Annotated in this window: 56 protein-coding genes and 1 tRNA gene (2 of these 57 only partly in view); 32 read left to right on the top strand and 25 right to left on the bottom strand. The window is 71.0% G+C overall.

Translation table 11 applies throughout. The annotated features are described in order from the left end of the window. Window positions 1-1,231, bottom strand: partial view of a glutamate-1-semialdehyde 2,1-aminomutase gene (hemL, locus tag HNR20_RS15715; protein WP_184180584.1) — the 5' portion only. It extends 107 nt beyond the left edge of the window; only the first 1,231 of its 1,338 coding nucleotides appear in the window; the start codon lies at window positions 1,229-1,231; its stop codon lies beyond the left edge, outside the window. A gap of 211 nt (window positions 1,232-1,442) precedes the next feature. Here hemL and HNR20_RS15710 point away from each other — a divergent pair, with 211 nt between their 5' ends. Beyond that, a complete protein-coding gene (locus tag HNR20_RS15710) occupies window positions 1,443-1,778 on the top strand; it encodes an STAS domain-containing protein (protein ID WP_088951070.1) in 336 nt (111 codons plus the stop codon). Between the two features lie 152 nt (window positions 1,779-1,930). Here HNR20_RS15710 and HNR20_RS15705 read toward each other — a convergent pair whose 3' ends face one another. Together HNR20_RS15705 and HNR20_RS15700 are read right to left on the bottom strand one after the other, a co-directional pair. After that, window positions 1,931-3,544: an ABC transporter permease gene (locus HNR20_RS15705; protein WP_184180582.1), complete on the bottom strand. Its 1,614-nt coding sequence runs from the start codon at window positions 3,542-3,544 to the stop codon at window positions 1,931-1,933. Next, on the bottom strand, window positions 3,541-4,440 hold the full coding sequence (locus HNR20_RS15700; RefSeq protein WP_184180580.1) for an ABC transporter ATP-binding protein: 900 nt from the start codon (window positions 4,438-4,440) through the stop codon (window positions 3,541-3,543). The genes HNR20_RS15705 and HNR20_RS15700 overlap by 4 nt, the downstream gene beginning before the upstream one ends. 91 nt (window positions 4,441-4,531) lie before the next feature. Between HNR20_RS15700 and HNR20_RS15695 the strand changes: the two genes are divergently transcribed. Beyond that, window positions 4,532-5,026 carry a GbsR/MarR family transcriptional regulator gene (locus HNR20_RS15695; protein ID WP_184180578.1) on the top strand — a complete coding sequence of 165 codons (495 nt, stop codon included), beginning with the start codon at window positions 4,532-4,534 and terminating at the stop codon, window positions 5,024-5,026. A 3-nt stretch (window positions 5,027-5,029) separates the two neighbouring features. On the opposite strand, the gene HNR20_RS15690 is transcribed toward HNR20_RS15695, so the two are convergent. Together HNR20_RS15690 and HNR20_RS15685 are read right to left on the bottom strand one after the other, a co-directional pair. Beyond that, the gene (locus HNR20_RS15690) at window positions 5,030-5,584 is read right to left on the bottom strand and encodes a response regulator (protein WP_184180576.1); all 555 of its coding nucleotides are present in this window, start codon (window positions 5,582-5,584) and stop codon (window positions 5,030-5,032) included. Continuing rightward, a complete protein-coding gene (locus HNR20_RS15685) occupies window positions 5,581-9,948 on the bottom strand; it encodes a HAMP domain-containing protein (RefSeq protein WP_184180574.1) in 4,368 nt (1,455 codons plus the stop codon). The genes HNR20_RS15690 and HNR20_RS15685 overlap by 4 nt, the downstream gene beginning before the upstream one ends. A gap of 305 nt (window positions 9,949-10,253) precedes the next feature. On the opposite strand from HNR20_RS15685, the gene HNR20_RS15680 reads away from it, so the two are divergent. Both HNR20_RS15680 and HNR20_RS15675 read left to right on the top strand, forming a co-directional pair. After that, window positions 10,254-12,305: a SpoIIE family protein phosphatase gene (locus tag HNR20_RS15680; RefSeq protein WP_184180572.1), complete on the top strand. Its 2,052-nt coding sequence runs from the start codon at window positions 10,254-10,256 to the stop codon at window positions 12,303-12,305. Window positions 12,306-12,355: 50 nt separating this feature from the next. Continuing rightward, window positions 12,356-12,760: a hypothetical protein gene (locus tag HNR20_RS15675; protein WP_184180570.1), complete on the top strand. Its 405-nt coding sequence runs from the start codon at window positions 12,356-12,358 to the stop codon at window positions 12,758-12,760. Between the two features lie 28 nt (window positions 12,761-12,788). On the opposite strand, the gene HNR20_RS15670 is transcribed toward HNR20_RS15675, so the two are convergent. Beyond that, entirely contained in the window at window positions 12,789-14,147 is a 1,359-nt protein-coding gene (locus HNR20_RS15670) for an FAD-binding oxidoreductase (RefSeq protein ID WP_184180567.1), read from the bottom strand. 96 nt (window positions 14,148-14,243) lie between these two features. Between HNR20_RS15670 and HNR20_RS15665 the strand changes: the two genes are divergently transcribed. Continuing rightward, window positions 14,244-16,340 (top strand): S9 family peptidase, encoded by a 2,097-nt coding sequence (locus tag HNR20_RS15665; RefSeq protein WP_184180565.1) that lies wholly within the window; start codon window positions 14,244-14,246, stop codon window positions 16,338-16,340. Between the two features lie 109 nt (window positions 16,341-16,449). Next, on the top strand, window positions 16,450-16,620 hold the full coding sequence (locus tag HNR20_RS15660; RefSeq protein ID WP_184189391.1) for a hypothetical protein: 171 nt from the start codon (window positions 16,450-16,452) through the stop codon (window positions 16,618-16,620). A gap of 207 nt (window positions 16,621-16,827) precedes the next feature. On the opposite strand, the gene HNR20_RS15655 is transcribed toward HNR20_RS15660, so the two are convergent. Next, window positions 16,828-17,406 (bottom strand): TIGR03086 family metal-binding protein, encoded by a 579-nt coding sequence (locus HNR20_RS15655; RefSeq protein WP_184180562.1) that lies wholly within the window; start codon window positions 17,404-17,406, stop codon window positions 16,828-16,830. Between the two features lie 31 nt (window positions 17,407-17,437). Here HNR20_RS15655 and HNR20_RS15650 point away from each other — a divergent pair, with 31 nt between their 5' ends. After that, entirely contained in the window at window positions 17,438-18,238 is an 801-nt protein-coding gene (locus HNR20_RS15650; RefSeq protein WP_184180560.1) for a helix-turn-helix domain-containing protein, read from the top strand. Between the two features lie 40 nt (window positions 18,239-18,278). Here HNR20_RS15650 and HNR20_RS15645 read toward each other — a convergent pair whose 3' ends face one another. Genes HNR20_RS15645 through HNR20_RS15620 form a run of 6 tightly spaced genes read right to left on the bottom strand, consistent with a single transcriptional unit; the run spans window position 18,279 to window position 23,876 of the window. After that, window positions 18,279-19,808, bottom strand: a complete 1,530-nt coding sequence (locus tag HNR20_RS15645) for a SpoIIE family protein phosphatase (RefSeq protein WP_184180558.1) — start codon at window positions 19,806-19,808, stop codon at window positions 18,279-18,281. Between the two features lie 13 nt (window positions 19,809-19,821). Next, window positions 19,822-21,183: a sensor histidine kinase gene (locus HNR20_RS15640; RefSeq protein ID WP_184180556.1), complete on the bottom strand. Its 1,362-nt coding sequence runs from the start codon at window positions 21,181-21,183 to the stop codon at window positions 19,822-19,824. After that, window positions 21,180-22,193, bottom strand: coding sequence for a SpoIIE family protein phosphatase (locus HNR20_RS15635; protein WP_184180554.1), 1,014 nt, complete (start codon window positions 22,191-22,193; stop codon window positions 21,180-21,182). Before HNR20_RS15635 ends, HNR20_RS15640 begins: the two co-directional genes overlap by 4 nt. Beyond that, window positions 22,190-22,609, bottom strand: coding sequence for an anti-sigma regulatory factor (locus tag HNR20_RS15630; protein ID WP_184180552.1), 420 nt, complete (start codon window positions 22,607-22,609; stop codon window positions 22,190-22,192). Before HNR20_RS15630 ends, HNR20_RS15635 begins: the two co-directional genes overlap by 4 nt. Next, window positions 22,606-23,016, bottom strand: a complete 411-nt coding sequence (locus HNR20_RS15625; RefSeq protein ID WP_110562722.1) for an STAS domain-containing protein — start codon at window positions 23,014-23,016, stop codon at window positions 22,606-22,608. Before HNR20_RS15625 ends, HNR20_RS15630 begins: the two co-directional genes overlap by 4 nt. Next, on the bottom strand, window positions 23,016-23,876 hold the full coding sequence (locus HNR20_RS15620; RefSeq protein ID WP_184180550.1) for an STAS domain-containing protein: 861 nt from the start codon (window positions 23,874-23,876) through the stop codon (window positions 23,016-23,018). Before HNR20_RS15620 ends, HNR20_RS15625 begins: the two co-directional genes overlap by 1 nt. Window positions 23,877-24,039: 163 nt before the next feature. On the opposite strand from HNR20_RS15620, the gene HNR20_RS15615 reads away from it, so the two are divergent. Continuing rightward, window positions 24,040-24,396 carry an STAS domain-containing protein gene (locus HNR20_RS15615; RefSeq protein ID WP_151492618.1) on the top strand — a complete coding sequence of 119 codons (357 nt, stop codon included), beginning with the start codon at window positions 24,040-24,042 and terminating at the stop codon, window positions 24,394-24,396. A 13-nt stretch (window positions 24,397-24,409) separates the two neighbouring features. On the opposite strand, the gene HNR20_RS15610 is transcribed toward HNR20_RS15615, so the two are convergent. Then, a complete protein-coding gene (locus HNR20_RS15610; RefSeq protein WP_184180548.1) occupies window positions 24,410-25,690 on the bottom strand; it encodes an MFS transporter in 1,281 nt (426 codons plus the stop codon). A gap of 50 nt (window positions 25,691-25,740) precedes the next feature. On the opposite strand from HNR20_RS15610, the gene HNR20_RS15605 reads away from it, so the two are divergent. From HNR20_RS15605 to HNR20_RS15590, 4 genes are all read left to right on the top strand, one after another. Beyond that, on the top strand, window positions 25,741-26,433 hold the full coding sequence (locus tag HNR20_RS15605) for a FadR/GntR family transcriptional regulator (protein WP_184180546.1): 693 nt from the start codon (window positions 25,741-25,743) through the stop codon (window positions 26,431-26,433). 39 nt (window positions 26,434-26,472) lie between these two features. Further along, window positions 26,473-26,946 carry a large conductance mechanosensitive channel protein MscL gene (gene mscL / locus HNR20_RS15600; protein WP_184180544.1) on the top strand — a complete coding sequence of 158 codons (474 nt, stop codon included), beginning with the start codon at window positions 26,473-26,475 and terminating at the stop codon, window positions 26,944-26,946. Window positions 26,947-27,027: 81 nt separating this feature from the next. Further along, window positions 27,028-27,279 (top strand): hypothetical protein, encoded by a 252-nt coding sequence (locus HNR20_RS15595; protein WP_030486188.1) that lies wholly within the window; start codon window positions 27,028-27,030, stop codon window positions 27,277-27,279. Window positions 27,280-27,388: 109 nt separating this feature from the next. Beyond that, entirely contained in the window at window positions 27,389-27,760 is a 372-nt protein-coding gene (locus HNR20_RS15590; protein ID WP_184180542.1) for a hypothetical protein, read from the top strand. 73 nt (window positions 27,761-27,833) lie between these two features. Here HNR20_RS15590 and HNR20_RS15585 read toward each other — a convergent pair whose 3' ends face one another. Further along, entirely contained in the window at window positions 27,834-29,075 is a 1,242-nt protein-coding gene (locus tag HNR20_RS15585) for a benzoate/H(+) symporter BenE family transporter (protein WP_184180540.1), read from the bottom strand. Window positions 29,076-29,130: 55 nt separating this feature from the next. Here HNR20_RS15585 and HNR20_RS15580 point away from each other — a divergent pair, with 55 nt between their 5' ends. From HNR20_RS15580 to HNR20_RS15545, 8 genes are all read left to right on the top strand, one after another. Further along, on the top strand, window positions 29,131-29,691 hold the full coding sequence (locus tag HNR20_RS15580; protein ID WP_229687020.1) for an XRE family transcriptional regulator: 561 nt from the start codon (window positions 29,131-29,133) through the stop codon (window positions 29,689-29,691). A gap of 116 nt (window positions 29,692-29,807) precedes the next feature. Then, a complete protein-coding gene (locus HNR20_RS15575; protein ID WP_184180538.1) occupies window positions 29,808-30,527 on the top strand; it encodes a PP2C family protein-serine/threonine phosphatase in 720 nt (239 codons plus the stop codon). Between the two features lie 101 nt (window positions 30,528-30,628). Next, complete coding sequence (locus HNR20_RS15570; RefSeq protein WP_184180536.1) at window positions 30,629-30,967, top strand: PadR family transcriptional regulator; 339 nt, start codon at window positions 30,629-30,631, stop codon at window positions 30,965-30,967. After that, entirely contained in the window at window positions 30,964-31,809 is an 846-nt protein-coding gene (locus HNR20_RS15565; protein ID WP_184180534.1) for an ABC transporter ATP-binding protein, read from the top strand. Before HNR20_RS15570 ends, HNR20_RS15565 begins: the two co-directional genes overlap by 4 nt. After that, the gene (locus HNR20_RS15560; RefSeq protein ID WP_184180533.1) at window positions 31,806-32,498 is read left to right on the top strand and encodes a hypothetical protein; all 693 of its coding nucleotides are present in this window, start codon (window positions 31,806-31,808) and stop codon (window positions 32,496-32,498) included. The genes HNR20_RS15565 and HNR20_RS15560 overlap by 4 nt, the downstream gene beginning before the upstream one ends. Before the next feature lie 80 nt (window positions 32,499-32,578). Continuing rightward, window positions 32,579-33,769 (top strand): GNAT family N-acetyltransferase, encoded by a 1,191-nt coding sequence (locus HNR20_RS15555; protein WP_184180531.1) that lies wholly within the window; start codon window positions 32,579-32,581, stop codon window positions 33,767-33,769. Between the two features lie 54 nt (window positions 33,770-33,823). Beyond that, window positions 33,824-34,570 (top strand): ZIP family metal transporter, encoded by a 747-nt coding sequence (locus HNR20_RS15550; protein ID WP_184180529.1) that lies wholly within the window; start codon window positions 33,824-33,826, stop codon window positions 34,568-34,570. Between the two features lie 85 nt (window positions 34,571-34,655). Further along, on the top strand, window positions 34,656-35,855 hold the full coding sequence (locus HNR20_RS15545; RefSeq protein ID WP_184188498.1) for a hypothetical protein: 1,200 nt from the start codon (window positions 34,656-34,658) through the stop codon (window positions 35,853-35,855). Window positions 35,856-35,952: 97 nt separating this feature from the next. On the opposite strand, the gene HNR20_RS15540 is transcribed toward HNR20_RS15545, so the two are convergent. Continuing rightward, window positions 35,953-37,035, bottom strand: coding sequence for an NAD-dependent epimerase/dehydratase family protein (locus HNR20_RS15540; RefSeq protein WP_184180527.1), 1,083 nt, complete (start codon window positions 37,033-37,035; stop codon window positions 35,953-35,955). Between the two features lie 258 nt (window positions 37,036-37,293). Here HNR20_RS15540 and HNR20_RS15535 point away from each other — a divergent pair. Then, a tRNA-Lys gene (locus HNR20_RS15535) sits at window positions 37,294-37,365 on the top strand. A 144-nt stretch (window positions 37,366-37,509) separates the two neighbouring features. On the opposite strand, the gene HNR20_RS15530 is transcribed toward HNR20_RS15535, so the two are convergent. Beyond that, complete coding sequence (locus tag HNR20_RS15530; RefSeq protein ID WP_184180525.1) at window positions 37,510-38,055, bottom strand: hypothetical protein; 546 nt, start codon at window positions 38,053-38,055, stop codon at window positions 37,510-37,512. Window positions 38,056-38,396: 341 nt separating this feature from the next. Then, the gene (locus HNR20_RS15525; protein WP_184180523.1) at window positions 38,397-38,813 is read right to left on the bottom strand and encodes a hypothetical protein; all 417 of its coding nucleotides are present in this window, start codon (window positions 38,811-38,813) and stop codon (window positions 38,397-38,399) included. A gap of 136 nt (window positions 38,814-38,949) precedes the next feature. Here HNR20_RS15525 and HNR20_RS15520 point away from each other — a divergent pair, with 136 nt between their 5' ends. The 4 genes from HNR20_RS15520 to HNR20_RS15505 all read left to right on the top strand — a co-directional run bounded on the left by HNR20_RS15520 (window position 38,950) and on the right by HNR20_RS15505 (window position 42,947). Then, entirely contained in the window at window positions 38,950-39,984 is a 1,035-nt protein-coding gene (locus HNR20_RS15520; RefSeq protein WP_184180521.1) for an NBR1-Ig-like domain-containing protein, read from the top strand. A gap of 234 nt (window positions 39,985-40,218) precedes the next feature. Beyond that, window positions 40,219-41,082 carry a peptidoglycan-binding domain-containing protein gene (locus tag HNR20_RS15515; RefSeq protein ID WP_184180519.1) on the top strand — a complete coding sequence of 288 codons (864 nt, stop codon included), beginning with the start codon at window positions 40,219-40,221 and terminating at the stop codon, window positions 41,080-41,082. A gap of 53 nt (window positions 41,083-41,135) precedes the next feature. Then, complete coding sequence (locus HNR20_RS15510) at window positions 41,136-42,014, top strand: peptidoglycan DD-metalloendopeptidase family protein (protein WP_184180517.1); 879 nt, start codon at window positions 41,136-41,138, stop codon at window positions 42,012-42,014. A gap of 6 nt (window positions 42,015-42,020) precedes the next feature. Continuing rightward, on the top strand, window positions 42,021-42,947 hold the full coding sequence (locus HNR20_RS15505) for a SpoIID/LytB domain-containing protein (RefSeq protein WP_184180515.1): 927 nt from the start codon (window positions 42,021-42,023) through the stop codon (window positions 42,945-42,947). Window positions 42,948-43,000: 53 nt separating this feature from the next. Here the strand turns inward: HNR20_RS15505 and HNR20_RS15500 are convergent, their stop codons facing one another. The 3 genes from HNR20_RS15500 to HNR20_RS15490 form a co-directional block, all read right to left on the bottom strand. Then, window positions 43,001-43,543 (bottom strand): GNAT family N-acetyltransferase, encoded by a 543-nt coding sequence (locus HNR20_RS15500; protein ID WP_184180513.1) that lies wholly within the window; start codon window positions 43,541-43,543, stop codon window positions 43,001-43,003. A 65-nt stretch (window positions 43,544-43,608) separates the two neighbouring features. Further along, complete coding sequence (locus HNR20_RS15495) at window positions 43,609-44,559, bottom strand: GNAT family N-acetyltransferase (protein ID WP_184180511.1); 951 nt, start codon at window positions 44,557-44,559, stop codon at window positions 43,609-43,611. After that, window positions 44,556-45,167 carry a dihydrofolate reductase family protein gene (locus HNR20_RS15490; protein ID WP_184180509.1) on the bottom strand — a complete coding sequence of 204 codons (612 nt, stop codon included), beginning with the start codon at window positions 45,165-45,167 and terminating at the stop codon, window positions 44,556-44,558. The genes HNR20_RS15495 and HNR20_RS15490 overlap by 4 nt, the downstream gene beginning before the upstream one ends. Before the next feature lie 134 nt (window positions 45,168-45,301). Between HNR20_RS15490 and HNR20_RS15485 the strand changes: the two genes are divergently transcribed. Both HNR20_RS15485 and HNR20_RS15480 read left to right on the top strand, forming a co-directional pair. After that, entirely contained in the window at window positions 45,302-46,186 is an 885-nt protein-coding gene (locus tag HNR20_RS15485) for a LysR family transcriptional regulator (RefSeq protein ID WP_229687021.1), read from the top strand. A gap of 136 nt (window positions 46,187-46,322) precedes the next feature. Further along, a complete protein-coding gene (locus HNR20_RS15480; RefSeq protein ID WP_184180506.1) occupies window positions 46,323-47,504 on the top strand; it encodes a low temperature requirement protein A in 1,182 nt (393 codons plus the stop codon). 56 nt (window positions 47,505-47,560) lie between these two features. On the opposite strand, the gene HNR20_RS15475 is transcribed toward HNR20_RS15480, so the two are convergent. The 3 genes from HNR20_RS15475 to HNR20_RS15465 form a co-directional block, all read right to left on the bottom strand. Then, window positions 47,561-48,457, bottom strand: a complete 897-nt coding sequence (locus HNR20_RS15475; protein ID WP_184180504.1) for a bifunctional helix-turn-helix transcriptional regulator/GNAT family N-acetyltransferase — start codon at window positions 48,455-48,457, stop codon at window positions 47,561-47,563. Between the two features lie 14 nt (window positions 48,458-48,471). Then, complete coding sequence (locus HNR20_RS15470; RefSeq protein WP_184180502.1) at window positions 48,472-49,632, bottom strand: low temperature requirement protein A; 1,161 nt, start codon at window positions 49,630-49,632, stop codon at window positions 48,472-48,474. 76 nt (window positions 49,633-49,708) lie between these two features. Further along, window positions 49,709-50,497 carry an SAM-dependent methyltransferase gene (locus HNR20_RS15465; protein ID WP_184180500.1) on the bottom strand — a complete coding sequence of 263 codons (789 nt, stop codon included), beginning with the start codon at window positions 50,495-50,497 and terminating at the stop codon, window positions 49,709-49,711. A 145-nt stretch (window positions 50,498-50,642) separates the two neighbouring features. On the opposite strand from HNR20_RS15465, the gene HNR20_RS15460 reads away from it, so the two are divergent. Beyond that, a complete protein-coding gene (locus tag HNR20_RS15460) occupies window positions 50,643-51,116 on the top strand; it encodes a DUF8243 domain-containing protein (RefSeq protein ID WP_184180499.1) in 474 nt (157 codons plus the stop codon). A 131-nt stretch (window positions 51,117-51,247) separates the two neighbouring features. Then, window positions 51,248-51,877, top strand: coding sequence for a phosphatase PAP2 family protein (locus tag HNR20_RS15455; protein ID WP_184180497.1), 630 nt, complete (start codon window positions 51,248-51,250; stop codon window positions 51,875-51,877). A 21-nt stretch (window positions 51,878-51,898) separates the two neighbouring features. Here the strand turns inward: HNR20_RS15455 and HNR20_RS15450 are convergent, their stop codons facing one another. After that, entirely contained in the window at window positions 51,899-52,576 is a 678-nt protein-coding gene (locus tag HNR20_RS15450) for a prepilin peptidase (RefSeq protein ID WP_184188493.1), read from the bottom strand. A 797-nt stretch (window positions 52,577-53,373) separates the two neighbouring features. Here HNR20_RS15450 and HNR20_RS15445 point away from each other — a divergent pair. The 3 genes in view from HNR20_RS15445 to HNR20_RS15435 are tightly spaced (each overlapping or abutting the next) and all read left to right on the top strand, a layout consistent with a single transcriptional unit that may run on beyond the window. After that, window positions 53,374-53,940 carry a hypothetical protein gene (locus tag HNR20_RS15445; protein ID WP_184180495.1) on the top strand — a complete coding sequence of 189 codons (567 nt, stop codon included), beginning with the start codon at window positions 53,374-53,376 and terminating at the stop codon, window positions 53,938-53,940. Beyond that, the gene (locus HNR20_RS15440) at window positions 53,934-54,899 is read left to right on the top strand and encodes a hypothetical protein (RefSeq protein WP_373290971.1); all 966 of its coding nucleotides are present in this window, start codon (window positions 53,934-53,936) and stop codon (window positions 54,897-54,899) included. The genes HNR20_RS15445 and HNR20_RS15440 overlap by 7 nt, the downstream gene beginning before the upstream one ends. Further along, on the top strand, window positions 54,896-55,083 hold the 5' portion of the coding sequence (locus HNR20_RS15435) for an SAF domain-containing protein (RefSeq protein ID WP_184180493.1). 472 nt of this gene lie beyond the right edge of the window; only the first 188 of its 660 coding nucleotides appear in the window; it begins with the start codon at window positions 54,896-54,898; its stop codon lies beyond the right edge, outside the window. Before HNR20_RS15440 ends, HNR20_RS15435 begins: the two co-directional genes overlap by 4 nt.

The raw sequence follows: 55,083 nt of genomic DNA, 5'->3' as shown, positions 1-55,083 counted from the left end.
CGAACGCGCTCGGCGGCAGGTAGACGCCGGCGGCGAGCATCGCGTGGAAGAACGCCTTGAACGCCGGCACCTGCTGGGTGCGAGCGCTGTCGTAGTCGACCACGTCGGCGTCGGTGAAGAAGATCGAGAACATGCTGCCCGCGTACGACAGTCGGTGCGGGACCCCGGCGGCGGCCAGCGCGTCGGACGCCAGCTTGCCCACGGCGGCGGCCGTGGAGTCGAGGCGGTGGTACAGCGCGTCGTCGGCGAGCCGCAGCGTGGCCAGGCCGGCGGCGCAGGCGAGCGGGTTACCGGAGAGCGTGCCGGCCTGGTAGACCGGGCCGGCCGGGGCGAGTCGCGCCATGATGTCCGCGCGCCCGCCGAACGCGGCGGCGGGCAGGCCACCGCCCATGACCTTGCCGTACGTCCACAGGTCGGCGTCGGAGGGGTCGAGGCCGTGCCACCCGGCGCGGGAGACCCGGAACCCGGTCATCACCTCGTCCACCACCAGCAGGGCGCCGTGGGCGTGCGCGATCCGGGCGAGTTGCTGGTTGAAGCCGTCGCGGGGTGCCACCACGCCCATGTTGCCGGCGGCGGCTTCGGTGATCACCGCGGCGATGTGCGGACCCTCGGCGGCGAAGGCCTCCTCGACGGCCCGGATGTCGTTGTACGGAAGCACGATCGTCTCGCTGGCCGCCGCCCCGGTCACGCCGGGCGAGTCGGGCAGGCCCAGGGTGGCCACGCCGGACCCGGCGGAGGCGAGCAGCGCGTCGACGTGCCCGTGGTAGCACCCGGCGAACTTGACGATCTTGGAGCGGCCGGTGAAGCCGCGGGCCAGCCGGATCGCCGACATGGTCGCCTCGGTGCCGGAGTTGACCAGGCGGACCTGCTCCATCGGGGTCCGGGCAACGAGCTCGGCGGCCAACTCCACCTCACCCGGGGTGGGAGTGCCGAAGCTGGTGCCCAGCGCGGCGGCGGCCTGAACGGCGTCCACCACCTCCGGGTGCGCGTGCCCGAGGATCAGCGGACCCCAGGAGCAGACCAGGTCGACGTAGCGGCGGCCGTCGGCGTCGAACAGCCACGGACCCTCGCCACGAACCATGAAGCGTGGGGTGCCGCCGACCGCCTGGAAGGCGCGCACGGGGGAGTTGACCCCGCCCGGCACGATGGCGCGGGCGCGGTCGAACAGGGCCTCGGAGGCCGGCGCTTCGGCCGGGTAACGGCCGGATCCGGCTGGAAAGATGTCGGTCACGATGCGGCCATTGTGTCAGCGCCGGACGGCCAACCAGCACCCACCCCGCGCCGGGGTTACCGGGCTCACCCACGGTCCGTGCCTGCCAGCGGCGACGACGCGAGGCCAGGGGCGACGCTCGTGACCTCGGTGGGTGCGGCTCGCGGCTCCGCCAGGCGACGGCTCGCCGCCTCAACAGGCCGGGTCGGGCGGATCGCGCTAGGCTGACCGGGTGGATCGTGCCGAACTGTCCATCACGCTACACCGAACGGGCGACGAAGCCGTGCTGCGCCTGGCCGGTGAGATCGACATGCTCACGGCCGCCCAGCTCTCCACGGTGGTGAACGAGGTGCTGGCCGACCCGCCACCGAAGATCGTGCTCGATCTTGGCGGCGTCACCTTCTGCGACTCGCAGGGCCTGGGCACACTGGTCGTGCTCAGTCGCAAGGCCAGCCACGCGCAGAGCCTGCTGATGCTGACCCACGTGGGCGACTTCCTGATCCGAGTCCTGGACATCACCGGCCTCCGCAGCGCCCTGATGATCCGCAACGACCAGCCCACCGGCTAACCCCGCCTCTCCCGGCCCCCCGGGCCTCCACCCCCCTGCCTAACCCCGTTGATCATGAAGTTATTGCCATCCGGCTCGGCGTGTCGGGGCAATAACTTCATGATCGACGAGGGTAGGCAGGGGGCAGGCGGAGGAGGGGGGGTGGGGGTGGGTTAGGTGGTTGGGATGTCGCGTTTTTGGAAGGTCAGTAGGGCCAGGGTCAGGAGGGCGGCTGCTGCGGCGGTCAGAGCGGCCAGCGGGGTGACCGACCAGTCCTGACCGAGGACCTGTGGGGTGTGGGTGAACGGGGAGAGATCCAGCGCCCACTGGTCCAACTTCAACACCGCTCCGAGCTGACCGAGCAGCAGACAGCCGGCGAGCACCGCCCAGGCGCCCCCGGAGAGACGGGGCAGCCAGCCGACCAGCAGCGCCGCCAGCCCGGCCAGCACCCAGGCCGCGGGCACCTGGGCCAGCCCGGCACCGAGCAGCCGCGGCAGCTCGCCGCCGACGTCGGAAACGCTGATCCCGTAGGCCAGCCCGGTCGCGAGCCCGGCAACGGCCAGCACCACCGCCGGTCCGAGCAACGCGAAGACCAGATGCGCCGCCAGCCACCGGGGCCGACTCACCGCCGTCGCGAGCAGCGGTTCGACCCGCCCGGCGGTCTCCTCCGCCCGTGCCCGCAGCGCGGCCTGGATGCCGTAACCGGCAGCCGCCAGCGCGGTCAGGCTCAACGTCCCACCGAGGTACGCCTCGGCGAGCGCCGAGCTGCCACCGAGCCGGGAAAGGATCTCGGCGAGCTGCTGGTTGCCCTGCACGGCGTCGCCAGCAGCGTCCGCCGCACCGCCGAGCACCAGGCCGAGCAGCCCGAAGCCGACGGTCCAGCCGAGCAGTTGGCCCCGGTGCAGCCGCCAGGCCAGGCCGAACGGACCGGCCAGCCCCGCACCGGCGGTGGCCGGGCCGAGCCGGGACGGGAACACCCCCGCGCCGAGGTCACGGCGGACCGAGACGGGGTACGCCACGAGCGCGACCACCACGCTGAACAGCACCGGCAGCAGCAGCACCCACCAGCGCTCATCGGCGTAGGCCCGACCCCGTGCCGCCCAACCCAGGGGCGAGAGCCAGCTCAGCCACTCCGCGCTCCCGCCGGTGCCACCGGAACCACCGGCGTCGCCGCCCAGCCGCAGCACGAAGGCCAGCCCGAGCACGCCCAGGCCGATCCCACGGGCGCCACTCGCGCTCTCGGTGAGCTGCGCGGTCAGCCCGCCGACCGTGGCGAAAGCGACCCCGGTGAGCGCCACGCCGGCGCCGAAGAGCACCGAACCCGCGCCGGGCAGGCCGGCAGCGACCAGGCCGCCGGCGGTGAGCAGGCCGAGCAGCACACTCGCGGCGTACGTCACCAGCAGCGCGGCGGTCAGCCCGGCGTACCGGCCCAGCACCGTGGCGCCGAGCAGCTCCCGCCGACCGGCCTCCTCCTCGGTGCGAGTGTGCCGGACCACGGTCAGCACGCCGATCAGCCCGACGATCAGCGCCAGGAGGCCGGCCCGCTGGACGGTGAGGGCGCCGACGCTGTCGCCGTACACCGGGCCGAGCAGGGCGACGATCGAGGGATTGCTCGCCGTGCCGGCCAGGTACGCGGCCCGCTCGGCCTCGGTCGGGTACAGCCCGGCGTACGTGCTGGCGTAGCCGGCCGGCAGCACCGTCAGCAGCAGGATCCAGATCGGCAGCAGCACCCGGTCCCGGCGCAGGATGAGGCGCACCAGATGCCAGGTCCCGGTGAAGGCGCTCATGACCGCGCCGCCGACTCGGCCTGGTAGTGCCGCAGGAACAGCTCCTCGAGTGTCGGCGGCTGGCTGACCAGACTCCGTACGCCGATCTCGGTGAGCCGGCGCAGCGCTGCGTCCAGCGCGGCGTTCTCCACGTCGAAGCGCACCCGGTGCCCGTCCACCCGCAGGTCGTGGACGCCGGCCAGTTGACCCAGCCCGTCCGCTGGGCCGGTCAGCTCAGCCTCGATCGCGGTGCGGCGCAGGTGGCGCAGCTCGCTCAGGGTGCCGGTTTCCACGTCCCGCCCGTTGCGGATGATCGTCACCCGGTCACAGAGCGCCTCGACCTCGGCCAGGATGTGGCTGGAGAGCAGCACGGTGCGACCGTCGGTCTTCGCGCGGCGGACCCAGTGCTGGAACACCTCCTCCATCAGTGGGTCCAGCCCGGAGGTCGGCTCGTCCAGGATGAGCAGTTCGGCGTCCGAGGCGAGGGCTGCCACCAGCCCGACCTTCTGTCGGTTGCCCTTGGAGTAGGCCCGCCCCTTCTTGCGCGGGTCCAGCTCGAAGGAGTCCAACAGCTCGGCCCGGCGGCCCGGGTCGAGACCGCCGCGCATTCGGCCGAGCAGGTCGATGACCTCGCCGCCGGACAGGTTGGGCCAGAGCGTCACGTCGCCCGGCACGTACGCCAGCCGACGGTGCAGGGCGACCGCGTCGCGCCACGGGTCACCACCGAGCAGGCGGACGGCCCCCGCGTCCGTCCGCAGCAGTCCGAGCAGTGCCCGGATGGTGGTCGACTTGCCGGCGCCGTTCGGGCCGAGGAAGCCGTGCACCTCGCCGGCGCGGACGGTCAGGTCGAGACCGTCGAGCGCCCGGGTCCGGCCGAAGGTCTTGACCAGGCCGGACACCTCAATGGGAGTTTCCATGTATCGGAAGCTACACTCGTTTCACAAAGTTGTGAAGACTGTGAGATCCGGGGCACCATCGACGCCACACGAACAGGCAGGAGAGATCGTCATGGCAGCCGCTGACGGCCACGACCCGGTGCACCTCTTCGTCGAACGGATGGCGCTGACCTTCGCCGAGGTGGGTTCCCCGCGGATGGCCGCCCGGGTGCTGTTCACCGTGATGAGCTCGGACGACCCCCTAACCGCCGCCGAGATCGGCGAGCGGCTCGGGGTGAGCGCGGCGGCGGTCAGCGGCGCGGTCCGTTACCTCACCCAGTTCGGCATGCTGATCCGCGAGCCGGTCCCCCGGTCCCGCCGGGACCGCTACCGGATGCCGGACAATCCCTGGTACGAGGCGACCATCACCAAGACCGGGATCTACAAGACGTTCATCGACGTGGCGGAGGCCGGGGTGGCCGCCCTCGGCGCCGAGACGCGAGCCGGTGAACGGGTGGCCGAGATGCGCGACTTCTTCCTCTTCGTGCAGGAGGAGATCGACTCACTGGGCGAGCGCTGGCGGGCCCGGCGGGCCGCCACCGGCCACGTCAGGCCCGGCGAGGCCTGAGCGTCAGGCGGTGTTGCCCCAGCGAGCCTGCTCGAGCATCCGCACCGCCCGGTCGCGGGCCTCGGAGTCGTCGGAACGGAGCAGGGTGGTCGCCTCGTCGACCGCGTCGGTGAGCCTCCGCCACTGGTTGTCGCGCTCCCGGACCAGGTCCGACTGGGTGGCCAACTGCCGGGTCTTCACCCACAGCTCGACGAAGACCGACACCTTGGCCCGCAGCACCCACGGGTCGAACGGCTTGGTCAGGTAATCCACCGCGCCCACCTGGTAACCCCGGAGGGCGAGCTGGGCGTCCCGGTCAGCGGCGGTGAGGAAGATGATCGGCACATGCCGGGTCCGCTCCCGGCGCTTGATGTGGCTCGCCGTCTCGAAGCCGTCCATGTCCGGCATCTGCGCGTCCAGCAGGATCACCGCGAAGTCGTCCACCAGGAGTTGCTTGAGCGCTGCCTCGCCGCTCTCCACCGCGACGGACTGGACCGGCAGGCCCTGGAGGATCGCCTCCAGAGCCGTCAGATTCTGCCGCCGGTCGTCCACGAGCAGCGCCTTGGCGATCTGGGTCACGAAGTCTCCTCGGTCCGGCTGCCGTTGATCCAGGACGACATCAACTCGATCAAGTCGTCCAGGTCGACCGGCTTGGTGATGTAGTCGCTGCCCCCGGCAGCGAGCGCCGACTCGCGGTCGCCCGGCATCGCCTTCGCGGTCAGGAAGACCACCGGCAGGTCGGCGAACCGGTGGTTGCGGCGAATCTGGCGGGTGGTCTCGTAGCCGTCCTGGTCGGGCATCATGGCGTCCATCAGCACGATGTCCACCTCCGGATGCTCGGCCAACAGGCGGACACCGTCCGCCCCGTTGTCCGAGTACAGCACGGTCATCCCGTGCAGCTCCAACGCGCTGGTCAAGGCGAAGACATTGCGTACGTCGTCGTCCACGATCAACACGGTGGCGCCGTCCAGTTGACGGGTGGCCGGCGCCTCCGGGCGCTCCGCCAGCAGCTCCAGCGGCGGCATCAGCAGCGACGACGGCAGGCCGGCGCGCTGCGGAGACGGAAGCTGGGGCGCGACCACGGCGTCCGGGGCCAGCACCTGCGGCACGAACAGGGTGAAAGTGGAACCCTGGCCGGGCGCGGACGACACGGTGATCGTGCCGCCGATCAGCCGAGCCAGATCGCGGCTGATCGACAGGCCCAGGCCGGTGCCGCCGTAGCGGCGACTGGTCGTGCCGTCCGCCTGCTGGAACGCCTCGAAGATGATCGACAACTTGTCGTCGGAGATGCCGATCCCGGTGTCGATCACGGTGAACGCGATCACCTGCTGGGCGTTGGTGAGCGCCGGCACGTCAAAGACCGCGTTCTCCGCCGCCGGAGCGATCCGCAGGGTCACCGCACCGTTGTCGGTGAACTTCACCGCGTTGGAGAGCAGGTTGCGCAGGATCTGTTGCAACCGCTGCGCGTCGGTGACCAGCGCCGGCGGCAGATCCTTGCTCACGCGTACCTGGAAGTCCAGGTTCTTCTCCTCCGCCTGCGGGGCGAACGCCTGCTCGACGTAGCCGCGCAGCTCGGCGAAGCGGATCTCGGTCGGCTCGACGTCCATCCGGCCCGCCTCGATCTTGGACAGGTCGAGGATGTCGTCGATCAGGCGCAGCAGGTCCGAGCCGGACCCGTGGATGGTTCGGGCGAACTCGATCTGCTTCGGGCTGAGGTTCTGCTCCGAGTTCTCCGCCAGCAGACGGGCCAGCAGCAACAACGAGTTCAGCGGCGTACGCAGCTCGTGGCTCATGTTGGCCAGGAACTCCGACTTGTAGGCCGAGGCCCTGGTCAGCTGCTGTGCCTTCTCCTCCAGGCCCAGCCGAGCCAGCTCGATCTCCCGGTTCTTCGTCTCGATGTTGCCCTTCTGCTCGGACAGCAGAGTGGCCTTCTCCTCCAGCTCGGCGTTGGTGCGCTGCAACTCCGCCGACTGTTCCTGCATCTCGTGCGCCAGCCGCTGCGACTGGGCCAGCAGCTCCTCCGTACGCCGGTTGGCCTGGATGGTGTTGACCGCGATGCCGATGGTGAGCACCAACCGCTCCAGGAACGACAGGTGCAGCTCGGAGAAGGCCGACACACTGGCGAACTCGATCACCCCGAGCAGCTCACCCTCGAACAGCACGGGGAGCACCACCAGGTCGGACGGGGGTGTCTCGGCCAGGCCGGAGCGCAGGGTGAGCCGGCTGTTCGGGGAGGCGCTGACCCGGATCGTGCGGCGGGATAGCGCGGTCTGCCCGACCAGCCCCTCACCCGGCCCGAAGGTGACGTCGTGCCCCCGCGCCACGTACCCGTAGGAGGAGGTCAGCCGCAGACGCATGCTGCCGTCGGCGTCGTCGGCCAGGAAGAAGGCACCGAGCTGGGCGTCGACCAGCGGCGTCACCTCCGTCATGATCATGCGGCAGACCTCGCCGAGGTCGCGCTGGCCCTGCAACAGGCCGCCGATCCGGGCCAGGTTGGAGTCCAGCCAGCCCTGCTCGGCGTTCTTCTTGGTCGTCTCCCGGAGGGTGACGATCATCTGGTTGATGTTGTCCTTCAGCTCGGCGACCTCGCCCTGCGCCTTGACCGCGATCCGCTGGGTCAGGTCGCCTCGGGTCACCGAGGTGGACACCTGGGCGATGGCCCGCAGCTGCGTGGTCAGCGTCGAGGCGAGCTGGTTGACGTTCTCGGTCAAGTCGCGCCAGGTGCCGGACACGCCCTTGACCTGCGCCTGACCGCCCAACTTGCCCTCGATGCCGACCTCACGGGCGACCCGGGTGACCTCGTCGGCGAACGACGACAACTGATCGACCATCGTGTTGACCGTCGACTTCAACTCCAGGATCTCGCCCTGGGCGTCCACTGTGATCTTCTGCGACAGGTCACCCTTCGCCACGGCGGTGGTCACCGAGGCGATGTTGCGGACCTGGCTGGTCAGGTTCGACGCCATCGAGTTCACGTTGTCGGTGAGGTCCCGCCAGGTGCCGGAGACACCCTTGACCTGCGCCTGACCGCCCAACTTGCCCTCGGTGCCCACCTCACGGGCCACCCGGGTCACCTCGTCGGCGAACGACGACAACTGGTCGACCATCGTGTTGACCGTCGACTTCAACTCCAGGATCTCGCCCCGCGCGTCCACCGTGATCTTCTGCGACAGGTCGCCCTTCGCCACCGCCGTGGAGACCTGGGCGATGTTGCGGACCTGGGCGGTCAGGTTCGACGCCATCGAGTTCACGTTGTCGGTCAGGTCGCGCCAGGTGCCGGCAACCCCGCGCACCTGCGCCTGACCGCCCAACTTGCCCTCGGTGCCCACCTCACGGGCCACCCGGGTCACCTCGTCCGCGAACGACGACAACTGGTCGACCATCGTGTTGACCGTCGACTTCAACTCCAGGATCTCGCCCCGCGCGTCCACCGTGATCTTCTGCGACAGGTCGCCCTTCGCCACCGCCGTGGTCACCGAGGCGATGTTGCGGACCTGGCTGGTCAGGTTCGACGCCATCGAGTTGACGTTGTCGGTGAGGTCCCGCCACGTACCGCTGACGCCCTTGACCTGGGCCTGACCGCCCAGGTTGCCCTCGGTGCCCACCTCACGGGCCACCCGGGTCACCTCGTCGGCGAACGACGACAGCTGGTCGACCATCGTGTTGACGGTGTTCTTCAGCTCCAGGATCTCGCCCTGGGCGTCCACCGTGATCTTCTGCGACAGGTCGCCCTTCGCCACCGCCGTGGAGACCTGGGAGATGTTGCGGACCTGGCTGGTCAGGTTGCCGGCCAACTGGTTGACGTTCTCGGTGAGGTCGCGCCAGGTGCCGGAGACGCCACGCACCTGGGCCTGGCCACCCAGCTTGCCCTCGATGCCCACCTCGCGGGCCACCCGCGTCACCTCGTCGGCGAACGACGACAGCTGGTCGACCATCGTGTTGACGGTGTCCTTCAGCTCCAGGATCTCGCCCTGCGCCGCCACCGTGATCTTCTGCGACAGGTCACCGCGCGCCACCGCCGTGGAGACCTGCGCGATGTTGCGGACCTGAGCGGTCAGGTTCGACGCCATCGAGTTGACGCTGTCGGTCAGGTCCTTCCAGGTGCCCGCCACGTTCGGCACCTCGGCCTGGCCGCCCAGCTTGCCCTCGGTGCCCACCTCGCGGGCCACCCGGGTCACCTGCTCGGCGAAGAGCCGCAGGGTGTCGGTGAGGTAGTTGATGGTGTGCGCCAACTCGGCGACCTCACCCTTGGCCGACACGGTGATCTTCTGCGAGAGGTCGCCCTTGGCCACCGCCGTCGACACCTGGGAGATCGACCGCACCTGGTAGGTGAGGTTCGACGCCATGGTGTTCACCGAGTCGGTGAGGTCCTTCCAGGTGCCGGCGACGCCCCGCACGTCGGCCTGACCGCCCAACTTGCCCTCGGTGCCCACCTCACGGGCCACCCGGGTCACCTCGTCGGCGAACGACGACAACTGGTCCACCATCGTGTTCACGGTGCGACCGATGCGCAGGTACTCACCACGCAGCGGCCGACCATCGATCTCCAGCGCCATGTGCTGGGACAGGTCGCCGTCCGCGACCGCCACGATGACCCGGGCGATCTCGGTGGTCGGTCGGCCCAGGTCGTCGATCAGCGAGTTGATGGCCCGCTGCCCCTCCGCCCAGGAGCCGTCCAGCCCCTCGTCGTCGAGCCGCTCGGTGAGCCGGCCGTCGCGACCGACGATCCGGCTGATCCGCCGCAGGTCCAGGTACTGCCGCTCCTGGGACGAGACCACCTCGTTGAAGGCGTCCGCCACCTCACCGGCCTTGCCGGCGCGGCGGGGAAGCCGGACCTTCAGGTCGCCGCGACGGACCCGTCGCAGTGCCTCGGTCAATTCACCGAGGAGCGCCTCGTGGTCGGCTGCGGACGGATCCGCCACCGACTGCTTCGCCGTGGTCATCATTCCTCGCTCAACTTGGGGGCTGCCGGTCCGTGCGGACACACCGGCACCCCATATTGTGCCCGCGCGCGCCGTAGTGCCAGGGCTCGCGACCCGCCAGGTGGCCCCGATTCGACATCGGATCCGCCCGATCGACGCCGGGCTGACACGCCGCGTCGCACACCTCGCAGGGGTGCCCAACCCACGCGACGGACGCATCGAGGGCGGCCGCCCCACCGGGTTCCCTTCCTCTCGTCCTGGGCGGAGGAGGCGCGCGAATGATGATCGGCTTGGCACCTGGTGGGGGGACGGTAGAGGATACGAGGGTGTCAGCCGAGGCGGGGCCCGCGACGGCCGGAGCCCCGGACGGGGCGATCCGGCGTGTCCGCCTGCCCGCCGACCGCCGTACGCCGGCCGCCGCCCGCGCCGTGGTCCGCTCGGTGTTGACCGAGTCACACCTGGATGAGCTGGCCAACGAGGCCCTCCTGCTCACCACCGAGTTGACCACCAACGCCGTCGAGCACGCCCGCACCGAACTGGACATCGAGGTCGTCGCCGACGCGGTCGGGCTGACCGTCACCGTCTCCGACTTCGCGCCCGGCTCGGGTGACGAGCTGACCGTCGGCACCCGCAACGACTCCACCGAGATCGACGAGGTCTCGGAGCGGGGCCGAGGCCTGCTGCTCGTCGACCATTTCGCCAGCCGCTGGGGCACCACGTACCTGCCCACCGGCAAGGGCGTCTGGTTCCGGCTGGACCGCCCCGGCGCCGACGCGCCGGACGAAGGCGCCGACGGCGACCCGCGGGTGAGCACCGACCGGTCCTCGCCGAGCGCCAGCGCGATGAGCGAACTCATGCAAACCGCCCCCGACCTGTACGCGGACGATCCGCTGCCCGACTTCGCCACCAGCCTGCTCAGCCGGGTCGCCGAGATGGTGGGGGCGGCCGGCGGCACTATCCGCCTGGACCGGGGCGACGGGCAGGGCCGGCAGGTGTTGGCCCGCTTCGGTCGGCCACCCCGCCCGGGCAGTGAGCTGCTCCGGGTGCCGTTGACGGTGCACCGCCCGTACGGCGGGGAGTTGGAGTTGGACGCCGCGCCGTCGGCGTACGCCCGGCCGTTGGCGGTGCTCACCGCCGAGCGGCTGTCGCTGCACCTGGAGAACGACCGGCTGCGCAGGGCCGACGTCCGGCGGCAGGTGTGGCTGACGTTCCTGGCCGAGGCGAGCGAACTGCTGGCCCAGTCGTTGGACGTCGACCTGACAATGGCCCTGGTCCCGCAGCTGGTGGTGCCGCGGCTCGGCCAGTGGTGCGCGGTGCACACGGCCGACGAGTGGGGTCGACTCCGACTGGCGGCTGCCAGCCACGCCGACGAGTCGATGCTTCCGCAACTGCACAAGGTGCTGGCGGAGACCGGGCAGGATTCGATCCAGGCCCGCCTGCGGGAGGCGTCGCGCAGCGCCGCGCAGATCCCCCTGGGCGGGCCGATGGAGGGTTTCGCGGTCCCCCTGATCGCACGGGGGGAGCGGCTCGGCACCCTGGCGGTGGGGCGGCACCAGCGGCACCGGCACGACCCGGACGAGGTGGCCGTCCTGGAGGACGTGGCCCGGCGGGCCGCTCTGGCCATCGAGAACGCCCGGATCCACGCCGAGCGCCGCCGTGTGGCGCAGACGCTTCAGCAGTCCCTGCTGCCGCCGGTGCTGCCGCTCGTGGACGGGATCGGCTTCGCCGCCGAGTACGTCCCGACCGGTGACGACGCGGAGGTGGGGGGCGACTTCTACGACGTGGTGCCGCTGCCCGACGGGCGTTGGCTCGTGGTGATCGGCGACGTCTCGGGCAAGGGTGTCCAGGCCGCCGCGGTGACCGGGCTGGTCCGCGACGTGATCCGGGTGCTGGTCGGCGACGGCAAACCGCTGCCGGAGGTCTTGGCGCGGCTCAACGAGACGCTGGTCGAGCGGGGTGGCGGGCGATACTGCACGTTGGCGCTGGCGGCGGTCGGGCCGGGCCAGGGCGACCAGTTGGACGTGTCGTTGCATCTGGCCGGGCACGACCAGCCGGTGCTGCTGGCCGGAGCGGGCGGTGCCGGGTTCGTCGGCACCAGCGGCACCGCGCTCGGTCTGCTCGACACGATCACCTCGCCGACGGCGAAGATCGTGCTCTCTCCGGGCGATTCGCTGATCTTCTACACCGATGGCGTCACCGAGCGGCGGCGCGGCCGGGAGCTGTTCGGCACGGACCGACTGCGGGACGCGGCCGCGCCCCTGGCCGGGTATTCGGCCGACGTGGTGGCCGCCAGGCTGCGCTCCGCCGCGATCAACTTCTCGGTCGAGCCGCCCCGGGACGACATCGCCATCCTGGTGCTCCGCAACGACGCGATCTGACCGTCACGCGCCCCCCGGGGGGTCGGGTTCCACTCGGTAGATTGACGGTCATGTCGAGTGTCGCGCAGGCCACGCCCTCCGCCCGGCCAGCGATCCGTGTCCTGGCCACCGCACAGCTGGCGACCACCGGAGCGTTCCTCGTCGTGGTGCTGCTCTATCTGGGTCGGATGGCGGCCGCCGATGTCGGCCCGACCGAGATGCTGACCGGCGCGTACGACCCGAAGGACATGCTGTCCTACTGGGTCTACGGCGTGCTGGGGGTGCTCTACGTGACGGGGGCGTTCCTCGGGCCGCCGCTGGCGGTCGTCGCGGTGGCACTGGTCGCGCGGGAGCGCGAAGCCCTCTCCCGGACAATCCGGGTGCTGCTGCTGACCGGCGCGGCCGGCACCCTGCTGATGTTGGTGCTCCGGTTTACGCCGCCGCTGCTGGACATGCACCAGTGGTGGTTGGACTGATCAACCCGGGCAACCGTCGGTGGCGGTGTCAGAGGCCGCCGGGGAGGCGGCCAGGGGCGAGCCGGTGCTCCGGATCGAGGTGTTCCTTGGCCGCCCGCAGCTGAGCCAGGCCGGCCAGCTCACCCCAGAGGTCGACGGCCTGGCGGACCGCCGCGGGAGCGGAGACCACCACGCAGCGGCCCTGCCGGGCCAGCAACACCCCTCGGACGGCGGCCAGGATGGACGCCACCCGGGCGGGAGCCAGCGCTCCGGACAGTGCCGCGTGCACCACGCCCAGCCCGGCGGACCCGCGCACCGGCACCGGGGCGCCCGCGGCGTCACGTAGCGCGTAGACGGCGGCGTGCAGGTCGCCGATCGGCACCTCCAGGCGCAGCGCCGTGTCGCCGGGCGCGAACGGGTAGCGGCGCCACCACGTCGGCGCGGAGTGGGCGACCGTCGCCTCCCCGTGCAGCAGACCAACCAGGCGCTCGGCGCGTTCAGTGACGTCGGCGCGGCCACCCTCCAGGAGCACCACCAGGCTGCCCGCCCGAGACGGGATGCCGGCCCGCCCGGACATCGACGGATGGCGTTCCCGGGCGGTGGCGGCGGGGTGGCCGGGCGGGTACGGCGTACGGGGCCGGGGGGTTCCCCCGGGCAGGTCCAGCTCGATGGCCGCCGGCTCCAGGCGGGCGGCGAGGATCGTCCGGACCAGGTCGTGCACCTCCAGCGGCGTCCACACCGGACGGGACACCCAGAGCCGACTCGCCGGCATCGGCTGCGCCCGCAGACTCGCCGAGACCAGCACACCGAGCGCACCCTGCGAGCCACAGAGCAGCCGGGCCAGGTCGAGACCGGGTGCGCCACCCCCGGCGCTGACCAGCTCACCGTCGGCGGCGAGGTAGCGGACACCGAGCAGTTGGTCGCAAGGGCTGCCGTGGCGGTGGCACAGCGGGCCGGCCTCGCCGGCGGCGAGCACCCCGCCCAGGGTCGCACCGGGTGACGGGGCGTCCAGCGCCAGCCGCTGCCCGGTGCGCTCCAACGTGGCCTGCACGGCGCGCAGTGGGGTGCCGGCACCCACCTCAGCCACCGGCGCGCCGACCGGCTCGTGACCGATCCCGGCCAGCCGGCCGGTGTCGAGCAGGATGTCGACCTGGACGGGAGTGGCACCCCAGTCGATCTTCGTGCCGGCGCCCCGGGGCACCACCGCCAGATCGTGCGCGGCGGCCAGCCGCAGCACCTCCGCCGCGGCGTGCGGACCGCCCGGCACCGCCACCCAGCGCGCCGGCCGCCCCGCCACCTCGTCGGCCGGACCGGCCAGCCGGGAGAACGGTGGACCGCAGATCGCCGCCAACCGCCGGGTGATCTCGAGGGCTCCGGATCGGCCGAGGGAACTCGCTGCTGCCGCCATGGCGCTCATCGTACATGTGTTCTAAAGACGTGGCGGCGACTATCGGGATGCCGCTGGTCCGGCGCACAGCAGCTGGCGGCCGGTAACGTGGCCGCCGTGACCACCGAGACTGCCCCGCCCGCGGCGAAGCGGGTGCCCAACGAGCGCACCCACCATGGCGACACCGTCGTCGACGAGTACGCCTGGCTCGCCGCCAAGGACGACCCGGAGACGATCGCCTACCTGACCGCCGAGAACGAGTACACCGACGCGCGTACGGCGCACCTCGCCGCGCTGCGTGAGGAGCTGTTCGAGGAGACCCGTCGACGGACCAGGGAGACCGACCTGTCCGTGCCGACCCGCAAGGGCGGGCACTGGTACTACACCCGGACGGTCGAGGGCCAGCAGTACGGGGTGCAGTGCCGGCGCGCGGTCCGCGACGGTGAGACCGACCCGCCGGTCAGCGCGGACGGCGCCCCGCTCGACGGCGAGGAGGTACTGCTCGACGGCAACCTGCTGGCCGAGGGGCACGACTTCTTCTCGCTGGGCGCGTTCGACGTCAGCCCCGACGGTCGCTGGCTGGCCTACTCCACCGACTTCTCCGGCGACGAGCGGTTCACCCTGCGGGTGAAGGACCTGACCACCGGCGAGTTGCTGCCGGACGAGGTCCCGGACACGTTCTACGGCACCGCCTGGTCGACCGACGCCTCGGTGCTCTTCTACGTGACGGTGGACGACGCCTGGCGACCGAACCGGGTCTGGCGACACGCCGTCGGTTCGGCCGCCACCGAGGACGTGGTGGTCCACCAGGAGGACGACGAGCGGTTCTGGGTGGGCGTGGAGCTGACCCGGTCGGAGAAGTTCATCCTGATCGACGTCCACAGCAAGGTGACCAGCGAGGTGCTGGTGATCCCCGCCGGCAACCCGACCGGTGCGCCCGCTGTGATCGCGCCGCGCCGGCAGGGCATCGAGTACGCCGTGGAGCACCACGGCCACCGTTTCCTGATCCTGCACAACGACGGCGCCGAGGACTTCGCGCTGGCGTTCACCTCGGCGGACGCGCCGGGCGACTGGGTGCCGCTGATCGAGCACACCCCCGGCACCCGGCTGGAGGCCGTCGACGCCTTCGCGAACCATCTGGTGGTGTCGCTGCGCACCGAGGGGCTGACCGGGCTGCGGGTGATGCCGGTGGGCAGCGACGACGCCCACGACATCGACTTCCCCGAGCCGCTGTACAGCGTCGGACTGGACGCCAATCCCGAATACCGCACCGGGCAGGTCCGCCTGCGCTACTCCTCGCTGATCACCCCGGACTCCGTCTACGACTACGACCTGGTCACCCGGCAGATGGTGCTGCGCAAGCAGAAGCCCGTGCTGCCCGGGCCGGACGGGCGACCGTACGACCCGAGCGAGTACGAGCAGCACCGCGACTGGGCGCTCGCCGACGACGGCACCCGGGTGCCGATCTCGCTGGTCTGCCGGGTCGGCACGCCCCGGGACGGCTCGGCGCCGTGCGAGCTCTACGGCTACGGCTCGTACGAGGCCAGCATGGACCCGTGGTTCTCGGTGGCCCGACTGTCGCTGCTGGACCGGGGCGTGGTCTTCGCCGTGGCGCACACCCGGGGCGGCGGTGAGCTGGGTCGGCGCTGGTACGACCAGGGCAAGCTGCTGGCCAAGAAGAACACCTTCACCGACTTCGTCGCCTGCGCCCGGCATCTGGTCAAGGCCGGCTGGACGGCCAGCGACCGGCTCGTCGCCCGAGGGGCCTCGGCCGGCGGCCTGCTGATGGGCGCGGTGGCGAACCTGGCACCGGACGCGTTCACCGGCATCGTCGCGCAGGTGCCGTTCGTGGACGCGCTCACCTCGATCCTCGACCCGTCGCTGCCGCTGACCGTCACCGAGTGGGAGGAGTGGGGCAATCCACTGGAGGACCCCGAGGTGTACGCGTACATGAAGTCCTACACGCCGTACGAGAACGTGGCCGCGGTGGACTACCCGGCGATCCTCGCGGTGACCAGCCTCAACGACACGCGGGTGCTCTATTCGGAGCCGGCGAAGTGGGTCGCGCGACTGCGGGCGACCGCCCCGGAGGGCGACTACCTGCTCAAGACCGAGATGGGTGCCGGGCACGGTGGCCCGAGCGGTCGCTACGACGCCTGGCGTGAGGAGGCGTTCATCAACGCCTGGATCCTGGACCGGTTCGGCCGCGCCTGACCCGTCGGGTCGACATGATCGCGCTCGATCCTGGATGTAGTGGCCTCGACCGCCCGTCGAGGCCACTACATCCGGGAATCAGCGCGATCAGCGCGCCTAGACTTCCGGCGTGAACGACGAGGCCGGCTCGGGGACCGACGCACCGCCGGGTGCGGCCCGGCGCATGTCCGCGTGGATGATCCTCGCCGTGGTGACCGCTGCCCTGGCCATCTGCTGCTGCTCCGCCGCCGTCGGCCTGCTGATCTCCTGGTCCGCCGGCCTCTTCCACTCCCCAACCTGACCACCCCAAACAGCCCCAAAAGCCACCCGCCCGCACCCCGCGCCCAGCGCGGCTCCCAGCGCCCAGCGCCCAGCGCCCAGCGCGGCGATCATGAAGTTATTGCCACGACACGCCGAGCCAGCCGGCAATAACTTCATGATCAACCGGGGAGACCTTGGGCCGGGGCCGGGGGGCCGAGGGCCGGGGGGCGGAGGGCCGGGGCCGGGGTTAGGGGGTGGGCCAGGTGGGGGTGCGGCCGGTTTGGGACAGGAGGTGGGCCAGGTCGGGAGTGGGGGGTGGGGTGGATTGGGTCGATACCGGCTCGGCGAAGACGCCCATCTTGCGGGCGGTGGGGCCCAACTGCTCGACCAGCCCGTGCAGTTCGGCCACTGCCTCCGGGGCCGGCTGGTACGGCTGACCGGTGGCGACGGCGAGATCCCAGCCGTGCACGGTCAGGTCCAGCAGAGCCATGCCTCCGACGACGGCCTGCGGCATACCCATCCCCGGCGACACACCCTCCAGGGTGGAGGGATCGGCCCAGGCGGCGACCAGACGGCCGGTCTCCACCTCGAACTGGTCCCGCCAGCCGTCGACCAGGTGGTCGGGCTTCTCGGCCCATTCCACCTGCCGCTTCAAGGCCAGGTCCTGGAAGTTGACCACCACCTCGAACAGGTGGTTGAGCAGATCACGAACCACGTAGTCGCGGCACGGCGTGGGCAGGTCGAATTGATGGTCGGCGATACCGCGCACCACATCGACGGTTCGCGGCGCGGCAGCCGCCAGCAGATCGCTAGTCTGAGTGGTCATAGGACCAGCGTATGAGGGCGGTCTTGAATAAATGCGACATCGACCGCGTGGCGACAGCCGGGGAATACTCGACCCGGAGCGCATGCTGCGCGAGGTGCGCTTCCGTCGGCACCTGCCGGTGGAGTCGCTCCGCCCCTGGGTCGAGCACTACTGGCTGATCGACTGGGCGTTGAGCACACCGTTCGAGCAGCGGATCGTGCCGCACCCGGCGGTGAACGTGGTGTTCCGGCGTGACGGCGACGGGCCCGAGTTCGGCGAGGTGGCCGGGGTGGGCCGTGACCTGTTCCGGATCACGCTCACCGGCACCGGCCGGGTGTGCGGGGTGCAGTTCCGCCCGGGCGGCTTCCACGCGTTCTGGCGTCGGCCGGTCACCGAGCTGACCGGCCGCCGGGTGCCGTTGCCCGCCGGTCGGCTGGCAGGCCCCGAATTGGCGGTGTGCGCGGCCACCACCGACGACGAGCGCTGCCACGCATTGGACACCCTGCTCACCGGTTGGGAGCCGGAGCCGGACCCGATGATCGAGGAGGCCGTCCGGCTGGCCGAGGCGATCCGCACCGACCGGACGGCGCTGCGGGTCGACGACTTCGCCGCGCGGCACGACCTTCCGGTCCGCCGGTTGCAGCGGCTGTTCATGGAGTACGTGGGGGTCGGGCCGAAGTGGGTGATCCGCCGCTACCGGCTCCAGGAGGCCGTCGAACAGGCCGCCGGTGGTCCGCTGAACTGGGCGGACCTCGCCGCCGACCTCGGTTACAGCGATCAGGCCCACCTGGTCCGCGACTTCACCGCCGTGGCCGGGGTGTCACCCGCCGCGTACGCCCGCTCGATGCGATGAGCCGACAACGCACCGAGCCCGACAAGGCAGGACAGCCGGCTCAGCGTCGGCGCAGGACGACCACGGCGACGTCGTCCTGGATCTCCGGTGGGGCCAACTCCACCAGCAGTCGGGCGCAGAAGCGGTCCAGGTCGTCGTCGACCGTGGCGGAGATCGCGGCGAGCGCGGCCAGCCCTTCGTCGATGGTGGCGTCCCGTCGCTCGATCAGCCCGTCGGTGTAGAACACCAGCGTCGCCCCGGCCGGCAGCACGAACTCCAGGTCGGCCGGGCGAGGCGCCCGTACGCCGAGCAGCGGCGCGGAGTGCTGCACGAACTCGACCTTGCCGTCCTTGCTGAGCATCGGGGGAAGATGCCCGGCGCTGGCCAGCCGGACCCGGCCGGTCGGCGGGTGCAGCAGCAGTACGCAGAGCGTGGCGATCTCGTTCGGCAGCAGTGTCCGCATCAGCTCGTTGACCCGGTGCAGGATCTCGCCGGGCTGGTGCCCCTCCACGGCGTACGCCCGCACCGCGTGCCGCAGTTCGGCCATCACGGTCGCCGCGTGCAGCGAGTGGCCGGCCACGTCGCCGATCGCCAGCAGCAGGTGACCGTCGAGCATCACCAGCTCGTAGAAGTCGCCGCCCACCTCGGTCTGTGCGCTGGCCGGCTCGTAGCGCACCGCGAGGTCCAGGCCGGCAACCGTGGGCAGCCCGCGTGGGAGCAGGCTGCGTTGGAGGGTGACCGCGATCCGGTGCTCCTCGTCGAACGAGCGTTGCGCCTCCACGGCGGCGGCCACCGCCTGGGCGAGCTGCACCAGCACCGGGGTTCGGGCGGTCTGGGTGGCGGTCGGGACGACCACGTACAGCGGGGCTCGGTCCTCGCGCAGCTTGGCGGCGGCGACCGTCACCGTGTCGCCGGCCGGCCAGTCGACCAATGCCCAGTTCGCCGGGGTCTCCACCCGGACCGTGGCACCGGTCGGCACGCCGGTGTCGTCGACGACCCACGGCACCACGGCGGCGGCCGCGCCCGGACCGGCGCAGATCCCCGCGAGGCAGTCACCGTCGAACGTCTCGGCGATCACCGCCGCCGGGCTCTTGAAGATCTGTGCGGCACCCTCCGCGGCAGCCTCCAGCAGGCGTACGAAGGTGGGGGCGGCGTGCACCGCCACGGTCGTGTCGGCCAGCCCGAGCAGCCGCTCGGCGAGCAGTTCGGCGCGCTGCCGGGCCTGGTAGTAGCGCAGCACCGCCCGGGTGGTGGCGATCAGCTCCTCCGGCTCGATCGGCTCGGTGAGGTACGCGTCCGCGCCCCGGGTAAGCCCCTGGGCCCGGTCGGCCACGTCCACGGCGTGCGCCGACACGTGGATCACCGGCATCGCCGGGTGCCGCGCCTTGATCTGTTCGCAGACCTCGTAGCCGCTCAGGTCGGGCAGCCGGACGTCGAGGACCACCAGGTCGATCCGGTCCACCTCGACCCGGGCCAACGCGTCGGCGCCGTTCTCGGCCTCGAGCACGGTGAACCCGGCCCGGGTCAGCCAACTGACCAGCAGGTAACGCTTGGTACGACTGTCATCGACCACCAGGACGGTTGCCGGCATGCCGTCCACGCCGTCACATCCCGCCGGTGGGCAGGGAGACGGTGAAGGTGCTACCCCGACCCGGCGCGCTGGCCAGCTCCAGTGTCCCGCCGAGCAGCGTCACCAACCGCCGGGCGTACGGCAGGCCGAGGCCGGTGCCGCCGACCCGGGTGGCACCGGGCACCTGGTAGAACTCCTCGAAGATCCGGTCGTGCAGGTCCGGCGCGATGCCCGGCCCGGTGTCACTGACCTCGAAGTTCCACCGGTCGCCGTGTTGGCGGGCCCGCAGTCGCACCTCGCCGCGCTCGGTGAACTTCAACCCGTTGTGCAGCAGGTTGCGCAGCACCTGCCCGAGCAGCACCTCGTCGGTGCGCAGCAGGGCCGGCGCGGCCGGCTCCTCCACCACCAGCTCCACCTCCGGGCGGGTGGCCAGCGCGCGCAACGTGCCGCGCAGTTGGCCGAAGAGCGGGCGCAGGTCGACGTCGGCCAGGTCCGGCTCGATCCGGCCGGACTCCGCCTTGGCCAGATCGAGGAGTTCGTTGACGAGGCCGAGCAGGTCCGCCGCGGAGGAGCGGATCAGATCGACCTGGCGGCCCTGTTCGACGGTGAGCGGGTCGGAGGCGGAGTCGGTGAGCAGCCGCCCCAACCCGATGATCGCGGTGACCGGGGCGCGCAGTTCGTGGCTGACGTTGGCCAGGAACCGGCTCTTCGATTCGCTCGCCGCGCGCAGCTGCGCCGACTTCTCGTCCAGCTCGGCGTAGAGGGCGACGACGCCCCGGTTGGTCTCCTCCAACTCCTCGGTGAGCTGGTTGTAGAGCGCCAGCACACCGCGGTTGGTCTCGGCCAGTTCCTCGTTCAGCACGGCCAGCTCGTCGCGCTGAGTGCGCACCTCGTCGAGTGCGGCGATGAGCTGCCCGTTCTGCACGGTCAACTCGTCCAGCGCGCTGGACGGCGCGGTACGGCCGAGTTCGGTACGGAACTCGGCGAGCCGCGCCGGGGTCGGCATGGGCGCGTTGGCCGGGACTCGTCGGGACATCCTCACGACCGTAACCCCCTCGACGGTCGACACGCTCAGTGTGTCGACCAGTCGGGACACCGCGCCGGACTGCGGCTCGTAGCGGCCGTCGGGCAGGGGGGTCACCGGGGCCAGGTCGGCGCGCAGGTGGAACCGGCTGTCGGGGCCCGCGTCGATGTGGAAGGAGACGTCCGCGCCTCCGGTCGTGCGCAGCAGGTCCCGGGCGACCTCGCTGAGCGCGGTGGCGATCCGGACCTGGTCCTGGTGTTCGAGGCCGACCGCCGCGGCAACCTCGCGGCCCCGCTGGCGGATCACGAAGATGTCCTGCTCGACCCGCAGCGCCATCTGCAGCAACGGCAGCGCGGCCGGCTCGGCGGTCATGCCCAGGACCTCGCGACCAGTACGCAGGCGTCGTCGCGGCGCACACCGGCGTCGCGCAGCAGTGTCGCCGCCATCACCAGCGGGGACCGCTCCACCAGGCCCGGATAGTCGGTCAACCGCCAGCGGTCGACAACTCCGTCGCTGTGCATCACCAGTCGGGCGCCCGGGGCGAACGGGTAGTCGTACTCCCGGATCGTCGGCCGCTGGTGGCCGGCGATGCCGGGTAGCGATACCAGCCCTCGGCGCTGTCCGTCACCCTGGACGACGACACCGGAGATGTTGCCCAGGCCGGCGTAGTGCAGCACACCGGCCTCCGGGACCAGCTCGGCGACGGCGAGCGCTGCTCCCCGGGTGTGCGACATGCTCCGGTGCAGGTGACCGACCACGGCCGCCGGTGGGCCGGCCGGGGCGTCGCGGAACGCGGCGAGCGCCGCGTCGGTGGCGGCGGCGGCCAGCGGGCCGTGCCCCAGCCCGTCGCTGACCAGCACCTGGTGCCGCCCGTCGGCGACCCGGACGGCGTACCCGTCGCCGCTGACCGTTTCGCCGGTCAGCGGTCGGGCGAGGGCTCCGGCCCAGGACGGCCGTGCCGTCTCCGCCGGCCAGACGTGCACGGCGAGGACGGTGCCCCGGCCGGGCAGGGAGTATCCGTCGAACCAGCTGGCCTGCCGGACGATGGCGCCCAGACCGATACCGAGCGTGCCGGTGGTGGAGTGCCCGTCCTGCGACGAGACGGTCAGGTCGGCCATGCCGGGCCCGGAGTCGATGGCCACCAGCTCCACGCCTGCCTCTCCGGCGCGGCGCACCGGCCGGAGCAACAGGACACCCTCGTCGGCGTGCTTGACCAGGTTGCTGGTCAGCTCGGCCGCGACGATGGCCAGGTCGGCGATTCGTGCCGCACCCATCTCCACCTGAGCACCGAGGCGTTCGGCGGCCCGCCGGACGGCGCTCGCCGCGCTGCTGGCCTCCACCCGGAACCAGATGCCACTGTCGGTGACCGCATCGATGCTCACCGGGACCACTTGATAACCGTGATCCGCGTGCCGGCCTCCGGAGACGTCTCGATCTCGAATTCGTCGACGAGTCGGCGGGACCCGCTGAGCCCGAGGCCGAGGCCACCGCCGGTGGTGTAGCCGTCGGTCAGGGCCAGATCCAGGTCGGCGATGCCCGGCCCGGAGTCGGCGAAGACGATCCGGACGCCCTTACGGCGGCCGTTCTCCACGGTTGCCACCTCGACCGAGCCGCCGCCGCCGTACACGAGGGTGTTGCGGGCCAGCTCGCTCGCCGCGGTGACCACCTTGGTCTGGTCGACGAGAGAGAGCTTGACGGACACGGCCACGGCGCGGACCAACTGCCGGACGCGCACCACGTCCTCATCACTGCGGACCGACTGCGCCTGCGGGTGGCCCAGGTCGATGCCCGCGGTCACGGCGTGGCCGTCTCGGCGTCCGGATCGTCGTCGAGCTGGTAATCGAGCTCGTCGGCGTGGGCCGCCGCGATCAGCTCCATGCCGCGCTCGACGTTCAGCGCGGTACGGATGCCGTTCAGCGACAGCCCCAGTTCGACAAGGGTGATGGCGACGGCGGGGCGCATCCCGACCACCACCGTCTCCGCGTCGAGCACCTTGGAGATCGACGCGATGGTGGAGAGCATCCGCCCGACGAAGGAATCGACGATGTCCAGCGCGGTGATGTCGATGATGACGCCGTGGCAGCCGGTGTCCACGATCCGCTCGGCGAGGTCCTCCTGGAGCTGGACCGCGGTCTGGTCGGACATGTCCACCTGGATGGAGACGAGCAGGATGTCACCGATCTTGAGGATCGGCACCCGCTCCATCAGACGCCCCGGCGCGGCTGGCGACGGGCGGTCTCCACCCCGGTGAGCCGCAGCACGTGGCGCAGCGCGTCGGCGAGGCTCGCCTTGGTGGCGATGTCGCCGAACTCGATGCCGAGCGCGACGATGGTCTGCGCGATCTGCGGACGGATGCCGGAGATGATGCAGTCGGCGCCCATCAGCCGGGCGGCCACCACGGTCTTCAGGATGTGCTGGGCGACCTGGGTGTCCACCGCCGGGACGCCGGTGATGTCGATGATCGCGTACGGGGAGCCGGTGTCGACCAGGGTCTGCAGCAGCCGCTCCATCACGACCTGAGCCCGGGCCGAGTCCAGGGTGCCGACCAGCGGGACGGCGACCACACCCTCCCAGAGCTTGACCACCGGCGTGGAGAGCTCGAGCAGCTGCTCGGCCTGGTCGGCGATCAGGCTCTCCCGGGTGCGTACGAAGCTTTCGAAGGTGAACAGGCCCATCTCGTCGACGAGCTTGGAGAAGGCGACGTAGTCGTTCAGCGCGTTGGCGCCGCCGGTCTCCTGCACCAGCTCGGCCAGCACGTCCTTGAGCGCGAAGACGCTGACCGTGGTCTCGGTGGCGGAGAAGCCCTGCCGGGCTCGGCCACGAGACAGTTCGGAGAGCGCCGCGCGCAGCTCGGCGGCGTTGTCGGCGGACAGGTCGATGACACCCTGCTCACCGGTGGTGACGATGGCGCTGTGCAGATCCTGAACCTGCCGGCGCAGCTCGGCCTGGCTCAGCCGGCCCCGCAACGAACTGGTGACGATCTCGGTCCACCGAGACGTCACCCGGTCGGCCTGCCCGCTGAGCAGCTCGGCGAGCCGACCACTTTCTTCGGTGCTCAACGCCATTTGGAACCCCCTTGACCTGGACCGGGCGGACTCTATCACCGGAGACTGACCAACTACTTGCCCCGTAGCAACGGAATGATGATGGCCACCGGATCACGGCTCCCGTTCTGCGTCCGACCCCGGTCGTGGGATACCGTTCCCCCGATAACAGGAGGTCTGGCGAATGTCCTTGACGGTGCACACGGAACAACGCGGCGACGTGGTCGTCGTGTCGGTCGCGGGCGAGCTGGACATGGCCACCGCACCGCAGCTCCAGGACCAGATCACCGACCTGCTCGACAAGGGTCGCAACCGGCTGGTGTTCGACCTGGCGAACGTCTCGTTCTGCGACTCGACCGGCCTGTCGGTCTTCGTCCGCGCCAAGAACAGCTGCGACGAGGCCGGCGGCGTGGTCCGGCTGGCCGCCCCGCAGCGGGGTGTGCTGCGCATCCTCGAGGTGAGCGGGCTGGTCGAGGTGCTGCACACCTACCCCACGGTGGATGAGGCAGTCGCCGGCGAGCCGACCCCGGCCTCCTCCTGACCGCTGCTGCTTCTCACTCGTCCTCGACGTAGCGGGGACGGGCGATTGCCAGGCCCGCCGCCGTCTGCACGGCGAGCGCGCCCAACAGGAACCCGATCGGCGCGGTCCAGCCGCCGGTGACCTCGTAGAGGATGCCGACCAGCAGTGGGCCGAGGGCTGCGATCACGTACCCGGTGCTCTGCGCGAACGCGGAGAGTGCCACCGTCCCCTCGGCCGTGCGGGCGCGCAGGCCGATGGCGGTCAGGATCATCGGGAACGCGCCCTGGCCGATCGCCAGCAGGAGCACCCAGAGCAGCGCGGCGCCGTGCGGGGCGAGCGCCAGCCCCAGGTAGGCCAGCGTCGACGCGGTGGTCATCCCGAGCACCAGCGGGCGCAGGGTGGCCATCCGGCCGGCCACGGTGGGCATCAGCAGCGCGATGGGCACACCGAGCGCGGTCACCCCGGCGAGCAGCAGCCCGGCCGACTCCGGCTGGTAGCCGGCGTCCCGGAACAGCTGGGCCAGCCAGCCCATGATCGCGTACCCACTGAGCGACTGCGCCCCGAAGTAGACGGCCATGGCCCAGCCGAGCCGGGTCCGCGCCGGCCGGACCCGCACCGGCGCGGTGGCGGCCGCCGTCGAGGTCGCGCGCCGCGCGGCGCGGCGGGTCCGCAGCGCCAGCGGCACCCACGGGAGTACGGCCACTGCGGCCATCGCCGCCCAGATGCCGAGACCGGCGCGCCACGACCCGAAGGCGTGCGCGATCGGCACCGCGGAGGCCGCGGCCACCGTCGTGCCCAGGGTCAGCGCCATCGTGTACGCCCCGGTGACCAGGCCGGTGCGATGCGGGAAGTGCTGCTTGACCAGCATCGGCAGCAGGATGTTGGCGACCGCGATGCCGGACAGCGCCAGCGCGCTGGTGAGCACGAAGATCCAGGCCGAGTCGGTCATGGCCCGGAGCACCTGGCCGACGGCGAGGGCGAGCATGGCGACCACGAGCACCCGGGCCGGCGCCACCCGGCGGACCAGCCACGGGGTGAGCGCGCCGAGGCCGGCGAACGCGATGGTCGGCAGGGTGGTGACCAGGCCGGCGGTCGCGCCGGAGAGACCCAGCCCGTCGCGGACCTCGTCGAGCAGGGCGCCGAGGCTCGTCACCACGGCGCGCAGGTTCAGCGCGACCAGCAGCATCCCGACCAGCACGAGCGCGCCACCGGTGGCCGGGTGCGTCCGTCGGCCCGCACCGGGGTCGCGCGTTGAGTGTGGGTCGACGGCGACGGGAGCGGGCAGCGCCGGAGCGGCGGTAGGTGGCGGGGTCATGGCATCCAACCTACAATCATGGGATGAATTTGGGCTCGGTGATGTAACCAGTGCCACCGTCAGTCGATTTCGCCTCCGCGCCGCCGGTGCCGCCCCGGGGCCACCGGGTCCGGCAGACCATCGAGCAGCTCCGGGCCCGGATCCTCGGCGGCGAGTGGCCGGTCGGCGGACGCATCCCCACCGAGCCGCAACTGGTCGCCGCACTCGGCGTGGGGCGCAACACGGTCCGCGAGTCGGTCCGCGCCCTGGTGCACGCCGGGGTGCTGGAGTGCCGGCAGGGCTCCGGCACCTACGTGGTGTCCACCGACGAACTGGCGCCGGTGGTGGCCCGCCAACTCGGCGACGACCGGATGACCGAGGTCATCGAGGTGCGTCGTGCCTTCGAGGTGGAGGCCGCCCGGCTCGCCGCGCTGCGGCGTACACCGGAGGACCTGGCGGCGCTCGACGGCGCGCTCGCCGCACGCGAGGCCGCCTGGCACGGCGGCCGGGTCGACGCGTTCGTCGAGGCCGACGCGGCACTGCACATCGCGGTGGTCGCCGCCGCCCACAACGCCATGCTCGCCGAGCTGTACGCCTCGGTCGGCGCCGCCCTGCGCAGCACGGTCGCCCAGGCGATGGGGGGAGCGCTCACACCTGAGCGCTACGTCGACCACACCCGGCTGGTCGAGGCGATCCGGGCCGGCGATCCGGGCCGGGCGGCGATCGAAGCTGGCGCTTTTCTGGAGCCCGCTCCCTGGGCATAGGTTGTCCCCGACAGAAAAGCGGACACCTCGGGAGTACGGATGCTCAAGGGCTTCAAAGACTTCATCATGCGCGGCAACGTCGTCGACCTGGCGGTCGGTGTCGTCATCGGCGCCGCGTTCACGGGCGTGGTCACCCAACTCACCAAGTCGTTCCTGGATCCGCTGATTCGGGTCTTCGTGTTGCTCATCACGGGCAGCGACAAGGGCCTCGCCGGAACGGCGCCCAAGTTCCGCGGCATCGCCTTCGACTGGATCTCCTTCGTCAACGCGGTGATCACCTTCCTGCTGACCGCGCTGGCGCTCTACTTCCTGGTCGTCTACCCGATGAACCGGCTGGCCGAGCGGCGCAAGCGGGGCGAGGAGCCGCCGCCTTCGGCGCCGAGCGAGGAGGTCAAGCTGCTCACCGAGATCCGGGACGCCCTGGTCTCCGCCGGCCACACCACCCCGGGCCAGCAGCGCGGGGCGCTGGACGACGTGCTGGGCCGTCGCACCGAGCCGCCGACGCAGCGCTGACCCGAGCGGAAGCACATCGGCCCCTGTGGGATTCCCGCAGGGGCCGCACCTTCTCGTACGTGTGTTCGATAGAGTCCCGCCATGGAGCAGCGGAAGCACTGGTGGAACGGGAAGTGGGGGCGCCTGGCCCGGCGGGACGTATTCCTGCGGGTGGACGCCGACCGGTGGCACGTCGAGCAGCGGGCCGGCGGCGCCGAGGGCATCTCCCGGTTCTACGAGTACGGCAGTGCGGACGAAGCCGAGGACACGGTCCGGGCGCTGCTCGACGGTCCGGACACGTGGCGGGAACTGTCCCCGCGCCCGCCGGGTGGCTGGACCCTTCCGAACAGCTGAACGGTCGCCGCCGGGCCAGCGGGCTGCCGGGCTGACTGACCTCCGGGCCGAGCGCTGGGCGGGTCGGCGGCGGCGTTTAGCGGCGTACCGCCCCGGGAACCGCAATGGGATGGACCAGCAGGACGAGCAGCAGGCGACCATCTCGCGGATCACCACCGGGATGCCGGTGATCGACTCAGCCGGCACCGAAGTCGGCACGGTGGACCTCGTCCAGCGGGCCGACCCCAACGCGGTGACCGTCCAGACGCCGACCGCCGACCCGGGCAGCAGCCTGGACGAGCTGATCGAGGCCACGGCGGTCGAGGAGCCGGACGTTCCGGCCGATCTGGCGGCGCGGCTGCTGCACAGCGGCTACCTGAAGGTCTCGACCGATCTGACCCGCACCGGGGCGGTCTACGTACCGGCCGACCGGATCGGCTCGGTCGCCGACGGCCGGGTCCTCCTCGCCGTGGGCGTGGCCGACCTACCGCCAGAGGAATGATCGACTCCATATCGGCGACGTGGCGGTATTCAGCGACGGGGATACCGCCACGTCGGCGATCTGGAGTACCAGATCAGTGATGTTGGGGTGTCCGGTCGGTGGGCAGGACGCGATCTTCGCGCTCTGGTGTTGATCTTTCGGGTGCGGCGGCCGGCACGACGGGTGGGCGGCGGTGGAAGAGCAGCAGCATCAGGCAGCCGGCGACCAGGCCCCAGAACGCTCCGCCCACGCCGATCAGCGTCACCCCGGAGGCGGTCACCACGAAGGTGACCACGGCGGCCTCGCGGGTCGTCGGGTCGGTCACCGCCGAGGCGAGCGCGGTGGCGAGGGCGCCCAGCAGGGCCAGCCCGGCGACCGCCTCGATGAGGATCGGCGGCGCGACGGCGACCAGCGCGGTGGCCACGCCGGCGCCCAGGCCGAGCAGGGCCAGCCCGACACCGGCGGTGACCGAGGCGACCCAGCGGCGTTCCGGGTCCGGGTGGGCGTCGGGGCCGGCGGCCAACGCGGCGGTGATCGCCGCGAGGTTCACCGCGTGCCCGCCGGCCGGGGCGGCGACCAGGCTGGCCAGGCCGGTCGCCCGAAGCGCGGCGCCGAACGGCGGCCGGTAGCCGTAGCCGACCAGCACCGCCATGCCGGGTACGTTCTGCGCGGCCATGGTGACCAGGAACAACGGTAGGGCGAGACCGACCAGCGCGGACGCGTTCCAGGCCGGCGCGGTCAGGGTGATCGACGGAGCCAACGCGGCACCGGTCAGGCCGGTCGGCGGCGCGGTCAGCGCGATCGCGATCACCGCCACCAGCAACGCGCCGGGCACCGCCCAGCGGCGGGCGAACCGGTGCAGCAGCAACCAGCCGACCACCACCGGGCCGGCCACCGTGGGCAACTCGACAAGCGCGCGGACCGGAGCGGTGCACAGCGGCAACAGCACCCCGGCGAGCATCGCACCGGCCACCGGCTTGGGGATGGCGGCCACCGCACGACCGAGTGGCGGGAACAGCCCGGCCGCCACGATCAGCACGCCGGAGACGAGGAAGGCGCCCACCGCGACCGGCCACCCGCCCGGCGGTGGCCCGGTCGCCACCAGCAGCGCCGCACCCGGCGTGGACCAGGCCACGCTCATCGGTATCCGGTGCCGCCAGCCCAGCCAGGCGGCGGCGAGCCCGCACGCCACGCAGAGGGCGAGCAGGCCGGAGGCGGCCTGCGCGTCCGATGCGCCGGCCGCCCGGAGCCCGGCCAGCACGACGGTGAACGAGCTGGCGAAGCCGACCAGGGCGGTCACCGCGCCGGCCAGCACCGGTTGGACGCGTCCGGCCATCCCACCCTCCCGACTGTTCCGTTTACGGAACGACAGTGTGTAGCACGATAGCCGGGTGCCGCACCCACCACCAGCCCGCCGTCCGGGCCTCGACGTGGATCCCTCCGTCGTCGGCCGCCGGGTCCGCGCCCTGCGCGAGGAGCGCGGGATCTCGCTGTCCACACTGGCCCGGCTCGCCGGCGTCGGTAAGGCCACCCTCTCCGGCCTGGAGCACGGCACCCGCAACCCGACCCTGGAGACGCTCTGGGCGGTCACCGCGCAGCTCGGCGTACCGCTGACCGCCGTGCTGGCCGAGCCGGCCGCCGAGCCCACCGTGCACGGCACCGCGGTCACCGCCACCCTGCTGGAGGTGTTCACCGACACCGACGCGACCTACGAGCTGTACCGGATGCGGGTCACGCCCGGCCCGGGGCAACTCTCCCCCGCCCACCAGCCCGGGGTCACCGAGCACGTCACCGTCTTCGCCGGGGTGCTGCGCGCCGGCCCGGCCGACGCGCCGCTGACCGCCCCGGCCGGCGGTCACCTCCGCTGGGTCTCGGACGTGCCGCACACGTACGCGGCGGTGGGTGACGAGGAGGTCGCCGCCAGCCTGCTACTGCGTTATCCACGCCACTGAGGACCGGCCGATCGGCCTCGGTTCGCCAGCTCCGACGACGAAGATCGCAATCATTTCTCGACCCTACGCAGTAGGCGTAGAGACGAATGCGGGTTGTTCTTGGCAAGCTTGACCCCATGACGCTGATCCTCCGCTCGGTCATCCTCAACGACATCGGCTTGGTTCGCACCAACAACGAGGACTCCGCCCTCGCCGGTGACCGCCTGATCGCCGTCGCCGACGGCATGGGCGGGCTGCCCGCGGGCGAGGTGGCGAGCGAGATCGTGATCCGGATCCTGGACGAGCTGGCCCCGCCCACCGAGCCCGACGGCGCCGCCGACGCCCTGCGTGCCGTGGTCAGCACCGCCAACCAACGGATCCACGCCGCCATCACCGTCGACCCGAGCCGCGACGGGATGGGCACCACGCTCACCGCGGCGCTGCTGGCCGGGGAAACGCTGGTGCTGGCCCAGGTCGGCGACTCCCGCTGCTACCTGCTGCGCGACGGGGAGCTGACCCAGCTCACCCGGGACGACACCTTCGTTCAGGCGCTGGTCGACCAGGGCACCCTCTCCCCCGAGCAGGCCCGCCACCACCCGCAGCGGTCTCTCGTGACCCGGGCCGTGCAGGGGGCCGACACCCCACCGGCGATCGGTGTGCTCACCGTGGTCCCCGGCGACCGACTGCTGCTCTGCAGCGACGGGCTCTCCGACTACGTCGAGGACGACGCCATCGCGGCGGCGCTGGGCATGTACTCCGACCGCCAGCAATGCGGGGAGCAGTTGGTGAAGCTCGCCCACCACGCCGGCGCGCCGGACAACGTGACCGTCGTGGTCTCCGACGTCGTCACCCGCTGACCCGTACGGCCCGCTCGACGGTTCACCGGACCGGCCGGGTGGGTTCCGCCGGGCTCACTACGTAGTTGTGCCATCTAGGTTGCACCGCTAGTGTCCGGCGGGTGGATTCCGACCGCCGTGGGCAGTGGCTGCGAGGGGTGCTCGACATCTGCGTCCTGGCGATGTTGGCCGAACGCGAGTCCTACGGCTACCAGCTCGCCCAGGCGCTCGACGTGTCGGGCGTCGGGCCGATCCAGGGCGGCACGCTCTATCCCGTGCTGCTGCGCCTGCAGAAGACCGGCCTGGTGACCGCGCAGTGGCGCGAGGGCAGCGCCGGGCCGGCCCGCAAGTACTACCGGCTGACCAACGACGGGTACGCGGCGCTTCGCGAGGGCGGCAGTGCCTGGCTCACCTTCGTCGGCCCGGTGAACGACATCGTCACGAAGGGGGTCGCCCGGTGAACGCCGACGATTGGCTGCGAACGCTCACGGCCGAGCTGCACCAGCGCCGAGTCGCGGCGGATGCCGCCCGGCACGTTGTCGCGGAAGCCGCCACACACCTGCGCGAGGGGGGCGGCGACCCCTTGGTCGTCTTCGGTCCACCCCAGCAGTACGCGGGAGCGGTCGTGGAGAGCATCGGCACCGCGCCGGGACCACGCCCCGGGCCGGTCCGGCTGCACGCCGAGGGCGTCACCAAGCGGTACGGCCGGCAGCCGGTGCTGCGCGACGCGACGTTGACCGTCCGGGCCGGCCAGATCGCCGCCGTCATCGGCGCGAACGGCTGCGGCAAGAGCACCTTCCTGCGGATCTGCGCCGGGCTGGTCTCCCCCGACGCCGGTGAGGTGACCGTCTCCGGCCGGCTCGGCTACTGCCCGCAGTCCGGCGGCACCGCCGACTTCCTGCTCGCCGACGAGCACTTCGTGCTGGTCGGCGCCGGTCAGGGAGTGGCCCGAGGTCCGGCCCGCCGCGCCGGACGGGCAGCGGCCCGGCAGCTCGGCTGGGAGGCGGGCGGTGACGTACAGGCTCGACACCTGTCCGGTGGCACCCGGCAGAAGCTCAACCTGACCATGTCCACGCTGAGCAGGCCGGACGTGCTGCTGCTCGACGAGCCGTACCAGGGCTTCGACCAGGGCACCTACGTCAACTTCTGGGACCAGCTCTGCCGACTGCGTGACGCGGGCACGGCGATCGTCGTGGTGACCCACCTGCTCAACCAGCTCGACCGGGTGGACACAGTGCTCGACCTGACCCCGACACAAGCGACCGGGTGGCGCGCGCCCGGTGTCCAGGGAGGCCACTCGTGAACCGGCTCGTCACCGTCGCCGAGATGACCCTGCGGGAGCTGCTGCGGCGTCGGGGCGTACTCCTGTTGTTGCTGTTGATGCCGTTGACCTTCTACCTGATTCGGCGGGACGCCTACCTCGGGCAGTCGGTCCGGTCGCTGCTGCTCGGTGTGGGCTGGGCGGTGAGCACCGCCGCGCTGTTCGCCACCACGGCGGCGCGCGAGCTGGAGCCGAGGCTGCGGTTGGCCGGCTACCGGCCGCACCACCTCTACCTGGGTCGGATGCTCGGACTGTGGACGGTGGGGCTGGTCATCTCCGTACCGTTCTTCCTGCTTCCCATGCTCGACGGCGCGGACCTGCGCTACGGCGGCCTGGCGGCGGCGATGCTCTGCTCCGTCGGGGTGGCGGCGCCGTTCGGGATGCTGATCGGTGCGCTACTGCCCCGCGAGTTGGAGGGGACGCTGCTGCTCCTCACCGTGGTGACCGTGCAGATGCTGATCGACCCGGCCGGGTCGAGGGCGAGGTTGACGCCGTTCTGGTCGACCCGGGAGATCGCCACCTGGGCGGTGGACCACACCGACCAGGGCTACCTCGCCCGGGGAGTCCTGCACGGGGTCGCCGTCACCGCCCTGCTGGCCCTCGGCGTGGCGGCCGTCGCCAGCGTCCGGCTGCGCCGCCGCCGGCACCTGCGACACCTGTCGATCGGCTGACCGGCGCACTGGCCGGTGCTGGCGCCACGGATACCGTGAATCCGGTTGCTGCGATCCGCACGGCAGGTTGAGATGGGCGGATGACCATCCGCCGGGTGACCGCCGACGACCGTCTCACCACCAGCTTCCCCCTGGCCGCGTACGCCTTCGAGTCGTCGCCGCTCAGTGCCGCCCGGACCGAGGAGTTCCGCGACTACCTGCCCTACAACCAGGGCAACCGGACGCTGATCGTCGAGGAGGACGGCACCACGCTGGCCGCCGTCTCGGCAATCGGGATGCGACAGAACCTGCGCGGGGTGGTGCTGCCGATGGCCGGGGTCGCCGGGGTGGCCACCCATCCGCTGGCCCGCCGGCAGGGGCACGTCCGGACGCTGCTGCACCAACTCCTCGACGAGATGCGCGACGAGGGACACGTGCTCAGCGCTCTCTACCCGTTCCGGCCGAGCTTCTACGCCCGGTTCGGCTACGTCGGGCTGCCCAAGCCCCGCAGAGTCACCTTCGCCCCGGACAACCTGGGGTCGCTGCTGCGCGCGGACCTGCCGGGCGAGGTGAGCTGGGAACGCATCGCCGCCGGCTATCCGACGTGGCGCGCGTTCACCGAGCGCAACCTTCAGGAGCGGCACGGCTTCTCCATCTTCCCGGAGTACCGGGCGGTCGGAATGCGCGACCGCGACGAGTACTGGCTGCTCACCGCCCGCGTCGACGGTGAGGTCACCGGCGCGGTGACGTACCGCATCGACGACCACGGCGGCACGCTGCAGGGCAACGAACTGCTGGTCAGCGATCCGCTCGCGCGGGCGTTGCTGTTGCAGTTCTTCGCCCGGCACGTCGACCAGATCGCGCGGATCACCGTCCAGGTCCCACCCGACGAGTTGCCGGAGCTGTGGTTGACCGACCTGGACGTGCACGTCGAGGCGCGGACGGCCGTGCCGGGGTCGTCCGCCCCGATGGCCCGGCTGTTGTCGCTGGACGCGTTGAGCGGGCTGCCCGCCGGCCCTGGCCGGGTACGGGTGGAGTTGACCGGGGACCGTTGGCTGGCCGGCACCCACCTGCTGGACGGCACGACCGGCGCGCTGGAGCTGGTCGCCGACACCACCGGTCGCGCGCCGAACGCCACGCTCACGGCGGCCGGGCTGTCCGCCCTCACGTACGGGGTGCTGGACCCGGCCGAGCTGCCATTGCGTGGGCTGGGCGAGGTGCCGCCGGACGCCGCCGCCGAGCTGCGCAGCATCTTCCCCCGCCGGGTGCCGTACCTCTTCGCCGACTTCTGAGACTTCCTCAGGGCCGGGTTTGCCGGGCCGGCGACCGTGGGTACCGTCCCGCGAATGCCGGAGTGGTTGCAGGCGGGTGGGTGGGGGCTGCTGGCCGGGTCGGCTCTGCTGGTCGGGGCGGCCGTCGGCTGGTTCGCCCGGGTGCCGCAGCGCGTCATCGCGTCGATCATGGCGTTCGGGGCGGGGGTGCTGCTCTCGGCCGTGTCCTTCGAAATGATCGCCGAGGCGCACGCCCAGGGCGGGATGCTGCCCACCGTTCTCGGCGCGGGCGGCGGTGCGGTCGTCTACACCCTGGCCAACCTGGCGCTTGCCCGACACGGCGCGCGGAACCGGAAACGCTCGGGCTCCCAGCCCTCCGAGGGTGAGCAACCCGGTTCCGGGTCGGCGATCGCGGTCGGCGCGCTCCTGGACGGCATACCGGAGTCGGTGGTGATCGGCGCGAGCCTGCTCAGCGGCGGCACGGTCAGCCTGGTCACGGTGGCGGCGGTCTTCCTGAGCAACGTTCCGGAGGGCCTGTCCAGCGCGGCCGGCATGCGCCAGGCCGGCCGGTCCCGGCGGTTCGTCTTCCTGCTCTGGGTCGGGATCGCCCTGATCAGCGGGGCGGCCGCGCTGCTCGGTAACTCGGTGCTGGGGGGTGCCCCGCCGGAGGTGCTGGCCGGGATCACGGCGCTGGCCGCCGGCGCGATCCTCGCGATGATCACCGACACCATGGTTCCCGAGGCGTTCGAGAACGCGCACCTGCTGGTCGGTCTCATCACGGTCGCCGGCTTCCTGACCGCCTTCGCTCTGTCCCGCGCCTGAGCCCCGCCCAGCCTTAACCAGGGATTAAGCCCGCACGGCGGATTCGTCGTGACGCCGTCAGGGCTCCTAGCATCACAGGGTGCGCATGACGTCGCTTGCTGCTCTGCTCGCCCTTGGTGTCGCCACGGCGACCCTGCCCGCCTGCGCGTCCAACGATCCGGCTCCCGCCTTCCAGCCCGGCGTGTCGGCCGCACCGAAGCCCCTGCCGACGGGCAACCAGGGCGAAGCGCCGACGGGCCGCGACGGTCTCGGTGGCCCGGGGGCCAGTGCGAGCCCGAAGCCGGCCGACAAGGTGCTCGCGGCCGGTAACCCGAACGGCAAGGCCGCCGTGCCAGCCGAGGCACGGGCGGTGGACACCTCGAAGCCGACCCGGACCATCGGCACCGGCACCCCGGCGAGCTGCACCTCCGCGGCAGTCGTGCAGGCCGTCGCGGCCGGCGGTGTCATCACGTTCAACTGTGGACCGGCCCCGGTGGCGATCAAGATGACCGCCACCGCGAAGGTCCGCAACGCCAACGGGCCGAAGGTCGTGCTGGACGGCGGCGGCAAGGTCACGCTGAGTGGTCAGGGCAAGCGCCGCATTCTCTACATGAACACCTGCGACGAGGCCCAGGGCTGGACCACCTCGCACTGCCAGAACCAGGACCACCCGCAGCTCACCGTGCAGAACCTGACCTTCGCCGACGGCAACTCCACCGGCGACGAGGCCGAGGGCGGCGGCGGTGGGGCGATCTTCGTCCGCGGCGGGCGATTCAAGGTGGTCAACTCGCGCTTCGTCCGCAACCGCTGCGACCGCACCGGTCCCGACCTGGGCGGCGCGGCCATCCGGGTGCTGAGCCAGCACGACAACAAACCGGTGTACGTGGTGAGCAGCACCTTCGGCGGCGCATCCGGCCAGGGCGGCTCCTGCTCCAACGGAGGCGCGCTGAGCAGCATCGGCGTCTCCTGGGTGGTGCTGAACAGCGTGCTCAGCCACAACGAGGCGATCGGCAACGGCGCCAACCCGGCCAAGTCCGGCACGCCCGGCGGCGGCAGCGGCGGCGCGATCTACTGCGACGGCAACGAGTTCACCGTACGGATCGCCGGCACGATCATCGAGAACAACAAGGCCAACGAGGGCGGCGGCGCGGTCTTCTTCGTGAGCAACAACCGCACCGGCACAATGAAGATCGAAAACTCGACCCTGCGCCGCAACCCCAGCGGCAAGTTCGAGACCAGTGGCTTCCCCGGCATCTTCTTCCTCGGCGCCCGCAACCCCACAGTCACCAATTCCAAGCTGAGCTGAACCCCGCAGGGCTTTCTCTGCCCCGGTGATCAAGAGGTTTCGGTCACCGGGACGGCGTGTCCTGACCGAAAGCTCTTGATCACCCGGATGGCGTGGGTCAGTAGGGGTTTCCCTGGCCTGGGGGTCGGGCCTCGAGGAGGGCTGCCGGTTGGCCGGGCAGGTCGCGTGCGCCGGACAGTGGCGGGCTTCCCGCGTGGTCGTGACCGGCCATTCCGACGAAGAGCTCCTTGAGCGCGGTCAGCGCGCTGATCTTGGGCTGCCAACCCAGCTCGGTCTCCGCACGCTCGCTGGACATCAGCGGGGCGTTCAGACCCAGCTCCACCCAGCCCGCGTCGACCGGCTGCAGCCGCGCCCGCCAGGTCAGCGCCGCCGCCACCCGCAGCACCGGCGCGGCGACCGGCACCGTCCAACCGTGGAAGTGCCGAGCCACCAGCTCCGGGGTGAGCACCGGGTCCGCGGCGACGTTGAAAGCACCGCGCACCTCACTCAACAACGCCCGGGCGTACGCGTCAGCCACGTCGTCGGCGTGCACCGCCTGCATCCGCAACCGGCGGTTCGTCGGCACCAGCGGAATCCGGCCGAAGCGCAGCAGCCGCACCGGCGCCAGCGGGCCGAGGAAGTAGCGGGTGATCTCCACCCCGGCGGCCCGCTGGAAGATCAACCCGGGTCGCATCCGCACCACCCGCAGTGTCGGGTGATCCCGCTCGACCTCGTCCAGCAGCGCCTCCACCTCCGCCTTGTGCTCGCTGTACGACGAACCCGACACACCGGTCGCCGGCCACCGCTCGCTGACCGGGTGATCCTTCGGGCCGGGCGCGTAGGTGCCGACCGACGAGGCGTACACCAGCGCCGGCACACCGGCCCGGATCACCGCGTCGAACACCGCCCGACTGCCGTCGACGTTGGTCCGACGCAGCACCCGCTGGTCGTGGCTGGGCTGGATCTGCCAGGCCAGGTGCACCACCGCATCCGCACCCGCGAACATCTCGACGAGCTGCCCCACCGCGCCCGGCGCGCCGATGTCGCAGGAGTGCCACTCCACCTGGTCGTACGGCTCACCGGCATCCGGTCCGGGCAACCGCCGGACCACCCCGGCCAGCTCCACGCCCCGCTCCCGGCGCAGCCGCCGCAGCACCGCCGTACCGACATTGCCGCTCGCCCCCACCACCACGATCCGCATGCTCGACCCCGTACCCGCCCAGCAGCAGCTCAACCGCCCACCCCGACCTCCGCCACCCCCGCCGCACGCGGCCCCCGCGGCGCGGGCCGGGCTTGATCCACTCCATATCCCCGACATGGGGCTATCCAGCGCTCCGGACACCGCCAGCTCGCCGATATGGTGATGATCAGGTGCGGTGAGGGGTGCCAGGCGCAGGCATTGACGGCTGGCCGGAAGCCATGAGTCGTCGACGCTCACCGTCGGGTAACCTGAGCGCGCGGGCCGCTAGCTCAATGGCAGAGCTGTGGACTTTTAATCCATAGGTTCAGGGTTCGAGTCCCTGGCGGCCCACGAAACAACAGCCGGTCGCCGCAGTGAGCGCCGCCGTCGCCACGCTCGCGCCGCACGCACGGGTGGACGGCGGCACGGACAAGGCCCGGCCGGGCGGTGCTGCGCGAGGCGTTGATCAGCCACACCGCCCCACTCGGGCGCGGGTCAGCGAGCGTCCTCCTCGCTAGGGCGAGGCACGGGAGCATGGTTGGCAGCGTCCTGGTCCTGCGCAGGGGCCGACCGGCCCTGCTCGAAGGCCATGATGTCGTTCACGGCGTCGATGAAGGACTTGTCGAAGTCGCCGTAGTAGATCCGCTGAGCGACCCGCCATCGGCTGTCGTTCGCCGGTACGGCGAGGACCCGGTTCAAGAAGGTCGAGCGAGCCTTCATGTCCGTCGCCATCCGCGCGAAGTCGCCGTCGTACAGGTCGTCGTAGAAGGCCTGGAACGCGTCGAGAAGGACGCTGAGGTACGCGATACTGCGGGCTTCATCGAGGCCCACCGACCGATCCAGACCATGCACCTCGTACAGGAGTTCCGGATGGTCCAACGTCGCCTGGTTGGCCAGGTTGAACCCGTCGAACAGGTTGGCGACGTTCTGCCGCTGCAGGCCCCGGTTGGCGATCTCGGCGCTCCGCACGGCGCCCTTGGCATTCTGCAACGCGAATGTGGCTGCGACAATTGCCACCGCAGCCGAGAGGGCTGCTGCCACTGCCGCAAGGATGTCCACCTGTATCGGTGCTCCTGCCTGGACAATTAGCCTCATGTACGCGAATTGTTCAATGTAACACCCGTTGGCCAGCCTGCTCGGAAATCCGACCTGGCAGTAGCAGCACGGGCCGCCTGCGATGTTGGATCGCCGGCCCATGATCCTTTTACGGGCTGACCCGGCTGACCAGAGAAGCTGACCTTGACCGCACACCACCCGGCCGTCGACGGCCGGTCGGCGACCGCGCTGATCGCGCGGTCGCCGCGGTCGCACGGCTCGGCGGATGACCGCCGGCCGCGCTCGACGATTACCTGTATCGCCGTCCCCGCACGTCGAGCTGCCGATCAGCAGCGCACGCCGGTCTCCTTCGAGGCCACGTCGGAGATCCCGCCGAGGGCCCGGGTGCACTCCGACAGCGTGTTGGCACCCGAGGACCAGACCTCAGCACCGGTCGAGCACTGCAGGTCGCGCAGCGTGCTGCCGGTCACGATCGAGGTGCAGACCTGGTACGCGCCGTGGCTCGCCCGGTACTGCTGCCACACGTACGTGTATGCGTAGTTCTTACCGCAGCCCTTGTACTGCTTCACGGATGCGGCGGTCTGCCCGCCGACGGTCACGTACGCGGTCGCGCCGATCTGCACGGAGCCCGCACAGCGCGGGTTCGTCTCGGCGTAGGCGGGTCCGGAGACCGCCAGCACCGCGGGCACAGCCAGCCCGGCAGCCGCGAGGATGCGCAGGCTACGTCGCGAAAGGCTCTTCATCGGTGACCTCCTTCGATGCACCGGAACCGTCACGCCCGGTGTCTTCATCCATCACGATGATCGCCGTTAAGGTCCGTTCGGTACCCTCTTACACGCCCTGACAACGCCTGACGACGACGTCTGACATGGGGGACGGATGGAAGACCAGCGTGCTGCCACCGAGCCGATCCAGGACCGCGTGGCCGCCGAGCGATTCGCCGAACAGTTGCGAACACTGCGGACCACCGTGGGCAACCCGTCGTTCCGGAAGATGGCAGGGCGATCGGGTCGCATCTCGCACACGACCCTGCACGAGGCTGCCGCCGGGACCAGGTTTCCCTCGTGGGAGACCACACGCGAGTTCGTCCGAGCCTGCGAGGCCGACGAGGTCCAGTGGCGGCGCGAATGGGAGGCCGCTCAGCGCCAGGTGACGGTCCGCGCCGTCCCGGCCGGCGAACCGGTTGCGGTAGGCAGTGACTTCCCGACCGAAGCCGACGCTGGAAACACTGTGGACACTGGCGTGACCACCGATACGCCCGACGCCACAGGCACTCCGGCGTCCGGCAGGCCGGTCATGTCCGCCGTCGCCGCATCTTCGGACCGCGTGCCGGAGGGCCAGCCTGCACTGCGGGGCACCGAGGACCCGCAGGCGGCGGACGACAAGGCCACGGGCGCACGACGGCAGCGGTCACCGTGGCTCGCGGCCGCCGCGGTGATGGTGGTGGTGTCGGTCGCCGCCGTGGGCGTCATCATCCGCGGCCGGGCGTCCCCGGATGGCTCCGGCGCGGCGGCGGCGTCGCCGACGTCAACCTCGACACCATTCTCGGACGCGCTGATTGCCGGGGATTCGAGCCAGTTCGTCGCCGACGCCACCATCCCCGACGGTACCCAGGTGCCGGTGAACGCCACGTTCGTGAAGGTGTGGACGCTCGCGAACGTGGGAAAGGTCGCCTGGCACAACCGGTTCCTCGCGCGGACGAACCCCAGCGCCGACGCGGACGGCTGCCGGATGCCGGATCGGGTGCCGATCGGTGACACGCCGCCCGGCGACAAGGTGAACATCAGTGTTCAGGTCACCGCGCCGAATCACCCCGGAAAGTGCTGGGTCAGTTGGAAGATGGTCGACGAGCACGGGCAGGAGTTCTTCCCCACCCGCCGGCCGGTCTACTTCTTGGTCAACGTCACCGCCTGAGCGCCGAGCAGCGGCACCCGGCCGATTCTCCGGGTCGCGGACGCCACGACGGGTGTCAGGGAGTGCGGAATCGATGTCAGTCCCGGGCGCCAGCCAAGCTGACAACACCGCATCCATCGAGGTCCGTGAGGGCCTGACGGATCTGACAGGGCAACGGGGTACCGAACAGTAGGCCCTTTCTCGCAGGGTGAGTCCGTTCCCAACGTGACTCACCACCTACGAGGAGGATCGTCTATGCGCCGTCCCTGGGTAGCCGTCGGGCTCGCCGTGCTCTGCGGGGCCGTCATCGTCCCGGCCCAGTCGTGGGCCGCGACATCCGGCGCCACAACGCAGCCGAGCGTCACCACGGCGGCGCTGCCTGTCGTGTCCATGGAGGCCACCGTTCTGGCGGCCCAGATCGACCCCCGCCGTGCCGACAACACACTGACCCCGGGCGCGAAGAGTTCCGTGCTCTCCGTGGAGCAGGCGCTCCAGGCGCGGGGCCTGCTGGACGCGCAGTGGGTCGACGGCTACTTCGGCACCGTGACCATCTCGGCGTACGCGGCCTACCAGCGCTCGCTCGGCTACACCGGCCTCGCCGCGAACGGGCTGCCCGGCACAACCTCGCTGACAAAGCTCGGGCAGAACCGGTACACCGTCAGCAAGACGATCGGCCCTGGCGGGAAGGTCCAGCGTGACGGGTACGTCGTCGACGCCCGTACCCAGGCGATGTTGGCCGAGGCCCAGCGTCTGCTCGGTTACACCCTGGTGCTCGATCAGGGCTCGTACAACCCCGGGGGCGACCCGACCTCGGCCGGTACGCACGACGGCGGGGGTGTGGTGGACATCTCGGTCACCGGCATGACCGCTGCCAAGCGCACCGCCGTCGCCCGGGCTCTACGCCAGGTCGGCTTCGCCGCCTGGGTCCGTAACCCGAGTCAGGGTGACTGGCCGTGGCACATCCACGCAACCGCGATCAGCGACACGGACCTGTCCAGCCAGGCGCAGCACCAGGTCGGCGACTACTACCTCGGCATGAACGGCCTGGCCAACCAGGGCCCGGACGACGGTCCCCAGGTTCCGTTCAAAACCTGGGAGCAGTACCAGCGCGGGCAGTGACCCGCACCCGAACCCATCCACCAACCAACGCTCACGGTCCACGAAAGGACACCATGAACATCCGCAAGAGCCTCGCCGTCGTCGGCGCCGCGCTCGCCATGACCACCTCCATTCTCACCGTCGCCTCGCCAGCGCAGGCGGCGGCCCGGGACGGGGTCTGCGACAGCGGTGAGTTCTGCTACTACTACAACAGCGGCAACGCGGGATCGATCTCGGACTTCACCGGTTCGCTCGACGACTACGGCACCGAGCAGCCCTCGTGCTACGACTTCAAGGGCACTGGCGCCGGCAAGGGCCTGTGCATCAAGAACGAGGCCGCCTCGGTCTGGAACCGCAGCACCAAGACCGTGCGCGTCTACTTCAACAGCGGCTACGCCGGTTCTTACCAGGACTTCGCGGCCGGCGCGAAGGGCAACCTCAACGCCACGCTGAAGAACAACAACGCCTCGCACCAGTTCTCGCCGTCGACGCGCACGAACATGTCGTACGCCCTGTACCAGGCCAGCGGCGGCTCGGTCACGTGCGGCTTCGACGGTTACACCACCACGCCCGGCCGGCACGAGGGCATCGACATCGCCCGCAGCGTCGGCTCGGACGTGCGCGCCCTGGTCTCCGGAACGGTCATCTACGTCGCGTCGGGCAGCACCGGCAGCGGCGGCCTGTCCACGATCTCCGTCTACAACTCCTCGCTCAACAAGTCGGTGATCTACCTGCACAGCGCGCCGAGGGTGAGCGTGGGCGACGCCATCAGCAAGGGCGAGGTCATCGCCGATGAGTCGTGGCACGGGGTGTCCTCCAGCTCGGGCGCGCACACCCACGTCGAGGTCCGGAACGGCCGGCAGACCCACGCGTCCGTGAGCGTCGGTGACCCCACCCTGGACAACCCCGACCCGACCTCGTTCTGGAACTCCCAGGGCTACAACGAGAAGTAGGACGTCATGAATCTTCGCAAGGGCCTCGCCGTCGTCGGCGCCGTCCTCGCCATGGCCACCTCCATCCTGACCGTCGCCTCGCCAGCGCAGGCGGCGGCCCGGGACGGGGTCTGCGACAGCGGCGAGTTCTGCTACTACTACAACAGCGGCAACGCGGGATCGGTCTCCGACTTCACCGACTCCCAGGACGACTACGGCACGACCCAGCCGTCGTGCTACGAGTTCAAGGGCGCGGGCAGCGGCAAGGGCCTGTGCGTGAAGAACAACGCCGCATCGGTGTGGAACCGCACCTCCAAGACCGTGCGGGTCTACTTCAACAGCAACTTCGCCGGTGCGACCCAGGACTTCGCCGCCGGGGCGAAGGGCAACCTCAACTCCACGCTGAAGAACAACAACGCCTCGCACGAGCTGCTGACGGGTGGAGTGACGGGCTGCAGCACCGACGGCACCAACAGCAAGCTGCCGAGCACCATCCTCGTCTACCGGGTCAGTCTCGGGCGAGTCGACCGGGTCGACTTCAAGACGTACGTCAAGAACGTCCTCCCGAACGAATGGATTACGAGTTGGCCGGCCGCTTCGCTGGACGCCGGTGCGATGGCCGTCAAGAGTTACGCCTGGTACTGGGCGCTGCACTCGACCCGGAAGACGCCCTCCGGGCAGTGCTACGACGTCGCTGACAACACCAACGACCAGGTGTACCGGCCGTCGTCCGCGGTTGCCTCGACGTCAGCCGCGGTGGACCGCACCTGGTCGACCCGGATGACCCGGAGCGGCAACATCCTGCGGGCGCACTACTGCGCCACCACGACCGCGTGCGGTGGCTGGGTGGACGGGAACTGGATGTCGCAGTACGGCTCGCGTGATCAAGCGAACGCGGGCAAGAACTACCAGGCGATCCTGCGCTACTACTACAGCGACGTGGTCATCTCCTGACGTCGCGCAACACCCGCGCCGCCCGCCGCAGATCCGCGGCGGGCGGCGCGTTCCTATGTCTCGAGATCCGTGGCGATCATCGAGAAGACGGCCAGGTCATGCGCCTTCTCGCCGTCCCAATTGGCCAACCGCAGTGTGCCCTCCCGCTGGTATCCGGCCTTTTCGGCGACCCGCAGGGAAGGGACGTTGTCAGCGCGGGCGTGCAACTGGATGCGCCGCATCCCGCCGTCGGTGAGCGCCCATCGGCCGACCGCGCGGGCCGCCTCGGTCGCATAGCCTCGACCGCGTTGACTGGTCCGCACCCCGTAGCCGATCTCGCTGCGTCCGGACTTCCAGTCGGTGTCCCGCAACCCGATGCTGCCGACGATCTCGCCGCTGGCCCTCGCCACGAGCGCCAGGAGCACACCCACGCCTTCCAGCCGTCGGCGCACCGTATCGGCCAGCCACGCGTCCACCTCGGCTACTGCCTGAGGGGCGCCCGGTGGCAGCGCCGTCAGATCCGTGGTCGTCACGAATGCCGCCACCTGTGGGGCGTCCTGCGCCCCGAACTCGCGGATCTCTAATCCGGCGACGGTGAGATTCACTGGACCGAACATGGTGGGGAGCGTAGAGCCTCGCCCGAGTCGTCGCGCAGAATTATCTGCGCTGGTGGCACTCCTTACTACCAGGCCATGTTGATCGCACGTTCGAAGTTGACATAGCCAGCGCGGGCGAAGGCGTTTGCCATGGGGACGTTGCCCAGGTCGGTGGCGGCGCGGATGCGTGGGACGTCCTCGGCGGCCAGGATGCGGGTGCCTTCAGCGAGGAGGCCGTCGACATAGCCGTGGCCCCGGTGCTCCGGGACGACGCCAAGATAGGCGATCACCGGGTGGTAGGCGTTGCGCGCCGGGACGACGAACCCGACCGGCTCGCCGTCCTCGCCCAAGGTGCCGATGCGCCACCACTGACGAGGGCTGGAGTACGTGGCGAATTCCTGCTCGTAGTGCTTGACGGCGGCCTCGTGGGGGGACATCAGTGCCAGGTCCGTACGGCTGTGCGCGTCCAGGGTCCCGTCCAGGGTGCGGGTCATCAGCGCGACCAACTCGTCGGTGTCGAGGGCCGGGCGGAAGGCCAGGCGCTGGTCGGGCGCGGGCAGGCCGGCCCCGGGACGCCATTCCAGGCGCAACCGTTCGACCGTCAGGTGTGCGCCGGTGTTTTCGAGGACGCCCATCCTCCGTCGCACCGCCCGGTACGTGTCCGGGTCCTCGCGCCAGTCCGCCGGGAGGAAGCGACCGTACTCGGGTGGGGTGGTGCCGGACGGCAGGACCTGCTTCGCGGCCGTCTCATACAGCGCCTGCGCCACCTCGGTCAGGTCCTCGGCGCCGTCTTCGATGTCGAGGATGTCCAGCAGCAGCGGGGTGCTGTCGCCGCTGCGGCCCCACCAGGCGACCCTGGCCAGCACGCGGTCGCCGTGCAGGGCCACCCACATCCATTCCGGTCGGCGGCGCTGAGCGGCAAGGTCGTCGGCGAGTTCATGGTTGATCGTATATGGCAGGCGGTTGAACAGGGCGATCTCGTCCCCGCCTGTGATGGGACGGATCGTGACGCCCTCGGGGTAGCTGCTGCTGTTCATGCGGGCTCGTCTTCTTTCGTGGTGCGGCCATAGGTCAGGAAGATCGCGCCACTGTCCAGGACGGTGTGGTCGATCAGGCGCCAGTTACGCGGTGCGAAGACGGCGTCGCGCCCGAACAGCGGGATGCCGGCGCCGATGGTCATCGGTGCGAGCTTGACGATCAACTGATCGATCTCGGGGTAGAGGGCGCCAGCCAGGGTGCCGCCGCCGATCACCCAGATGTCCCTACCGTCGTGCCGCTTGAGCTCACGCACCGTGGCGATCGGGTCCGTGGACATGACCTCGACGGCTGGGTCCGGGCTTCGACCCAGCGTGCGCGAGAACACCAGGTGGCGCAGGTGCGGGTAGGCGTCGGTCACGCCGGCCTGCAGACCCACCTCGTAGGAGTTGCGCCCTTCCAGCACGGTGTCGAACCGGCTGCCCTCGTCGGTGATGCCGAATGCCTGCCTGGCCGGCCCGGGCAGGGTCTCCGGATACTCGGCGACGAGGTGGTGCAGGTAGTCGTCCGGGATGGGCCAGAACCCGTCAGGACCGGTGGGGTCAGCGCCGTCGGGAGCGGCGATGAAGCCGTCCAGGGTGACGGCGATGTAATACACGAGCTTGCGCACGGAGATCTCCTTGCTTGCGGCGGCGGTTGCTGTTTCTCGCTCCGACGCCCATCAGCGTGCGCGGAGACGCGCGGGTCGACAAGATCACGACTGGTAACGTGCCATAACCCTTCGCTAATGCACGGATCGGAACAGTGGTGGAGCTTCGGGACATCGAAATCTTTCTCGTCCTGGCAGAGGAGCTGCATTTCACCCGCACCGCGGAGCGGCTGCACGTGACCCCGGCCCGGGTCAGTCAGGCGATCAAGAAGCAGGAACGTCGGGTCGGCGCCGCCCTGTTCGAGCGCAACAGCCGGAACGTGACGCTGACGCCGATCGGTCAACAGCTCTTCGACGACATCGAGCCCATGTACCGAGGCATGCACGAGGGCATGGATCGGGCCAGGCTCGCGGCCCGCGGCAAGACCGGCGTGCTGCGGATCGGGTCCATCGCCGTCAATCTGCACGACTTCCGCCCGTTGTTCGACACGTTCGCGCACGATCACCCCACGTGCGAGGTGCAGCTACGACACGTCGACTTCGGCGATCCCTTCGCGCAACTGCGGGCCGGCGAGATCGACATGCAGATCGTCTGGCTCCCCGTTCGGGAGCCGGACCTCACCGTCGGGCCGGTCATCTACACCGAGCCCATCGTGCTGGCAGTCGGGGCGACCCATCCACTGGCCAACCGTGATTCCGTCTCCTACGAGGATCTGGCGGACGAGACGGTCATGGGTGGGGCCCGGCCGGACTACTGGCGGGAAATCCTGGTGCCCCTCCGCACGCCCAGCGGACGTCTGATCCGCATCGGCCCGTCCGTCTCCAACTTCCAGGAGATGATCCCGATCCTCGCCACGGGCGAAGCCGTCTCGCCTGTGCACGCCCAGGCCGCCCGCTACTACGCGCGACCAGACATCGCCTATGTGCCGATCCGCGACGCCCCGCCGGGCCGGTGGGGCCTGATCTGGCGTACCGGCCACGAGACGGAACTCATCCGCTCGTTCGCCGACACCGCGCAGCACCTCGGCTTCGTCGAATAGCGCGCAGGGAAGGCCTGAGCCCGAGCCGAGCACGCAACACCACTACGGCCGCAGACCCGGTTGGTGAGCACTGCCGCATGGTACGAATGGTACGAATCCCTCAACGCGAGCAGAAGGCCACGGGGCGGACGAGCCGATGACGACGAGCAGGGCGGGCAGGCTGCTGCGGAAGCCCGGGGATCCGCAGCGCGCCACCTTCCTGGAGCTCTTCTTCGACCTGGCGTTCGTCTACGTGCTCACCCAACTCTCGCAGGTGCTCAGCCAGGACCTCACCTGGCGCGGCGCCTTCCACACGCTGGTGTTGCTGCTGGCGGTGTGGTGGGTCTGGTGCAGCACGGCGACGGTGCCGGACCGGTTCGATCCGCAGCGGCCGACGATTCAGCTGCTGGTCATCGCGACTCTGGTCGGCAGTCTGGTGATGGCTGTCGCGCTACCAGCGGTGTTCGGCGCGCAGGGCCTGGTCTTCGCGGGCACGTACGTCGCCGTTCAGGTCGGTCGCAGCATCGGCCTTCTGATCGCCCTGCGCGGACACGAGTTGCAGCGCGGCGCCCTACGGGTGGTCATCTGGTTCTGCGTATCTGCCGTGCCGTGGATCGCGGGGGCACTGGTGCACGGCACCGCCCGGGAGGCACTGTGGGCGCTTGCGGTGGCGATCGACTATCTGGCGGGGAAACTCCGCTACCTGACACCGGGCCTGGGCCGCTCGCCGCCCTCGGAGTTGCCGAGCGCGGCCGAACACCTGGCGGAGCGCCACCGACAGTTCTTCATCATCGCGCTGGGCGAGTTGATCCTGGTCTCCGCGTCGACCCTCGGCGGCAGCGGCTTCGCGCCCGACCGGACTGCGGCGTTCCTGGTGTCGATCGCCACCACGGTGCTGCTCTGGCGCATCTACATCTACCGTGCCGGAGAGTTGTCGGCATCGGCCATCGCAGGATCCCGGGATCCGGCCGGCCTCGGCCTCTCGGCGTTCTACGCCCACCTGGTCATGGTGGCCGGCGTCGTCGTCGCGGCGGTCGGCGCCGAACTCGTCATCGCCCACCCGTTCGGGCATCCTGAACCGGCCTGGATCGCGGTCATCCTCGGCGGTCCCGCGCTGTTTCTGGCCGGGCGTTCCCGCTTCGAGTACGCGGTCTTCAGCCGGGTGTCCATTGATCGGCCGATCGGGCTGCTCGCGTTGGCCGCCCTGACGCCGTTGATGCTTCTCGTACCGCCGCTCGTGGCCGCCCTCGCCGCCACCGCGGTCCTGGCCGGGGTCGCCATCTCGGACGCCGCCCGCGCGCGAGGGCGCCCGCCCGAGCCGCCGTCGCCACCCGGCTGACCCGCCGGCGTACCGGTGCGCCCTGAAGATCGACGCCAGCGCAGACCCCTGCGCCGTCAGCGTCGCAGCTGTTTCTCGAACCAGTGGTGGGCGTAGTGCTCGGTGTTGTACGGCTCGATCTCCTCATAACCCGCCGCGCGGTACATCGCGATCGCCTCGGTGAGGTTGCGGTTGGTGTCCAGCCGCACGGCGGTCACGCCACGCTCGGCTGCGTGCCGTTCCAGCTCACCGAGCAGCCGCCGCCCGATGCCGAGCCCGCGTACGGTGTCGGCCACCCAGACTCGTTTGATCTCGGCGGGTGCGTCGCGGTGGAGTTTGACGGCGCCGCAGCCGACCGGTTCGGTGTTGAGGGTGGCGAGCAGGAACACGCCGGCCGGCGGGACGAGTGCCTCGTCGTGGACCGGGTTGCTCAGTGCGGGGTCGAACCCGTCGTCGAATCGTCGTGCGATGTCCCGGGCGTAGGCCCGCAGGCATGCTCGGGCCCGTGGGTCGCTCGGCGGGCACGGCTCGATGACGACCATCGACCCGATGAGGAGCCGTTCGACCTCGGCCATGGCGGCGACGAGTCGTTCACGGCGGTGCTCGGTGAGCGGTTCGAGGATCGAGGTGGCGAGGTCGTCGGACCGCTGGTCGAGCTGGGCCCACTGGATGCGACCGGTGTCGGTGAGCACCGCGGTGCGGACCCGGCCGTCGCCGCCGGCCTGACCGGCCGGTCCCACGGTGACCAGCCCGTCGTTCTCCAGGATGCGCAGGAGCCGGCTCAGATATCCGGAGTCCAGGCCGAGCCGGGCCCGCAGCGCCGCGACCTCGGCGCCGGCGGGGCCGATCTCCCAGAGCAGACGTGCCTGCCCCAGGGGGCGCCCCTGAGCCATGTACTCGTCGTCGAGCGCACCCACCCGCTGGGTGACCGTCCGGTTGAACCTTCGCACGGCGGCGATGAGCGCGGAGTCCATAAGCCTGACTTTAGTCAGTTAGGTCGAGGGCGGCGGTAGGCGAGGATGCCGGCGTGGTCCAGGACGGCCACCACGAACACCACCCCGGTGGCGACCGCGCTGACCGCCAGCAGCGGCAGTCGCAGGACGGCCGCCGCGACGGCCAGCAGCAGCAGGGCGACCACCCGTGGCCAGGAGAGGCGTTGGTGGATCGCCAACGAGAGGAGGATCCGCCCGACGAGGAACAGCATCGGACCGCCCAGGACGACCACCACGGCGGTCGTGTCGCCGGCCCTGGTGGGGTGCGCGATGCTCAACTCCGCGCCGACGGCGGTGACCACCAACCCGGCGATCATCACCAGGTGCAGGTACCCGGTGATGACGCCGAGCCGGGAGGGGTCGGCGTGCTCGATGGCCGTGCCCAGCCGAAGTCCGGCGGGCGTGACATAGAGCAGACCGATCAGCACCGAGGTGGCGAAGACCAGCAGGAAGGCGGCGGTCTCCGCGAGGTCGAGGCGGGTGCCGCCGTACGTCAGGCCGGCGACCAGGACCAGTTCGCCGAGGGCAATGATCATGATTTGCTGGTACCGCTCGGCGAAGTGCTCGCCGGTGAGGTGCAGCTCCTGCCGAGGCGTTCGGCCCATCCGTGGAGTAGGCCAGCCGAGTCGTGGACCGGTGAAGTCGATGGCGAGGCCGAGCAGCCAGAGCGGCACCCGCCACTCCGGCAGGAACCCGCCGGCCAGCCACGGCACGGCGGAGACGCTGAACCAGCAGAGGATCCGCAGCGCCCGGGTCTGCCGCGGGTGACCGCGCAGCGTGAAGGCGGTGACCGCGCCCCGGACGATGTGGACCGCGACGTACGCGCCAGCGAAGAGCAGGCCCCGCCCGTCCAGCGCCTGCGGGACCGCGACCCCGGCCAGCAGGCTGCCCAGCGTGGCGACGATCAGCACCGCTCGGATGGTCGGGGTTTCCGGATCGAACCAGTCGGCGAACCAGGTGGTGGGCACCCAGATCCACCAGACAGCCGCCAGCAGCAGGGCGGTACGCAGCGCGCCGGCCAGGGTGAGGTCGTGGAGCAGGTGCCCGGCCAACTGACTGAGGGCGAGCACGAACGCCAGGTCGAAGAAGAGCTCCAGGAACGAGGCACTGAGCGGCGCGTCGCTTCCCCGCAGCAGCCGTTCGGGCCTGCTCGCCATCGGCGCTCCTCCCGGTGGCACGCACGCCCTGCGTCCGTCGTACCACCCGGGGAGGGCCGCTGGAGGCGAAAACGGGTCAGCGGCGGACGCCGACCCCCGCGTACCCGTGCGAATCCACGGCCTCCGGCTCGCCGTCCGGCCGCCACCGGGTGGTGGCGACCAGTCCGGGCTCCACCAGGTCGTAACCGGTGAAGAAGCGCGACGCCTCGGCGTGCGTACGGGGCACCAGCGGGGCGCTGCTGTTGCGGTAGACGGCCTGGCCGCGCTCGGCCAACTCCGGCGGGATGCCGTCCAACGTCAGGTGGGACAGCACCAGGTGACTGCCGGGCACCGTGGCGTCGCGCAGCTGCGCGAGCGCCGCCCACGGGTCGTCGTCGTCCGGCACGAAGTGCAGCACCGCGAGGAGCAGCACCGCCACCGGGCGGTCCAGGTCGAGGGTGGCCCGCACGTCCGGGTGCGCCAGCAACTCGTCCGGCCGTCGCAGGTCGCCCTGGACGACCGCGGTGCCGGGCACGCCGGTCAGCAACTGCCGGGCGTACGTGACGGCCACCTGGTCGTAGTCGACGTAGACCACCCGTGCGTCCGGCGCCACGGCCCGCACCACCTCGTGCACGGCGTCCTGGGTGGGCAGCCCGGCGCCGATGTCCAGGAACTGGCGGACGCCCTGCTCGGCGGCGTACCGGACGGCTCGACGCAGGAAGTGCCGGTTGGTCTGGGCGGCGACCCCGGTCTCCGGGAAGATCTCCAGCACCCGGTCGGCGGCGGCCCGGTCGGCGGGGAAGTTGTGGCTGCCGCCGAGGAAGTAGTCGTACATCCGGGCGACGTTGGGTTTGCTGGTGGCGTCGGGTGCCGGCTGTTCGGTCATGAGGGATCCCTTCGACGGCGAGGGTGGATCTCGATGTCTAGCACCCGCGGCGACGACCCGCTGGCCCCTCGTGTCGTTGATCCGGCTGCGCCCTTGGTCATCGCTGACCACGGTGGGGGCACCGACTCAACGAGGAGGGACGCCGATGACCACTCAGCGGGAGACCGTGCAGGTCGACCACGACCTGTTCCGCGCCGTGTACGACTCGCCCGCATCACTGCCCGGCCGACACCGCTGGACCACCCCGGAGTCGGACGTCCGGCGGCTGGAGAAGCTCCTCGGCATGCCGGCGCGCAGCATCGGCGCCCCACTCTGGGTCAGCGGCGACGAACCCGACTGCCCGAAGTGCGGCCGACGGGTCACCTGGTTCGACATCGTCTCGTCGGCGCTCTCCGGCCTGCACGACAAGGCCATGATCGCCACGGTCATCCTCGGCGAGCGCAAGTACGTCAACACCGAGATCCCGGATGCCATCGCGGGCGTGCGCTGCGCCGACTGCCGCACGGCGATCGACGGCCTGCGTAGCTTCAAGTGCCACAACTGGGCGTACGCCTTCGAGGCGCTGGAGGCCGTCCGCGAACGGATGGCCGGCGGCCCCGCGCCGACCTCGGCGGACTGAGCGGTCGTGTGCCTACCTGAGCAGACGAAGGTCGTGACGCCTACCCGACCTTCGTCGGCTGTGCTGCCCTCTGCCGCGTTCCTAGGGTGTCACCAAGGTGAACGGGGTATGAACATGAAGTGAGGTGACGCATGGCCGACAACGGCAGCACGGACGTTCCGGAGATCAGTGCCGAGTGGTACCGCGACGTCGTCGACGCCGCCGCCAGCAGCCCAGAGCCGGTGCAGTGGTTCGTCGGACACGCCACCGAGGGGGTGATCCTGCTACTCGGTGCGCTGCTGCTGTTGGCCGCGCTGAGCCGCCGGTCCGGCGGTCCGCACGACCGGGCACTCGCCCTGGTCGCGCCGGTGCCAGCCCTCCTGGCGTACGCGGGCAGCGAATGGTTCAAGACGGTGGTGGACGAGGAACGCCCCTGCCGGACGGTCGGCCGGGCGATCATCGCGGGCGCCTGCCCACCACCGGGCGACTGGTCGTTCCCCAGTAACCACGCCACCGTGGCCGGCGCGCTGGCGGTGACCACGCTGCTGCTGTCGCGCCGACTCGGCCTGGTCGCGCTGCCACTGGCCGCACTCGGCGCCTTCTCCCGGGTGTTCGTGGGCGTGCACTACCCGCACGACGTCATCGTGGGCGTGCTGTTCGGTGCGCTGGTCGCCGTGGTGGCAACCCCGCTCCTGGCCCGCCCGGCCGCCGAGGCGCTACGCCGTCGAACCACCCGCGCCGACCGCGCGGTCCCCAAACTGGCAAGCCGCTCCCGCCCCTGACCCCGGCGGCGGTCGTCGTCCTCAACCGGCCAGCAGGATCGCGCTCACCGCGCCGAGCAGCAGGAACGGGCCGAACGGCAGGTGCGTGCTCCAGCGGGCCCGACGCACGGCCAGCAGGCCCACACTCACCAGGGCGGACAGCCCGAAAGCAACCAGCAGGCCGAGGACCAGCACCGGCCAGCCGTACCAGCCGAGCAGCGCTCCCGCGCTGAGCGCCAGCTTGGCGTCACCCAGCCCGAACCCGCGGTGGCCGAGCAGCAACGTGCTGCTGGCGAAGAAGAGCGCCAGCCCAGCGCCACCGATGGCGGCTCGTAGCCAGTGCCCCGGCTCGGCATCGAGCGCGGCCACGCCGAGCAGAAGCCAGGTCCCGGCCGCCGCTGGCAGGGTGAGCCGGTCCGGCAACCGGTGCACGGCCAGGTCGACGAAGACCGCCGGGATCGTCCAGCCGAGCCACCAGGCCAGCGCCGGCAGCGCCCCGCCCGACGGGACGGCCAGCGCCAGCAGCAGCACCGCGGCGAGCCCGGCCAACTCGACAGTTCCCGGCGGTGGACCGACCCGTGCCCGGCAGCGCCCGCACCTGGCCGCCGGACCGAGCGCCGGCCAGGGCCGGGTCAGGCCGACCGGCGCGCCGCAGGCGTCGCAGCCGGTCCGGCTCGGCGCGCCCGAGGGTACGGAGTAGCGCAGCGCAGCCATCCGCATCAGCGGGATGACCGTGAGGATCGCGCACACGGTCGAGAGCCGAGCGCGAGCCACCGCCTGGACGAGCGCCGCCGAACGTTCGCGACGTTCAGAGGGCTCTGGCTGGTGGGCGGGTTGCGTCGTGCCACCGGACGGCGGGGGTGCCGGGCTCCGATCGGGTGGGTTTTCCCGACCGGGGACGGCCGCAGGGGGGCCGGTCAGCGCCATGTCGCCTCCATCGCGCCCCGGTGCTCCGCCACGAGGGCGAACACGGATTGTGACGGAAGGCTTGCAGAGGTGTAGCGGATGGCGCAGAAAGCGACCTGCCCACCCGGCCGCCGGAGGACGCTCCCGGTCGGATCCGGGCCGGGCACCCCGTCGGGCGGGACAGCTCGTCGATCGGTCGACAACCCCGCGCGGATGCCGGGATGAGGCCACGTTGTCCCACTCCCGGGACCAGCATCGAGCCCCAGGGGACCCCATCCGGCCCGGCGACGCCCGATCATTGACGACCCCTCGCTCGGCCATTGCGCGGGACGCAGCGCGGACACCCGCCACCACCACCTGTCATCACGGAGAGTGTTCACTTGAATTGCCTCTGTTGCATCGGCGAGCGTCAGCCTATGCTCGCCCCTTGGGTGTGACGCAAGCCTCACCTTCACAACCGGACGACACAGGACCTTGCATTTGTAGAAGATCCGTAACGGTGAATGCAGAAGCGCAATGAACGGCTCCGGATGTGCTGATCCGGGCGCGCTTCCGCATGCCCGGCGGTGGTGATCCGTCACCGCGTCGGGCGACCACGAGGAGGCTCGACGGTGCGCGGACGGCAGCTCAGACGAGCGGCAATCTGCCTGCTGGCGGTCGTGGCGGCAGTGCCGGTCACCGCCTGCGCCAGCGGGCGGGAGGCCGTTGAACGGCCAACGGCAGCCCATGACGATGGACAACGGGCAGATCCCGACGTCGAACGGCGAGCTGCCGAAAAGGCGGCACTTGACGCGTACTCCGGTTATCTCGCCGCCTCGCGGACGGCGAGTGGGCGCAGTGATCCGCGCGCGCCGGAACTGTCCCGATTCCTCGCTGATCCACTTCTCACGCGGGTTCGATTGTCCATTCGGAAGGCTAAGGAGCACGGCGCTATGCGTACCGGGACGTTGAAGTCCGACCCGACCGTGACCGCCGTCAGCCTGGACGCGAAGCCGGCCACCGTCGAGATTCAGGACTGCCTGGACACGACCGGCTACCAGCTGGTCTACGCCAAGGACAAGCGCGTGGTCCCGGGCAGCAAGGGCAGCAGACACCTCTCCACCGCCACCGCGACCCGATATCCCGACGGCCGCTGGCTGATCAACTCCGGCACGGCGCATCGGGACCAGCCGTGCTGACCTGGAGAGCAAGCGGCACTCCGGCCCACACCCCCCGGGCCACGGCGTCTCGGCGGGCACTCGTCGGGATCGGCCTCGCACTCCTGCTGGTGGTCAGCGCGACCCTGCCGGCTGCCGCTGCCCTGCGCGCCGGCCCGGGCGCCGGCTGCCCACCCGACCAGCCCGACTGCAGCGTCTGGGACGACGAACCCGGCAACCCGGGGGATCCGGGCGGCGGCGGAGACAACGGCGGTGGGGACTCCGGCGGCGGCGGGGGCGGCGGCGGCTGCCAGTGGAACGGGCGGACCATCCCCTGCTACGACGAGCACAAGGGCTGGTTCAACAGCAACGACGGCTGCTACTACAAGCTGGCCGAGCCGCAGGCCGAGGCACCCGAGGGTCAGCAGTGGTACGTGCAGACCTGCAACGGCGGCGACGACATCGGCAATGAAGTCCCGGTGCTGCTGGACGAGCCGCCGCCCGGCTTTGGCGCGCCGCCCGACCCGGAGGAGTTGGCCCGTCGTGCTTTCGCGTCGATAACGCTGCTACCGGCGCCCCTGGCGGTCGCACCCCGTAAAAGGATCGGCCCTGGCCTGGTCGGCCTGCCGGTGTGGATGTGGTCCGAGCAGAACGCCGCCTACTTCGGCCCGATATATGCCGACGAGACCGACCGGGACGTGACCGTCGAAATCACGGCGGAGGTCAAGCGGATCGTCTGGGACATGGGCAACGGAGAGTACGTCACCTGCTACAACGCCGGCACCGAGTATGAAGCGACGGGCGAACGCGCCGGCGGGACCTCCCCGAACTGCGGCTACGACGACGGCTACCAGAAGGCCGGCACCTACGACGTCACCGCCACCACGTACTGGACGGTGACCTGGCGCGGAGGTGGCGAGACCGGAGAGATCCCCGGGGTGACCCGGGACAGCGGCATCGTGCAGATCCAGATCAACGAACTCCAGGTGGTTACCCGATGAGCCTCGCGACACGCAACGGGACCGGGTCGGTTGACGCACCGGTCAGCCCGCCCAAGGTGGTCCGCCAGCGCCGGGTCCGCCCAGGATTGCTCGGTCTCGCCGTACTCCTGATCGCCCTCGGTGGGCTGGGCGCGGCGTTCGCGGTCACCTCGGTCCGCGCCACCGGCAGTTATCTCGCGGTGGC

This window comes from Micromonospora parathelypteridis, assembly GCF_014201145.1.
Taxonomy (GTDB): domain Bacteria; phylum Actinomycetota; class Actinomycetes; order Mycobacteriales; family Micromonosporaceae; genus Micromonospora; species Micromonospora parathelypteridis.
This window is presented reverse-complemented; position numbering and strand designations above follow the sequence as displayed.

Excerpts from the sequence above, each read along its gene's own strand:
- HNR20_RS15705 (WP_184180582.1), bottom strand. The coding sequence starts at position 3,544 with ATGAGCGCCTTCACCGGGACCTGGCATCTGGTGCGCCTCATCCTGCGC.
- HNR20_RS15700 (WP_184180580.1), bottom strand. The coding sequence starts at position 4,440 with ATGGAAACTCCCATTGAGGTGTCCGGCCTGGTCAAGACCTTCGGCCGG.
- HNR20_RS15695 (WP_184180578.1), top strand. The coding sequence starts at position 4,532 with ATGGCAGCCGCTGACGGCCACGACCCGGTGCACCTCTTCGTCGAACGG.
- HNR20_RS15685 (WP_184180574.1), bottom strand. The coding sequence starts at position 9,948 with ATGACCACGGCGAAGCAGTCGGTGGCGGATCCGTCCGCAGCCGACCAC.
- HNR20_RS15675 (WP_184180570.1), top strand. The coding sequence starts at position 12,356 with ATGTCGAGTGTCGCGCAGGCCACGCCCTCCGCCCGGCCAGCGATCCGT.
- HNR20_RS15670 (WP_184180567.1), bottom strand. The coding sequence starts at position 14,147 with ATGGCGGCAGCAGCGAGTTCCCTCGGCCGATCCGGAGCCCTCGAGATC.
- HNR20_RS15655 (WP_184180562.1), bottom strand. The coding sequence starts at position 17,406 with ATGACCACTCAGACTAGCGATCTGCTGGCGGCTGCCGCGCCGCGAACC.
- HNR20_RS15650 (WP_184180560.1), top strand. The coding sequence starts at position 17,438 with ATGCGACATCGACCGCGTGGCGACAGCCGGGGAATACTCGACCCGGAG.
- HNR20_RS15645 (WP_184180558.1), bottom strand. The coding sequence starts at position 19,808 with ATGCCGGCAACCGTCCTGGTGGTCGATGACAGTCGTACCAAGCGTTAC.
- HNR20_RS15640 (WP_184180556.1), bottom strand. The coding sequence starts at position 21,183 with ATGACCGCCGAGCCGGCCGCGCTGCCGTTGCTGCAGATGGCGCTGCGG.
- HNR20_RS15625 (WP_110562722.1), bottom strand. The coding sequence starts at position 23,016 with ATGGAGCGGGTGCCGATCCTCAAGATCGGTGACATCCTGCTCGTCTCC.
- HNR20_RS15620 (WP_184180550.1), bottom strand. The coding sequence starts at position 23,876 with ATGGCGTTGAGCACCGAAGAAAGTGGTCGGCTCGCCGAGCTGCTCAGC.
- HNR20_RS15615 (WP_151492618.1), top strand. The coding sequence starts at position 24,040 with ATGTCCTTGACGGTGCACACGGAACAACGCGGCGACGTGGTCGTCGTG.
- HNR20_RS15610 (WP_184180548.1), bottom strand. The coding sequence starts at position 25,690 with ATGACCCCGCCACCTACCGCCGCTCCGGCGCTGCCCGCTCCCGTCGCC.
- mscL (WP_184180544.1), top strand. The coding sequence starts at position 26,473 with ATGCTCAAGGGCTTCAAAGACTTCATCATGCGCGGCAACGTCGTCGAC.
- HNR20_RS15595 (WP_030486188.1), top strand. The coding sequence starts at position 27,028 with ATGGAGCAGCGGAAGCACTGGTGGAACGGGAAGTGGGGGCGCCTGGCC.
- HNR20_RS15590 (WP_184180542.1), top strand. The coding sequence starts at position 27,389 with ATGGACCAGCAGGACGAGCAGCAGGCGACCATCTCGCGGATCACCACC.
- HNR20_RS15585 (WP_184180540.1), bottom strand. The coding sequence starts at position 29,075 with ATGGCCGGACGCGTCCAACCGGTGCTGGCCGGCGCGGTGACCGCCCTG.
- HNR20_RS15575 (WP_184180538.1), top strand. The coding sequence starts at position 29,808 with ATGACGCTGATCCTCCGCTCGGTCATCCTCAACGACATCGGCTTGGTT.
- HNR20_RS15555 (WP_184180531.1), top strand. The coding sequence starts at position 32,579 with ATGACCATCCGCCGGGTGACCGCCGACGACCGTCTCACCACCAGCTTC.
- HNR20_RS15550 (WP_184180529.1), top strand. The coding sequence starts at position 33,824 with ATGCCGGAGTGGTTGCAGGCGGGTGGGTGGGGGCTGCTGGCCGGGTCG.
- HNR20_RS15545 (WP_184188498.1), top strand. The coding sequence starts at position 34,656 with ATGACGTCGCTTGCTGCTCTGCTCGCCCTTGGTGTCGCCACGGCGACC.
- HNR20_RS15540 (WP_184180527.1), bottom strand. The coding sequence starts at position 37,035 with ATGCGGATCGTGGTGGTGGGGGCGAGCGGCAATGTCGGTACGGCGGTG.
- HNR20_RS15525 (WP_184180523.1), bottom strand. The coding sequence starts at position 38,813 with ATGAAGAGCCTTTCGCGACGTAGCCTGCGCATCCTCGCGGCTGCCGGG.
- HNR20_RS15520 (WP_184180521.1), top strand. The coding sequence starts at position 38,950 with ATGGAAGACCAGCGTGCTGCCACCGAGCCGATCCAGGACCGCGTGGCC.
- HNR20_RS15515 (WP_184180519.1), top strand. The coding sequence starts at position 40,219 with ATGCGCCGTCCCTGGGTAGCCGTCGGGCTCGCCGTGCTCTGCGGGGCC.
- HNR20_RS15510 (WP_184180517.1), top strand. The coding sequence starts at position 41,136 with ATGAACATCCGCAAGAGCCTCGCCGTCGTCGGCGCCGCGCTCGCCATG.
- HNR20_RS15505 (WP_184180515.1), top strand. The coding sequence starts at position 42,021 with ATGAATCTTCGCAAGGGCCTCGCCGTCGTCGGCGCCGTCCTCGCCATG.
- HNR20_RS15500 (WP_184180513.1), bottom strand. The coding sequence starts at position 43,543 with ATGTTCGGTCCAGTGAATCTCACCGTCGCCGGATTAGAGATCCGCGAG.
- HNR20_RS15495 (WP_184180511.1), bottom strand. The coding sequence starts at position 44,559 with ATGAACAGCAGCAGCTACCCCGAGGGCGTCACGATCCGTCCCATCACA.
- HNR20_RS15480 (WP_184180506.1), top strand. The coding sequence starts at position 46,323 with ATGACGACGAGCAGGGCGGGCAGGCTGCTGCGGAAGCCCGGGGATCCG.
- HNR20_RS15475 (WP_184180504.1), bottom strand. The coding sequence starts at position 48,457 with ATGGACTCCGCGCTCATCGCCGCCGTGCGAAGGTTCAACCGGACGGTC.
- HNR20_RS15470 (WP_184180502.1), bottom strand. The coding sequence starts at position 49,632 with ATGGCGAGCAGGCCCGAACGGCTGCTGCGGGGAAGCGACGCGCCGCTC.
- HNR20_RS15465 (WP_184180500.1), bottom strand. The coding sequence starts at position 50,497 with ATGACCGAACAGCCGGCACCCGACGCCACCAGCAAACCCAACGTCGCC.
- HNR20_RS15460 (WP_184180499.1), top strand. The coding sequence starts at position 50,643 with ATGACCACTCAGCGGGAGACCGTGCAGGTCGACCACGACCTGTTCCGC.
- HNR20_RS15455 (WP_184180497.1), top strand. The coding sequence starts at position 51,248 with ATGGCCGACAACGGCAGCACGGACGTTCCGGAGATCAGTGCCGAGTGG.
- HNR20_RS15450 (WP_184188493.1), bottom strand. The coding sequence starts at position 52,576 with ATGCGGATGGCTGCGCTGCGCTACTCCGTACCCTCGGGCGCGCCGAGC.